This window comes from Chryseobacterium sp. JV274, assembly GCF_903969135.1.
Classification (GTDB): Bacteria; Bacteroidota; Bacteroidia; order Flavobacteriales; family Weeksellaceae; genus Chryseobacterium.
The window spans coordinates 4585832-4643502 of the sequence record NZ_LR824569.1 but is presented as its reverse complement, the minus strand read 5'-3'; the positions used below and the strand labels follow the sequence as shown (position 1 = coordinate 4643502).

Here is a 57671-nt window from a genome sequence, read left to right as displayed (position 1 = left end):
CCAAAAGAAAGTGATACCCGTCTGGTAAAGCCTGAAGAAAGCACTTTCACAGGATTCGTTTTCAAAATCCATGCGAATATGGATCCTAAACACAGAGACAGACTTGCTTTCGTAAAGATTGTTTCAGGAACATTCAAGAGAAACGAAAATTATTTGTTGGTAAGAGAAGGTAAAAAAATGAAGTTTTCTTCTCCCAACGCATTCTTTGCTGATAAAAAAGAAGTAGTGGAAGAAAGTTTCCCTGGGGATATTGTTGGTTTACATGATACCGGAAGTTTCAGAATCGGAGATACATTAACCGGTGGAGAAAAATTAAGTTTCAAAGGCATTCCTAGCTTCTCTCCTGAACATTTCCGTTATATCAACAACAATGACCCATTAAAAGCCAAACAACTGGCAAAAGGTATTGATCAGCTGATGGATGAAGGGGTTGCACAGCTATTTACACTTGAGATGAATAACAGAAAGATCATCGGAACAGTGGGAGCTCTTCAGTATGAGGTTATCCAATACCGTCTGGAGCATGAATATGGTGCAAAATGTACGTATGAACCTCTATCCATGCACAAAGCATGTTGGGTAGAAGCTGATGAAAAGTCTGAAGAGTTCAAAGAATTTGCAAGATTAAAGCAGAGATTCCTGGCAAGAGATAAATACAATCAATTAGTATTCTTGGCAGATTCTTCTTTCACAATTCATATGACGCAGGAAAAATTCCCAAATGTGAAATTACATTTCATTAGTGAATTTCAGGAACATTAATTAAAAGACAAATCGCTTACAATATAGATCCGTAGAAATTTTCTACGGATTTTTTATTTCTTACTATATAATCATTTTTATGAAGGAGGTGAGATTATTATATCTGGATTCCTACGGAATGACAAACAGAACGCTAAATTTATCCATGCATTTTGTCATTCCGTAGGAATCTAATTCATAAGTAATAAAGTTGTATTATTAAATACTTCTTTAGAGAGTTCTTATACCCTTAAAACTCAGAAACGTTTTGTAAATCTTTTGTAAAACAAATACAAACCCCTGAAAATATAACAGTTATAATTTTACCAGCACAATACATTCTATTTACAATCTTTACAAGAACTTCCCTCCTAATTTTACTTCATCAAAAAAATTAATGTTATGAAAAAGTTCATATTACTCGTTGCTGTATCAGGCACTTTCATTATGTGTAAAAAAGGAGAAACTACTCAAGACAGCCTTCACGAATCAATTCATTCAGCAGACAGCGCAGCTACAGTAACTGCAGAAACCATTGACAATGCCAGTAAAGCAGCCGACCAGGTAATGGATTCTGCCAGTATTAAAATAAAAGATTTTGAGGATACCAAGAACGATATTCATCAAAAAATAGAAAAGACCTCCAAAATGGTAGATTCTTTATCTGATAAAATTACCAATACAAAACTGGAATCCAAAATAGAGAAAAAGGATTCAACGGAGAAAAAGTCTGAAAAAATTGCTGTAAAAGCTCCGGCTCCAAAGGTTATTAAAGAAACCAAAATCATTTATAAAGACAAGCCTAAAAATGACAGTTATGAACTAAATATGCCAAAAGATAAAATGGTAAAATCAGGATATCTTGTCATAAAAGCAGAGAATGCAGAAACGGTGAAGGAAATCATCAGAGAAGAAGCCCATAAAAATAACGGCTACATCAAAAGCGAAAATCTTTCTTACGTGGAATCTGCCAGTCCTTATGGAGAAAATCAAAAAATATACAGTCTTGATATCAAAGTTCCGATCCAGCATTTTGATGGTTTAATGGATGCTATCAACAGCAATGTTGGAGACATAGACACTAAGGATATTCAGGTTTCAGGGCGTAATTATGCAGACAATACGATCTGTACGATCAATATAAATATCAGTGATAAGGCTCAAACAGAAAAAGAACCTAAAACTTTCGGTGGAAAATCATTGGCAGCTATTGAATCAGGCTGGGAGGTGATTACTTCTATTTTCCTGTTTATTCTTCCGTTGTGGCCTTTATTCCTTATTGCCGGTATTGGATATTACTTTTATAAAAAGAAAAATAAAAACATTCCTCATAACGACTCTCATTAGATTTGAAATCCATCCTCGCGGTGGATTTTTTAATGTTTTTTTAATAAGGTTTAGAAGGTAGGATTAATTCTTATTCCTAATTTTATAACATTAATAAAAACAGCTTGTTTATTAGGAAAATTCCTCTTAACTTTAAGTGTAAATAAAAATAATGAATCTCCGTTATAGTACAGGATTCGTTACAAAACAGGAAATTTTTATTTCATATATTAATATTTTGTGATTTGGTGTAAAATAAGGCCCTCAGATTGAGAGCCTTATTTGTTTTATTTCATATTCACTACTTTGTCTACGACAAACTTTGTATTTCCTCTCCATGGGAGGGCACCGTTGTATTCTTTGTAATGCAGATCAAAGGTTTTTCCACTGTTGGTTTCCAACTGTTTGAAAATCTCAGGGTCATCTACAGAAAACTCAAACTCATAGCTTGTAATGGTTCCTGTTTTTCCTCTCCCGAAGCCTTCCTGAATCAGTTTGCCTTCATAGGTTTTGAAGACATAGCCTTTTTTCATGGCATAGTTCAGGTATCCGGATTTCACTCCTTCTCCGAAAACAAAAAAGTATTTATACCAGACAAATACGCCCAGTAAAAGCAGTACGACACCAAGGGTGATCCACAAAGATTTTTTCATAGGTAGTGTGTTTTATAAAATGTTATTTTGCGATACTTCTTGAGATCACGATTTTCTGAATTTCAGAAGTTCCTTCGTAGATCTGAGTGATTTTAGCATCTCTCATTAATCTTTCTACGTGGTATTCTTTCACGTATCCGTATCCACCATGGATCTGTACCGCTTCAATAGTAGTATCCATTGCTACCTGAGAAGAGTATAATTTTGCCATAGCTCCGCTTTCAGAGATATCTTTTCCTGCATCTTTCTCACAAGCAGCTTTGAAACATAACATTCTTGCAGCAGTGATCTGCGTAGCCATATCAGCCAATTTGAATGCAATAGCCTGGTGGTTGATGATCTCAGTTTTGAAAGCTTTTCTTGTTTTAGCATATTTCAATGCCAGTTCGTAAGCACCTGAAGCAATACCTAACGCCTGAGAAGCAATACCAATTCTTCCTCCGTTCAATACTGCCATAGCAAAGTTGAACCCGAACCCGTCAGCACCAATTCTGTTTTCTTTTGGAACTTTTACGTTATTAAAGATCAAAGAGTGAGTATCACTTCCTCTGATTCCTAATTTGTCTTCTTTTAATCCGATTTCAAATCCTTCCCATCCTCTTTCTACGATGAAAGCATTGATTCCTTTGTGCTTTTTCTCAGGATCTGTCTGCGCAATTACGATATAATATGTAGCCGTTCCACCATTGGTGATCCAGTTTTTGATACCATTTAAAAGATAGTAATCTCCTTTGTCTTCAGCAGTTGTTTTCTGAGAAGTTGCATCAGAACCAGCTTCAGGCTCAGATAATGCAAAAGCTCCAATTACCTGTCCGCTAGCCAGTGGAGTAAGATATTTTACTTTCTGTTCTTCAGAAGCAAATTTTTCAAGACCGGCACAAACTAATGAGTTGTTTACAGACATTACAACAGCTGCAGAAGCATCCACTTTTGCAATCTCCTCCATTGCCAGCACATAAGAAACGCTGTCCATACCTGCACCGCCGTATTGTGGATCTACCATCATTCCTAAAAGTCCCATTTCTCCCATTTTCTTCACCTGTTCTGCAGGAAATTTCTGGTCACGGTCTCTTTCAATCACTCCAGGTAATAGTTCATTTTGTGCAAAATCTCTTGCTGCCTGCTGAATCATCAGCTGTTCTTCCGATAAATTAAAGTCCATAAAAAAAATAATTAGATAGCCGTAAATTTACACTTTTTAAGCAAATCTGAAAAAATTAAATTGAAAGCAGGAAAAAGGCACAGAAAATGGAAGTTAGAGCGAGTTTAAGGCCAGTGAATGCGTGTTTTGGGATTCAAAATGATTAAAGATAAAAACAATACCGGATACGTTCAGAACCGTAAACATTCACAAATGATCAGTTCAAAATATAAAATCCCCTTTTCAGGGCTTCCGGCCTCCTTTTTGATTCAATATATTATGGTAAGCATTTAACTAGTTTCTAATTATTACATTCAAATGTTTTCAATTAAAAAAAATGCTTATATTTAAATTTCTTTATAAATTACGTAAAAAATCATGACGATCAAGAGATTATTCGATATTCCACACTACGCTTTAGAAAAATATCCTAAAACGGATATGTTTGTAACGAAATATCAGGGTGAGTGGAAAAAAACTTCTACTCAGGAGTTTATTAATGAGGGAAATAAGATATCCAGAGGATTATTGAAGCTTGGTATAAAACCGGGTGATAAAATCGCTTTGATTACAACCAATTCCCGTACAGAATGGGCTATTATGGACTTTGGGCTTTCTCAGATCGGAGTTGTTTCTGTACCTGTTTATCCAAGTATTTCACCTGAAGATTACGAATTTATCTTCAACAATGCCGAAATTCAATACTGTTTTGTTTCTGATAAAGAACTGTTGACTAAGGTAATGAAAGTAAAACATAATATCCCAAGTCTACAGGGAATATTTACTTTTGACAACATCAGTGGCGCTGCCAACTGGAGAGAAATCCTTGATCTGGGTAAAGATGAATCTACACAAATTGAAGTGGATGACCTTTCCAATGCCATCAATACAGAGGATCTTGCCACTATTATTTATACTTCCGGAACTACCGGGAGACCTAAAGGAGTAATGCTTACCCACAACAATATTGTTTCAAACGTATTGGGATCTATTCCAAGAATTCCAAAGAAAAAGAGCTTAGATTATAAGGAAACAAGGGCATTAAGCTTCCTGCCCATCTGCCATATCTTTGAAAGAATGCTGTTCTATCTCTATCAATACAACGGTTTTTCTCTTTATTTTGCTGAAAGCATCGAGAAAATGGGTGAAAACGTAAAAGAAGTGAAGCCTCATTATATGACTGTCGTTCCAAGACTGGTAGAAAAGGTATATGATAAAATTTACAATACAGGGTCTTCTGCCGGAGGATTGAAATCAAAAATTTTCTTCTGGGCTTTGAACCTGATCAGCAAGAAGAAAGTAATCTCAAAACCATCCGGACTTCAGGAAATCATCGCAGACAAACTGGTATTTTCTAAATGGAGAGAAGGTTTAGGTGGTGAAATTGTGACGTTGGTTTCAGGATCTGCGGCATTGTCTACAAGACTTAACTTAATGTTTCAAAATGCGGGAATTCCAATTTTGGAAGGTTATGGTTTAACGGAAACTTCGCCTGTAATTTCTGTAAACAGCTTTGAGAAAATGAGAGTGGGAACAGTAGGTATTCCATTGGATAATTTAAAAGTAAAAATCCAGGAAGATGGTGAAATTACAGTAAAAGGGCCTTCTGTTTTCAAAGGATATTTCCAAAACGAAGAAATGACCAAAGAAGCTTTTACAGAAGACGGGTTTTTCAAGACCGGAGATATCGGACATATTGATAGTGACGGATTTTTACAGATCACTGACCGTAAGAAAGAAATGTTCAAGACATCCGGCGGAAAATATATTGCCCCTCAGACGATTGAAAATTTAGCAAAGGCTTCTAAATTTATAGAGCAGATCATGGTGGTAGGTGATGGTGAAAAAATGCCATGTGCTTTGGTACAGCCTGATTTTGAATTTGCAAAAAGCTGGGCTATGAGAAACAATCTGAATATTGGTTCTACCCCGGAAGAGATTGCAAAAAGTGCTGAGCTGAAGCAAAGAATTGAAAAGGAAATCGAAGGAATCAACGAACATCTTGGAAACTGGGAGAAAATCAAAAAGATTGAACTTACTCCTGAAGTATGGAGCATTGAAAGCGGATTGCTTACTCCGACATTGAAGCTGAAAAGAAAAGCAGTAAAAGAGAAGTTTATAGCCTTATATAATAAGATGTATGATCATCAGGAATAAATAATATCAACCGCTTCATTTTGAAGCGGTTTTTTTTATGTTTTGGCTAAAGCCAATAGGAAGATCTATTTTTTTAATTAAACGGGCTAAAGCCCATTCCTATTGACTGTCTCATTAGAATTCTTTTTATTAGAGTTAGAGTTGTCATTCAGAGTGAAGCGTGGAATCTAAGCTTTATTGAGACTCATTGCATGTCTAGATTCCTACGGAATGACAAAGACACCGTAAAAATTACACCATCTTAAAAACGCATTAGCTGTTGAATGTATAAAAAAAGCTGTTTCATTTCTGAAACAGCTTTTGTATGATTTAAAATCAATAATTAGAATTTAATTACAGATTTCATTCTTTCGTTTTCTTCCATTACCAATTCGTCATCAACAAGGATTTTCCCTGAATGTTCATCAATAATAATTTTCTTTCTCTGAGCAATTTCCATTTGCTTTTGAGGAGGGATTGTAAAGAAAGATCCTTTTGGAGCTCCTCTTTCTAATCCTACTACAGCAAGACCGTTGATAGAATTTGTTCTGATTCTGTTGTAAGAAGCCAATAGTCTCTCATCGATTTTACCTGCAAATTCTTTAGATTGCTCTAAAAGATATTCTTCTTCTTTCTGAGTTTCAGAGATAAGACCTTCTAATTCTTCTTTCTTGAATTTCAAGTGGTTTTTCAAATCGTCGATCTTAGTATTCAGTTCACTTAAAGTTTCGTTTTTGTGAGCAATTTTAACTCCAAATTCTTTAATTCTTTTTTCAGCAAGCTGAATTTCCAGATCCTGGAATTCCATTTCCTTTCCTAATGCTTCAAACTCTTTGTTGTTTCTTACATTATCCTGCTGAGATTTGTACTTCTCAATTAAAGTTTTAGCATGGTTAATAACTTCATGCTTTGTTTTGATCTGATCGTCCTGATCTTTGATGTCAGCATGAAATTTTTCAGCTCTTTTTTCAAGACCTTCAATCTCGATTTCAAGATCTTCAACTTCAATTGGCAATTCTCCTCTAGTATTTCGGATTTCATCCAATCTTGAATCAATGATCTGTAAATCGTATAAAGCTCTTAATTTTTCTTCAACTGAAATATCGTTGGTTTTTGCCATATTTAAATGAAATAATTTACTGGGTTTGTTTTTTCAATAGATTTTGAAATTGCAAATGTACTAAATTTTTGTGATAAAATTTCAAATAATTGTTGAGCAACAAATTGTTCTGACTCATAATGCCCAATATCGCAAATCAGCATTTTAGACTCTGCTAAAAAATAGTCGTGATATTTAAGATCTCCGGTAAGATAAGCATCACATTTTCTGGAAGCAGCAGATCTTATTCCACTTGCTCCGGAACCACCCAGAACCCCTACCCTTTTGATTTTTTTATTGTTGAAAGAGGAATGTTTTATCACTTCAAGACCAAACTTTTCTTTTACAAACCCCAGGAAATCTTTTTCATCCATTTCTTCTTCCAGGTCACCATACATTCCCAGTCCGGCATGTTGGTTTTTATTATCCAGACTGTAGATCTGATGAGCCACTTCTTCGTAAGGATGTGCGGCTTTCATAGCGCTCACAATCTGACCTTGTTTAAAGCCTTCAAAAATTACAGAGATCATATCTTCATCTGCATTTTCACGAACACCCTTCTGTCCTGAAAAAGGGTTTGCTCCTTCTACCGGCCTGAATGTTCCGTTACCATTCACCGTAAAGCTGCATTCATCATAGAAACCGATATTTCCTGCTCCCGCTGAGAACATAGCTTCTCTTACTTTTTCGGAATACTCTTTCGGAACAAAAACCGTCAGTTGTTTTAAATTATTTTCTTTCGGCTGAAGGATTTTCATATTCTTTAATCCCAACTGTCTGCAAATTCCATAATTGACCCCAAAGAAATCATTATCAAATGCCGTATGAATGGCATAGATAGCCACTTTATTTTCAATAGCCTTTAAAACGGCTCTTTCTACATAGTTTTTCCCTGTTAAAGATTTGAGTCCGGAAAATATAATGGGGTGAAAGCATACTATCAGATTGCAGTTTCTCTCAACTGCCTCGTCTACAACATTTTCCAGAGCATCATGACAAACCAGAATCCCAGATACATCACGATCATAAACACCACACAACAAGCCTACATTATCAAAATCTTCTGCCTGTCTGATACTTATTTCCTCTTCAATCTTTGCAATTACAGTTTTTAGCTTCATTAATTTATATTTTACGGTTACAGCGAAGATATTAATTTTACTAAAAATCCAAAGAATATTTCTGCTGCAATAAAAAACCGGCTTTCATGGGCCGGTTGAATTTGATATAAAAAAATTAAATAAGACTGTTAATCTTTGAAGAGAGATACTCTTGTAAAGGATTCTATGACCACGCTACAACTTAAATCGGCCTCCATAAAAAGCTGATAGCCTCTTCCCGGATCAAGACTCGCAGGATCGGCAATGGTATAGAAATAAAATGTAAGAATGTTACCTGTTCCACTGGAACCACTTGGAACCAACTGGATAGAGTTAATTTCAAAACCGGAGTCAGGATTTTTAAAAGTAGCCTTTACAGATCCTGAAGAATTGGACCCGGGAGTAATAGTCGCGATAGCTCTCCAGATATGGACCTGTCCGTTAATTTCGTTTTCCCTCCATTTACCAGTAGCTGAAATATAGATATTCGAGGTAACTCCCGGAAATGGAACTGTGGTTTCCGGCCAGCTTGTAGTAGGACTTGCCGCAAAGACTAGCGGTGTGGCATAAAGCACCTGTTGTCTTGGCCCATACCCGCTCCCTGCTGCACTTAAACTGAATGAGGGTTTTACATTTGCGTTTCCAGAATTTATTTTAACGACACCATCGTTACCAGCCTGAGAAGATGTAGGAACAAAAAGCTGTCTCCAGAGGGTACCATCCCAATACTGGAAGTTATTTGTTGTCGTATTAAAAATAAGGGTTCCTGCAGTAAGGTTAGCATTTACAACACCTGCAGGGGGCACTGTAGAAGCATTATTATCAGCCAGGTATGTATCCCGGTCAGTATCTGTAAGACGAGGAATGAGAATCCCTTTCTGGTTGGAGACTATATCCAGTACTGAAGCACCATTTGGTGTTGAAGTATTAATCCCAACCTGAGCATGTATAAAACTGCTTATGAAAAACAGAATAAATAAGGTTAAATTTTTTCTCATGATATAAAGCTTTTGTTGAATAAAATTACAAACTTGGATTAATATTATGTTAAAAAATAAATTTTTATATGTCATATTTTATTCGTATTTTGTTTAATATAATGTATTGAAAATCATTAAATTAAGTGCATATAATTCACTTTTTAATGATGAAAATATTTTTAACATTTGCAAGATTCTTTTAACAATCATATCTTTACCCTATACTCTATAGAAATTACTAACTTCGCTGTGAAATAACCTATATAAATGGAAAGAGAACATAATCTTGTTCCTGAAGACAATCTTTGGAAAAGATTCCTTTACCGGATAATTTATCGTTCCGATACCAGACTCGGAAAACTGTTCGATATCATCTTATTATCTTTAATTCTTGCAAGTACAGCCATCATTATGATGGAAAGTGTACCTAAGCTTGATAAAAAGTTTCATTATACCTTCCTGATTCTGGAGTGGGTGATTTCTATTTTTTTCACTCTTGAGTATTCTATGCGTATTGCAGTGGTAAAGAATAAGCGAAGTTATATTTTCAGTTTTTTCGGAGTTATAGATTTTCTCGCGCTGGTTCCTTTTTTCCTCAGCTTTTTCTTTCCCATCACTAAATATTTTCTGATTTTCAGAATGCTTAGAATGTTGAGAATTTTCAGGATTTTCAATTTGCTGGATTTTATGAATGACGGCTACCTTATTGTACGGGCTCTGAAAAACAGCTCGAGAAAGATTTACATTTTCCTTTTATTCCTGATTATATTCTCAGTTATTGTAGGATCACTGATGTTTATGGTGGAAGGCGGAAGGCAGGGATTTGAAACCATACCGCAGTCTATCTATTGGGCAGTAGTTACTGTAACTACTGTAGGATATGGTGATGTATCCCCAATCACGCCTTTAGGAAAGTTTTTTGCGGTTGTTCTGATGCTGGCCGGTTATTCTATTATTGCTGTTCCTACCGGTATTGTAACGGCAGAAATGAGAAACAAGAGACAAAACCTGGAACTGATCTGTGAACGATGCGGTAACGAAGATATTGATGATGATGCGAGGTATTGTAAGAAATGTGGCAAGAAATTAGCTTGATATTGGATATCAACATAATTTATTCACCAAATACCACAAAATCATGGAACCAAAAAAGAAAAACAAACCGAATAGTTTAGTGATCATTCTTTTTGCACTGGTGGTGCTGATGATCATCGTCTACTTTATATTAGCAATGTTCTTCCCTACTATTTTTGACCTTATGAATAAGGGAGAGATTCAGCCGGTACCTAATAAATAATGAGTAATAAGTAATGGGTAATTCATAATGATTTATATAACATCGAGTCATATGACAAAATAAAAAGATGAGTGAAATATTTCGCTCATCTTTCTTTTGATCTATTAATTTTCAAAGTAAATACAATAAAAAGGACGGATCATCAATGACCCGTCCCTTTCTTTTTATTTAAATGATAAATTATTTTTTAATAGCCTTGATAGTCTGTTTAGATCCATCTTTCATTTCCATTGTAATTAAATAAACACCTTGCATTAAATCTCTTAAATGAATCACAGATTCAGGGTTTGCAATAGTTTTCACTAATCTTCCTGTTGCATCCGTTACAGATACATTTTTCACGTTTTTCACATCAGAAATGTTCAATACATCTGTAAATGGATTAGGATAAACCTGAATAGTATTTTTTGCCAGAGCAACTTCAGCTGTTGCCAGGTTCGCATTGTTAATACTAATATCATCTATATACAGATTATACTGATCCGGATCTGAATAAGCATTAAATCCAAAGTAATACACACCTGTTGCAGGAACTGTAAACGTTATAGATTCTGTATGGGCCATTTCATCATTAATTGAAGGATAATCTGCTATAGAGCCTGTCATAGCCGATGCGTCAGGTGAAGTTCCATAAGCAACTTTCAATTTTTCAACATAGGTAGATGAGTTATTACCGTACTTATAGCCAATTGTATATTGTGTTCCCGCTGTCAGGTTCAAACCTTGGGTAAAGAACCACGTATTGCCAGGATTGGAAGAGTTATAATGATAACTTAATACATTGGTAGTAAATCCCTGGCTATCAGAAGGCGGATCTACTGTTTCCCAATTATTACCAACTCCTGCGTTAACATTCATTGTACAGCCTGGAAGTTCAGGAACAGTAACACTTTCAAAGTCTATAGCATAAGGAAGGTTCGCACTTGAGCACAATGTTGTAAATGTAGCAGAATCACTCCATATACTTTTGCTTGCAGCACTACATGCAGATCTTACCCATACATAATAAACAGTGGAAGGAGCCAAACTTGGAATATTATAAGTAGTTGTTGTAACTCCTGTAAAATTAGGTGTACTTGTAGCTGTAGGCGCTGTATTGGTTGTGCTGTAATAAATGTCATATCCGCTTGCAGGTACAGGAGTAGCTGCCGTCCAGGAAACCGTAGCTCCTCCGGCAGTAATATTAGACATAACTAATGCATTAGGCTCACTACAAGCTGGCGCTACATCTATATTAATATCATCCACATACAACTGGTTCATATTAGCGTCAGAATATGCCTGGAACCCAAAATAATAAACTCCTGTGGCTGTTGGTGTGAAATTCACAAATGCACTGGTTGCTGTACTGGTAACAATATTTGAGTGATCTGCTAATGTATTGGTCATTCCCGCACCGGTAGCTGAAGTTCCGTAAGCTATTTTCAATTTTTCAGCATATACAGTTCCTTCTGCATTTGCATATTTATATTTAATTCTGTAGGTAACTCCTGCAGTAAGGTTAATACCGTTGGTGAAAAACCAGGTATCAGCATTATTGGCATAGTCATAAGAATACTGAAGAACATTTCCTGTAAATCCTTGAGCATCCAGATCACCGGTCTCCCACATATTTCCTGAACCGTCATTGACTACTGAGGTACAATTTGGAAGATCAGGTGGGGTTATGCTTTCGAAGTCCAACGCATATGGTACTCCTACAGAAACACAGGATGTCATAAATGTTGCCATTTGAGACCATGCACTCTTATTTGAAGTACTGCATACAGAACGTACCCATACATGATAAGTTGTAGCCGGTGCCAGTGAAGAAAGACCAGTACTTAATCCACTGCTTGTTCCGGAAACCACTGTAGCAGCAGTAGGATATGTACTGGAAGTTGAATAATAATATTCATAACCGCTGCCTGGAGCAGAAGCCGGAGCGGTCCATCCCACCTGAGCTGAATTTGCTGTAACGGCAGATACCGTTAAAGCAGAAGGAGCAAAACAAGTTGGAACTGCACCAATTACTACCGTATAATCATGAGCTTCTCCATAGCCGTCTGTATTACAAGGAATAGGGTCACTGGAGAACCTGTCACCCACTCTCATTCTGTAAGTACCAGGAGTAACGGTAGAAGGAATTGCGATAAGCCCTGAGGTAATATTGTCCGCTCCTACTTGAGTACTACTCGCAGAAGCTACAAGTTCCGGAGCTGCATCATCAAAAGTACCATCGTTATTAAAGTCTATCCAAACACGTACATTCTGATCACTGTACCCATGTTTAACACTAAAGTCATAACTCAAACCTGCACTAAGGTTGATCGTCATAGAAGTGTAATCTCCATACGCATCAGTAGAACAACCTGTATTAGGATGATCAAATCCAGCGCCTGGAATTGCAAAGGAATCTATCACATCTCCTCCGCTACACCCGCTTGCAAACGCAGGCGTACAGTAAGTCTGTGCGGAGGATAAAAAGCCGGCCATTAAGAAACCAACAAGTAAAAAATTTCTCATATAAAAACAGTATTAGTTACTCAAATCTAGTGAAAATCAACAATAAAAAAAATATTTTTTTAATTATATCACAATGAATTAAAGTTTTCCTTTTATAAAAGATAATTTCACTTATAAAAAGAGAGGCTACTCAAATTGAGCAGCCTCTTTTTCTTATTTCTTTAAGAAATTATTTACCTTTTAATTGCTTTAACGGTTTGTTTAGATCCGTCTTTCATATTCAAGACTACTAAATACAATCCTTCTTTCAGATCTCTCAATTGAAGTTCAGAAGATGGTTTCTCAATTGTTTTAATCAATCTTCCGGAAACATCAACGATTGAAACAGATTGTACCTTGGATACATCAGAAATTGTTAAGGTCTCAGTAAACGGATTAGGATATACATTAATCTTATGGTCTTTTGCGACAGTTTCAGAAGTTGCCAAATTAGGATTTTGTTTTACTTCAACATTATCTAAAAGAAGATCATCATAGAAATATCCGTTACCATTTACGTTTTTATCTACAGTAAATCTCACCTGAATAGTTGCTCCAATATAGGAAGCCGCTAAAGGAACAGCAACTGTTCTCCATTGATTTAAGTTGGTATTATCACTAAAAATCACTACCCAGCCATTTCCATCGTTTACCTCTACAGTAAGTTTATTATTATCATAACTAGAAGGTGAAACTGTAGTACCGGTTGACATAGAATGGTTTTTAAACCAATCAAAAGAAACAAGAGGAGCCGTTAATCCTGTTAAATTTACAGAAGGAGTAACCAATTGTACAGTATTTGTACCCGCTCCCGCATATGGTGAGCTTGCATCTACCCATGCATATGTTCCTGCAGCTTTTCCGTTATTAGCCGGACTTGCACCATAATCTCCATTTCCTGAGAACTTCCAGAAAAGGTTTGCATCTGTACCTGTTGCTGTAGGGTTTACATTATTCCAACAGTTTGGCGCTGCTCCACTATCAAAGTTTTGAGTAAAAGGTGCCATAACAATTCCACAAAGAGTATTAAATGTAGCAACAATACTCCATACACTCTTATCAGAAGAACTACAAACAGATCTCACCCATACATAATAAGTAGTAGAAGGAGACAATCCGGATAAAGGAGCTGAAGTTGTAGTACTGTTTCCTAAAGCTGTAGTAGAGGCTGTAGGAGCTGTACTGTTTGTTGAATAATAATATTCATAACCACTTCCAGGAGCTGTAGCTGGTGCAGTCCATGAAATACTTGCTCCGTTTGTTGTAATTGCTGAAACAGCAACTGCTGATGGCTCTGAACAAGTAGGTGTAACATCTATATTGATATCATCCACATAGATTTGATTCATATCAGCAAGAGAATAAGCCTGGAATCCAAAATAATAAACCCCTGTTGCATTTGGCGTAAAATCTACAAAAGTATTTGTAGCAGTTCCACCGGTAATATTTGCATGATCAGCTAAAGTATTTGTCATCGCTGCACTTGTAGCCGAAGATCCGTAAGCAACTTTTACTTTTTCAGGATATTGTGTTGTTCCGGTTGCATTTGCATATTTATATTTGATTCTATAGCTAACTCCGGCTGTAAGATTTAACCCTTGTGTAAAGAACCACGTATTGGCAGCATTACTGCTGTTATATGAATAGTTAAGCACTTTCCCGGTAAACCCAGTTGGAGCTGTAGCTGTTTTCCATAAATTTCCTGAACCACTATTAATAACAGTTGTACACATTGGTAAAGCAGGTGTTGTAACACTTTCAAAATCTAAAGTATATGGCAGGTTTACTGAATTACATACTGTTTGGAAAGATCTTACTGTACATGCTGTAGCCGGCCCTGTAATATTCGCTGTATACGCAGTAACAGAGTAATAGTAAGTGGTAGCAAAATTTAAAGGTGCAGCTAATGTATAAGAACTATTAGTACCGCCAGCGATATCCATGTCTAAAATATCGTTTCCTCCTGAAGTTGTTCCAACTTTTAGTTTGTAACCAGTTGCTCCATTTATTGCATTCCATGTTATTGTAGGCGTTACACTTACTCCTGTAGCACTAGATGCCGGAGCTGTAACTGTCGGACAAAGACCTAAAGTTGTGAAGTTGGCTGAACTTGACCACACCCCTTTATCAGTTCCATTACAGTTTCCTCTCACCCAATAATAATACTGAGTTGAAGGAGTTAAACCTGATAAATCTGCTGTTAAAACCCCGGCACCAACAGAACCTGATGGAGTAACTGTTGAAATTGGCGTAGTTGAAGATGTAGAATAATAATATTCATATCCATTACCTGGAGGCGTTGTTGAAGCTGTCCAGCTTATGGTTGCAGATTCAGGAGTTAAGGAAGAAGAAGAAAGGCCGGTTACTGTACTTACACAGTTAGGTGTAGTTGTAAAAGATCCTGTAGATGCATACCCACTTCCTGTTCCGGCTGCATTTGGAATATGGGAGTATACAGATTGTACTGCACCATTTAAAGCCTGTACCTGCACCTGATAGGTTGTATTCTGAGTAAGCCCCGTAATGGTAGCAGTAGCAGCAGAAACAGGATTACCAACAAGATTAGTCCAATCACAGCTTCCAACTGCTCTGTACTGAACATTGTAGGCTGTTGCACCCGTTGGAGCAGTCCAATTTACCGTTGCAGCATTATTGGTAATTGCAGTTGCAGCAGCAAAAGTTCTTACCGGTGCCTGCGTACCAGGTACCCATGTATACTGCAGACCAGCCGGGATTTTAACACTTGCATTTGTTGTACTGGAAAAAAGCATAGTACTGTTATTAGCACTACCCGTAACAGCTTTAGACCAATCACAAGTAGTTCCAGACGGCACATTGCCAATCATCAGAGAATTTACATTGGATGCATAGGTAGTACTATTTCCTCTTATTCCTACATGAGGAGTGCTATTTGAGGTACTGGTTCCTGGATCCGTACAGTTTCCATATATAATTTTGATTTCACCGGTAGCATACACCAAACGAATCTGAAAATTTAATCTTTCAGTAGATCTATTGCTGTAATTAGCATGATCCTGCCATTGTACAACAAATTCAGTTCCGAGATCTTCATATCGAACTTCATGATTTCCAATCGGCTGTGTTGCATCTGATGATGAAAAACCTCCATCCTGCCCAAAAGCAGAAATCGCCCCTGTCGTTGATCCCAGACTCGACATCGGTGTATAGTTTGTCCCCGAAGGTGCAGCTCCAAAAGCTATAAACCCATTTGCACTCACGTAACATGTTGTCATTGCAACACCACCGAAAGTAAAGGGAGAAGATAAAGGAATTGCTGCCGACACCTCATTATCATAAGTTGTATTAGTTCCGGTAGGAAATAATTTTGTTCCCCCCGTGATTGAGGTGTACGTCATCCCGCTACTTTTTGAAAAAGTATAGTTGGCGACATTAGTTTGTGCATAGACTCCCATACTCAGGAAGGCTAAACACGAAAGTAGTAATCTCTTCATAAATAGTAATAATAAAAGTTAGGACGGTAAATGTATAAATATTAATTTATATTTTAAATTAAAAATCAAAAATTATCACAAAACATTAAACAAAAACACATAAAAAACAGCATTAAAATATAATAAAATCAAACGTTTATTTAATTTAATAATTATTTCGCAATATGTTGAAAAATACCAAAACACTAACAATCAATTATTTAAATTACTATATCATTAAAATAGACTTCAGAAAATTTTTCTATTTAACACAAAAAACTATTTATAAATTTTCATCAATACTCTCAATATGTAAACAAAAAAAGAGTGGCTTTTGACCACTCTCTATATTATTATATATTTTTTTCTAATTTAAATAAAATTCATATTTATTAAGAAGCTGGATTTCTTTAATCAAGTCTCCATTCAGATCTACCGAATGCTTCATAGACTGTACTTCGATATGGGAATCATCCTCAAGATTTTTGATAAAGAACTTCAGCTTTTGATTTCCTTTATTTCTATCAAGTACTGTTCTGAAAAAGTCCAGATCTTCAGCTCTTACATCCATAACATCCATGACCAGAGATATACTCTTAGCAAACCTTTCAAATGCTTCCTGCAGTTCTATAACATCATTTACATTAACAAAGACTCTTCCATCCTTCACCTGAGCAAATTTTATTTTGAAAATAACAAACCTCTGTACCTCCAGCTTTTCCTTCAGCCTCATATAATCCCTGTCTCCCAATCTGAATGAATACGATCCCGAATAATCTTCCAGGGTAACAAAAGCTACTTTTTCGCCACTCCTGAAACCATCTTTCACCACATATTCCGTAATCAGACCGGCAACAGTATATTCTTTTCCACCACCGCCGTTTTCTCTTTCTTTTTGTAAGGTTTTCCAGTCTTTTTTCTTTTCTTCAAAAAGTTCTTCCTGTTTATTTGCAAAAGCCTGCTCTTTATAGGCATCCACTTCATCAAGATTCAAAAAATGAAAAACTCCTTTCGGTTCAGCTTTTTTTGTAACTTCTTCTATAACTTCTTCCTCTTCACCGGCAACGATGTCATCAGAAACAATTTCCACAAGATCCGCAACCTCATCAATAGAGTCTTTTTCAAGAATAGGAGCTTCATCTATAACTGCTTTTTCCTCATCCTTCTCCAACACTGACTTTTTGGAAAGCTGCCCCTGCATAAACTGATATTGGTATTTAAATTCATCCAGCGGATGTGCAGAAAGATAAAATCCGATCGTTTCTTTTTCTTTATTAAGTTTATGCATGTTTGGCCATTCCGGGCAGGGTGCCAGTTTCGGCTGCTCAATCTGAACTTCCTCTGCAAAATCCGCAAAAAGAGAATGTTCCATCTCATTTTTACTCTCCTGGAAACTTTGTCCGTATCTGATCAATCTTTCAAGATTCGTTCTTCCGGCCATATCAATATCAAAATATTGACCTCTGTGGAAAGAATCCAATTCATCAAAAGCTCCTGCAAGCACCAAACTTTCCGCTACTCTTTTATTCATTTGCGAAGGCAGAATTCTTTCAAAAAAATCATAAATATTTTTGAATCTTCCGTTCGTTCTTTCCCGTGTAATTCCTTCACTCGGCCCTTCTCCAATCCCTTTGATTGCTCCCAACCCAAAACGGATCTGTCCTTTTTCGTTTACAGAGAATTTATATTGAGATTCATTCACATCCGGTCCTAATACATCTACTCCCATACTTTTGCAATCCTCCATAAACATGGTAATTGAATCCGTATTGTTAATGTTATTACTCATCACACTCGCCATATATTCTGCAGGATAATTGGCTTTCAGATAGGCTGTCTGGTAAGCAATAAATGCGTAACAAGTGGAGTGAGATTTATTGAAGGCATATTCCGCAAAGGCTTTCCAGTCATTCCAGATTTTCTCCAACCTTTCTTCATTCAGGTTATTTTTTCTACCTCCTTCAATGAATTTCGGGTACATTTTATTAAGGACATCGATCTGCTTTTTACCCATCGCTTTTCTCAAAGTATCAGCTTCACCTTTTGTAAAATTAGCCAGCTTCTGGGACAAAAGCATTACCTGCTCCTGATAAACGGTAATCCCGTATGTTTCTCTTAAATATTCTTCTGTTTCCGGTAGGTCATAAACGATCTCTTCAATTCCGTGCTTTCTATTAATGAAATTTGGAATATATTTAATCGGCCCCGGACGATACAGGGCATTCATTGCAATAAGGTCAGCAAAAACCGTTGGTTTAAGCTCCCTCATGTATTTTTGCATTCCGGGACTTTCGTACTGGAAAATCCCTACTGTCCTCCCTTCTTTAAATAATTGATAGGTCTTCGTATCATCAAGCGGAATAAGATCCGGATCAATGTCTAAGCCATGTCTTGCTTTTACCAGTTTCAATGCATCTTTAATGATCGTCAACGTCCTCAACCCAAGGAAGTCCATTTTCAGAAGACCTGCACTTTCCGCCACGGAGTTATCAAACTGTGAAACCAGAATATCCGCATCTTTTGCAGCAATAGTTACGGGTACAAGATTACTTACATCTTCCGGAGTAATAATCACCCCACAGGCATGAATACCTGTATTCCTGATACAGCCTTCCATTTTTTTCGCACTCGAAAGTACGTCATGACGGGCATCATCCGGGCTATTCAGAACATATCTCATTTCATCAACAAGCATCTGTTCTTCCGGTTTTAATTTATCATATTTAGATAAAGCTTTTGCAATATTCATTCCCGGGCTTGGCGGAATTAATTTTGCAATATTATTTGTATCCGGAATCGGAACATCAAGCACTCTTCCCGCATCTTTAATCGCAGATTTTCCTCCTAAAACAGAGTACGTAATAATCTGTGCGACCTGATTTTTACCGTATTTTTCAACTACCCATTTGATAATTTTATCACGGCCTTCATCATCAAAGTCAATATCAATATCCGGCATGGAAACCCTTTCCGGATTCAAAAATCTTTCAAAAAGCAAATCATATTTAATAGGATCCACATTGGTAATTCCTGTACAATATGCTACGGCAGAACCTGCAGCAGAACCACGGCCGGGACCAACCCAAACCCCCATTTTTCTTGCTTCATTACAAAAATCCTGCACAATCAGGAAATAACCTGGATACCCTGTGTTAGCAACTACTTCCAGTTCAAAATCTAAACGTTCTTTAATTTCGGCTGTAATTCCGGTATCTGCATATCTTTTTTTCGCTCCTTCATATGTTAAATGCGTCAAATATGCCATTTCACCACGTTTCCCTCCATCAATATCATCTTCAGCATGAATAAATTCTTCCGGAATATCGAATTTTGGAAGTAAAACATCTCTTTTTAATGTATAAGGCTTAAATTTCGCAGTGAATTCTTCATAAGCATCAAAAGCATCAGGATACGCTAAAAAAGTTTCTTTTATTTCATCAGAATTTTTGATGTAATATTCTCCTGTAGCTAATCCTCTTCTCTTTCCAAAGCCTTTTCCGACAGGAGTTGTCAATTTTTCTCCGTCTTTAATACAGCTTACAATATCCTGAATATTAGAATCGTCTTTATTGGTATAAAAAGTTTCGTTCTGGGCTAAAATCTTAACATTATATTTATCTGCAAAATGCAGTAAAACATCATTTAAATGCTCTTCTTCAGGTAGTTTATGATTTTGAATCTGAACATAAAAGTCATCTTCAAAAGTATCTTTCCACCATTTGAAAAGCTCCTCCCCTTTTTGCTCACCGGTATTTAAAATAGCATCCGGAATATCTCCCAGAATTCCGGAAGTCAGAGCAATTAAACCCTTTTTATATTCAGCAATCAATTCACGGCTGATCCTTGGAACTCCAAAATAAAATCCTTTTAAGAATCCGATACTTGAAAGTTTTGCCAGGTTTTTATATCCTTCAAAATCTTTCGCTAATAAAACCACCTGCGTTCTTCTGTCAGGATCATCTTTGGTAAACTGCTTCTGTTCGTAACGGTCTGAAATATAAAATTCACAGCCTACAACAGGAACTAAAGGCTCTGAAACAGGCTCAGCCTCATTAAATTCTTCTCCGTTTTCTTCTGCTTCCTGTTTTTTTGCTAAATATTCTTTATGTTTTTTTGCGCGGTCACTATTTGCACCTTCAATTGCTGAAACAAATTTAAAGGCACCCATCATATTTCCCAAATCCACCATTCCAACGGCAGGGAAATTGTCATCCGTAGCTTTTTTAATTAAATCATTAATGCTGGAAGTCGCCATTAATGTTGAGAAAACACTGTGATTGTCAAAATTGAAATATTTACCCAGATCAATTTCATCAACACTTCCGAAATCCTGCTGCTTTTTCTTATTATGAAAATCTGCAACCTGCCTTCTGATAACAATATTGAAAGGTTTTATCGGATCGGGATAAAGGCTCTTGAAATACGCCAGCTGATCCTCAGAAATCTTTAATGTTTCCGCGGGAACAACTCCAATTCTTATCATTTCAAAAAAAGCTCTTGCCGTAGCATTTACGTCGGCAGCAGCATTATGTGCCTCATCAAATTTGCTTCCATAAAGCTTTTCATAAAGTTCTTCAAGTTTCGGAGATTTATATCTCCCTCCCCTTCCTCCGCCTAGCTGACAGAAGTCGGTTCCCAAAATCATGGTATCCGCTTTGGGTTTTTCCTGTAGATTATCTTTAAGATTTTTTCTGTAAAATTCTGCTCCAACGATATTGTAATCGAATTCCACATTGTGTCCGGAAACGACTCTTACTCTATCTAAGACTTCAGCAAATTCATTTAAAACTTCTTCAAGGTCACGGCCTTCTTCATTGGCAATTTTCGTTGTAATTCCGTGAATACGGGCTGCATTGAAGGGAATATCATATCCTTCAGGTTTTATTATATAATCCTGGTTTTCAACTAAATTTCCGTCATCATCGTGTACCTGCCATGCTATCTGAACCATTCTTGGCCAGTTTTCCGAATCTGAAAGCGGAGCGTTGAAATTTTTTGGTAAACCTGTTGTTTCTGTGTCAAAAATTAAATACATATAATGTTCTAACTTTTTTATAAAAGAGAATGTAAAGTTACTCCATTTTTTCCAATTAGTTTATACTAAACATAAAGAATAAACCCTATTCACAATAACAAAATCATTACATTTTATTAAAAAAATAAACAACTCAAACAAGAATGAAATAAAATATTAAAATATTATTAAAAAAATTAGAATTATCTACCAAAACTAACTAGTTATCAGTTTTTTGCTATAAATTTGATTAACTATAATTTTTACAATTTATTACTCAAAAATGAAGAAACAATTACTTTTAATCAGCACATTGATTATTACATTAGCAAGTGCGCAAAACAATGAAGAATTAAACAGTCAATTAGAACGCCAAAGAATAGACAACAATGAAAGGTTTGATTCTTATGTATCTAAACGATATGGCTCTAACAAAACTCCTGAAGTTTTAAAAGAGATTGAGCAGCAAAGAACCAATCTGGCAGGGTTTTTACCTGATAACAGACCCTATTTTTTTCAAGCTCATGACATGGATCAGATTAAAAACTCCAATTCTGATTTTTTACAGGGAGGAACTATTACAGGTTTAACGGGATCTTTTAACGGCGAAGGTATTAAGTTCACTATTTTCGACGGAAGTACCTCATCCGGTGTAGCAAGAGTATTTGCTGGTCACGTTTTTTTTAACAATTTACCGAATAGAATAACGAATAAAGAAAGCAGCACTGTCAATTATGGCGACCACGCAACAGCTGTTTCCAGTTTTATAGGAGCAAAAGATTACCCATATACCGTAACATTTACGAATGGTACAACAAGACAGGTTAATTTCAAAGGAATTGCACCTAATTCTACTATAGATGCCTATGCTTTTGGAACTTCTGTTCTGGACGGCGAAACTACCCCAAAAACAGTATTTCAAAAAATTACAACGGCTCAACCTAACATTTCCAATCATTCTTACGGAACCAATCAGGGATGGGCTGACCCCCAGCTGATTAATAATGAACCTTCATGGGTATGGAATGGGGCGTTTTCAAGCCCAAATAATACCTTTGATGCTCAGGGAACTTATCATACGAATGATCGTGACTATGACCAGATTGTATACAACAACCCCTCATATATCATCGTAAAATCTGCAGGAAACTCATTTGGTGAAGGGCCTAGCGCTGATACAAGCACTTATAAAAAGTATTATAAAGATAATTCGGGAAATTTAGTTGAATTCACAGCAACTGATACATTACCTCAAAACAATTGTGCACAGGGATATGACTGTATAGGGATTGGGTCTCTCGGAAAAAACATTATCGTTGTAGCAGCAGCAGATAGAATTACAACTAATGACGGAAGATACACAAGTTCTTCAGATGTTATTCATTCCTCTTACAGCAGTGCCGGACCAAGAGACGACGGAGGTATCAAACCGGATATTACCGCTGTAGGAACAAGTGTTGCCAGTGCATGGACAGACAATAATGCTACAGGAGGCAGCAAAATCGATATAGGAGACGGAACTTCTTATTCTGCACCTGTTGTGACAGGTATTATTGGACTTTGGATACAGATTAACAAACAACTATTTTCCGGAAGTTTATTAAATGCTGCATCGGCAAAAACCTTAATGGTACACTCAGCAAAAGAAGCAGGAAATATAGGCCCTGACCCACAATTTGGCTGGGGATTTATTGATGCAAAAAAAGGAGCAGAACTTCTTGTAGGGAAATCCAACAACAGTATTATCTTTAATGATGAAACATTAAACAGCGGAGTTGCCAATGTAAAAACAGTAAAAGCATCAGGTTCAGAGCCGTTAAAAGTTACCATATCATGGGTAGATCCTGAGTTCACCAACTTTACCAATCAATGGAATAATATTTACAATAACAGAGGTTCCAAACTGATTAATGACCTGGATCTAAAAATCACAGACACTACTACCAATACTGTTTATTACCCATGGAAACTGGATGCCAACAACCCAATGACTCCGGCTACTAAAGGAGATAATACCGTAGATAATGTTGAACAGGTTGTGATTGATACTCCGGTTGCCGGAAGAACTTATAAAATAGAGATCACAAATAAAGGGATACTTAAAAACAATGCAGGCGGAAATGCTCCTCAAAACTACTCTATTATCACAACAGGGTTTACCGAGTTATTAGGAACCAGAGAAGCTGCAAATCCTCTTAATAATCTGGCAATAGCACCTACAGTTACAAAGGACTTTACAAATATCCTGAAAGCACCTAAAAAATCTACTTTCAATGTATATGATCTTACAGGTAAAAAACTACAAAACGGAATCATCAACAATGATAAAGAACAGATAGATTTATCCACATATACAAAAGGAATTTACATCATTGAAGTAAAAACAGACAAAGATGTTATTTCTAAAAAAGTGATCAAGGAATAACCTATATCTACAAAGATTTTATACAAAATACTAACAGTTGTTAGTATTTTGTTTTTTTGTGTATATTTGCTTCCTATGGAAAATGCACTTCACGAAAAAGTTTCTCAGGATATATTGCTCAAAGCGTATAATCATATGATGCTGGCCAAAGCAATGGCCGATATTTACGAAGAAAACAGAAATATCTGTAAATATGTTCATAGTACTTCAAGAGGCCATGAAGCCATCCAGCTTGCAACAGCTTATCAGCTAAAGAAAGAAGACTGGGTTTCTCCTTATTACAGAGACGAAAGTATTCTTTTGGGAATTGGTTTTGAGCCTTATCAATTGATGCTTCAATTACTGGCTAAAGCTGATGATCCTTTTTCAGGAGGAAGATCTTATTATTCCCATCCTTCAAGCAGGGATGAAAACAAACCCAAAATTGTTCACCAGAGTTCCGCAACCGGAATGCAAACCATTCCTACTACAGGAGTAGCTCAGGGAATCAAATACATACAGGATTTCAATCTTCAGGAGTTCGAAAATAACCCTGTTGTTGTCTGCAGCCTTGGAGACAATTCTGTTACAGAAGGTGAAGTGAGTGAGGCTTTACAGTTTGCCGCTTTACATCAGCTTCCTATTATTTTCCTTGTACAGGATAATGAATGGGGAATTTCTGTAACGAAGGATGAAGCGAGAACCTGCGATGCCTATGATTTTGTTGCCGGATTCACCGGATTAAGCAGAATGAGAGTAGACGGAACAGATTTCGTGGAAAGTTTCGAAGCGATGAAAAAAGCTGTAGATTTTGTAAGAACGGAAAGAAAACCTTTAGTCGTTTGTGCAAAAACTGTTTTAATCGGGCATCATACTTCCGGAGTAAGAAGAGAATTCTATAGAGACGAAGAAGATTTAACTAAACACAGAGCTAAAGATCCGGGAGAAATCCTTAGAAAACATTTACTGGAAACAGGTACTGATGAAGATCTTTTAAAGCAGATCACAAAAAAGGCCCGCCTGGAAGCTGAAGAAGCTTTTGAAAGAGCTAAAAACGCTGAAGACCCGAAGCCAGAATCTGTAATGCAGCATGTTTTTGCCCCTACTCCGATTACAGAGGAAACAGGAACACGTGAACCTGCCAACGGAGAAAAAATTGTGATGGTAGATGCTGCCATCCACGCGATACAGGAATTGATGTGGAAACACCCTGAAGCTCTTCTTTACGGACAGGATGTTGGAGAAAGAATTGGTGGGGTTTTCCGTGAAACAGTAACTTTAGGAAAGAAATTCGGAAGCAAAAGGGTATTCAATACAGCAATTCAGGAAGCTTATATCATTGGATCTACAGCCGGAATGAGTGCTGTAGGATTAAAACCAATCGTTGAGGTTCAGTTTGCAGATTATATTTATCCGGGAATCAACCAGCTAATTACAGAGATTTCAAAATCCAACTATTTAAGTGGTGGAAAATTCCCTGTAAGCAATATCATCCGTGTTCCTATCGGAGCATACGGAGGTGGTGGTCCCTACCACAGTGGAAGTGTTGAAAGTATTTTAGCCAATATCAAAGGAATCAAAATAGCATATCCAAGTAATGCAGCAGACTTTAAAGGTCTGTTAAAAGCAGCTTATTACGATCCGAATCCGGTAGTAATGCTGGAGCACAAAGGATTATACTGGAGTAAAGTTCCGGGAACTGAAGATGCGAAAACAATAGAACCTGCTGAAGACTATGTACTTCCGTTTGGAAAAGGAAAAGTAATCATCGAAGCAGATAAAGATGAAACTGAAAAAGGCAGAACTTTATTAGTGGTTACTTACGGAATGGGTGTTTACTGGGCTAAAGAAGCCGCTAAGAATTTCAATGGAAGAATTGAGGTGATTGATTTAAGAACATTAATTCCTCTTGATGAAGAACTTGTTTTTGAAAGAGTAAAAGCGCATGGAAAATGTATCGTTCTCACTGAAGAACAGCTTAATAACTCTTTTGCAGAAGCTTTTGCCCACCGTATTTCCAAAAACTGCTTCAAATATCTTGATGCACCGGTAGAAACCATGGGATCACTGGATGTACCTGCTGTACCAATCAATCTGATCCTGGAAAAAGAAATGCTTCCCAATGCTGAAAAGCTCAGCAATAAGATTGAAGAAATGCTGAAATATTAATTTTATATCAACTTAAAACCTCTAAAAATTTTTAGAGGTTTTTTTATGCAATTTTTTCACTACATTTATTTAAGATTATCATTCTCAACCCTAGACTATTATAAACCAAGAAAACCTGATTATCCATTACCTGACAGGCATTACAAAACAAAACACATCATAGTTTGGTATTTATTTTGTCTCTACACGCAAAACACATCTATCTTTATGATCACAACCAAATACGTCAATTATAAACAGGTTCTCAATCTGGCCGGTATACATCTTATCTTAATCTCTATCTGGTGTACATTGATTGCTGTTTTCTTTTACTTCTTCAACTGGCACTGGATGACAATTCCCTGGGTTCCTGTAGCACTGATTGGTACAGCAGAGGCATTTCTTGTGGGTTTTAAAAATAACCAGGCTTATGACAGACTTTGGGAAGCCAGAAAAATCTGGGGTGGTATTGTGAATTCAAGCCGTTCATTTGCTTCTATGGTGTATGCTTTTGATACCAAAAATGAAGGAATTGGCGTTTTTGATCTTGAAGACCGTAAAAAAAGAATTGTCTTTCGTCATATTGCATGGTTGTATACTTTCCGTGAACAACTTTTGGTTCCTACAGAATGGGAACATATCAGTACAGACAAGAAATTCGGGAATATCAATCTGAGAAGAAACAGATTGATCAAAGCTGGATTCCCTGATTACGGAAGAGCCCCTATTTTCCTCCACAAATACCTTTCGGAGGAAGAATATGATCTTAAGAATGATTATAAAAACTTTGCTACCTACCTGACTGCTCAACAGGCAAAAGACATCAATGAACTTAAAAATATGGGTGCTATTACAGAATTCAACCAAACTCAGCTGCAGAACGCTCTGAATGAATTCTATAATTTTCAGGGACAGGCAGAAAGAATCAAAAAATTTCCTTCTCCAAGACAATTTGCCAGCACAGCCTTTGTTTTTAATATTCTTTTTATCATGCTTCTTCCGCTAGGATTAGTAAATGAGTTTGCGAAACTTGGCGATTGGGGAATCTGGACTTCTATTCCGTTCTGTATCATTATCGGATGGATCTACATCATTATGGAACTGGTGGGAGACTATTCTGAAAACCCATTTGCAGGATTGATGTTTGATGTACCTATGCTTTCTATCTGCAGAACGATTGAAATAGACCTTCTTCAGATGAGCGGAGAAACAGATCTCCCTGATCCTATTTCTTCTAAAAACGGAGTGTTGGTTTAATTTCTTTCTTAAAAGAGCCATCTGTCAGACCCTGAAAATCATTCAAAAAAAAATTAAAAATATTCTTTAAAACATATTTAAAAGATCATTGTTTTTCATAATTTAGAGGAATTGAAAACATCAGCTGAAATCTGTCCAAAATTGAATCACGGTTCTGTTTCGGACAGATTTTAACTTATACTTTCACCAGCTAATAATTTATCCCTTCTTTTTAATCAATGAGATCCAAGCAAGTACTGCAGGTTTTGGCAATTTTATGTCTTACCTTATTCTGTTCTAAAGTAAAATCACAGGCAGCTTTCAACAAAGAATTACCTAAAGAATTTACAGACAAATTCACCAAGGAAATCAATGACAGTATTCCGTCTTTGGGATCTTTTATCGTTTCTCAGGACAGCAGGATCATGTATGAACAGTATTTTCACGGAGCCAATAAAGAAACTGTCTTCAGCGTAAAATCTGTTACCAAAAGCATCGTATCTGTTCTGTCAGGTATCGCAAAAGATAAAAACTTACTGCCCAATCTCAATACTCCGGTTTTAAAAATCCTTCCGGAATACAATGTTTCAAGAAGCAGTTTTAAAAACATTTCCAATATTGAAGGGAAAGTTCTTCATGATTCTATCAGAAATACGTTAACATTAAAGAATATCCTGACCATGCAGGGTGGTTTCGACTGGATTGAAAATTCAAAAATTTCAACGGCCATGTCATTTTCCGGTGATCCTGTAAAGTTTGTTCTGGATCTGCCTTTCGAAGAATATCCGGGTACTGTATTCAACTACAATAGTGGTGAATCTCATCTTTTTGGAGCTGCATTGGCAAAAATTGTAAAGACCAACCTGAAACAATTCGCGACTGAAAATCTTTTTAAACCTTTAAAAATGAATGTTACCCGATGGGACACAGATTCAATGAACAGAAATTTGGCAGGCTCAGAACTTTTTATGAAACCAGATGATATGCTGAAGTTTGGATCCATGATCCTTAACAACGGGAAGCTTGGCGGCAAACAAATTGTCTCTCAAAAATGGATTCAGGAATCTACTTCTGAACAGGTAAAGCTGGATTCATGGGATGTAATGCCCAATGCCAACGGATATGGTTATTACTGGTGGCGGAGAAAAACCAACGGCCACCAGGCATTCGTAGCAACAGGTTATGGCGGCCAGCTTATCTGTGTTATTCCTGATTTAAAAATGGTGATCGTAACCACTTGTTTTTTGAATGATAAAAACAAAGGCAGATCTGATATTAAAAGACTTCATTATTTCATTGATAAAATAACACAAAAGGAAACCGAAACCAATAAGAACTTATAAAAACCAATAGCTATTAATATGAAACTCCATTTAACCCTTACTTTGGCCTTCATTGCAAGCCTGTCATTCGCACAATCCAGTGAAAACATTCAAAAGGTAAGAGATAAACAGCTGAAAGTTCAGAATCAGAATCAAGATTTGGATTTTAAAAGAATGGAAGAAGAACTGAAAGTAACCGGTAAAGCTTCAGGACCTTTTACATATGGTGTTTTTCCCTATCCCATCTATGACAGCATTCAGAAAGGCGGTTTTAAAGGAGTGGGAACACTGGGGAATTTTTTCGGCTTAAAACTGCAGAACAAAAGAATTGTATATACAAGCTTTGTAGAAAACAACTGGAATGCTTTAAACTCACATAAGGTTAAAAATAAAGACAGAGTCTTTTTCACCATACTGGTTCTTACAGATTTTATTGATGATAAAGAATATACCTCAAGTAAAATGAATATTGTTTCCAGGAATTTTCCGGATGTGATCGGACAGGGATTTGTAAAGACTTCCAATAACAGAATCGATTTCTCTGCCTTCACCACTCTTGAAAAGGAAGATTTTGCGATTGTGAATATGAAACTTTATCATCTGAAATACGGCAATATCATTTTGATTGCCCCTCAGAAAGACGGAAGCTTACGAAGCATGCAGATCAACAATACAACCGATCTGACTTCTGAAACACTGAAAACTTACGTTGATCAACTTATACAGCAGCCGGAAACAGTTAATTTTTTTATTAATGAAAAAACAATCTGAGCCGGCTTAGGGATCTACAATACGATCGCCGTTGTGTTTTTTACTTCGGAAATCATAAATGAACTGTGCGTGCTTGCGATGTGCTGAAGCGTTGTCAGTTTCGTCAGCATAAAGCTGCGGTAATCTTCAATATCTTTCACCCCTATTTTAAGGATATAATCATAATCTCCACTTACATGAAAACATTCTGTAACCTCCTGCAGATCCATCACCTCCTTTTCAAACTGCAATACAAATTCTTTTTTATGCTGGCTTAATTTGACATGACACAGGACGATAAAATTTTTCTTAACTTTGCTTTTGTCCAGCAAGGCTACATATTTTGAAATGACGCCTGCATTTTCAAGCTTTTTCACACGTTCATAAACAGCTGTAACAGATAATCCAAGCTTCCCGGACAGTTCTTTGGTGGTTTGTTTGCAGTCTTCCTGTAAAAAAGATAAAAGTTTTTTGTCAGTTTCGTCAAGTTCCATAGATATTTTTTTAGTAAAAGTTTAATAATATCGAAGATACTAAATATTTTTTCTAAATAAACAATATTTTACAGTTTTATATTCTATAAATTTAAATTTATGTTGTAATAATTAGCAAATTAATGCAAATTGGAACAATAAAATAAAAACAATATTTATGGAAGACTTTAACGCAGCCAACGAGATCCAGGATCTTCAGTATTTTGGTGAATTCGGAGGAGTAAATCCTTCTATCTCAGATAGCTCTACGTATACATTCCTTTCTGCAAAGACCATGTTTGATACTTTTGAAGGAAATGCGGAGGGATGCTATTTATATTCCAGACATTCATCCCCTATGAACCTTTATCTGGCTCAGGCTCTTGCCAAGATGGAAAACACGGAATCTGCCAACGTTACAGCATCCGGAATGGGAGCGATCACTTCCGTTCTGATGCAGGTATGCAAAAGTGGAGACCATATTATTTCAAGCAGAACCATCTACGGAGGAACTTATGCTTTTCTTAAAAACTTCATGCCTCAGTTTAATGTAGCAACCAGTTTTGTTGATATCAATAATTTTGAGTCTATAGAAAAAGCAATTACTCCCAATACTAAAGTTATTTACTGCGAAAGTGTGAGCAACCCGCTTCTTGAAGTGGCAGACCTTAGAAAACTTTCTGAAATCTGTAAAAAACACAACCTGAAACTGATCGTAGACAATACCTTCTCTCCTCTTTCGATCTCTCCGACGTTATTTGGGGCAGATGTTGTGATTCATAGTCTGACGAAGTTTATCAACGGAAGCAGTGATACCGTAGGAGGTGTATATTGTGCAACACAGGCATTTATTGATGATACCAAAAATGTCAATTCCGGGGCTTGTATGCTTCTGGGACCAACGATGGACAGCTTAAGATCATCAAGTATTTTAAAAAACCTGAGAACATTGCACATCAGAATCAAACAGCATAGCCACAATGCCATGTATCTTGCTGAAAGATTTGAAAAAGACGGCTTAAAGGTATCTTACCCTGGATTACCATCCCATAAAAATCATGAATTAATGAAGAGCATGCTTCATGAAGAATACGGATACGGCGGATTACTGACGCTGGATGCCGGAACCACAGAAAAAGCCAACGAACTGATGGAGCTGATGCAGACAGAAAATCTGGGTTATCTTGCGGTAAGCTTAGGGTTCTATAAAACCTTATTCTCATGCTCAGGAAAATCTACCTCATCTGAAATTCCGGAAGAAGAAAGAGCTTCCATAGGTATTTCAGACGGACTGATCAGATTCTCTATCGGTCTTGACCACGATATTAAAAGAACGTACCATAAAATGAAGGAGTGTATGCTGAAAGTAGGGGTTCTTAACCACCATGAAAACATTTCTATATCCTAAATTTATTATTGTAAAAAGGCTGTTTCGTTTGAAACAGCCTTTTTTATTTTAAAGAATCAACATGTCTGAAACGTGGTTCATTTTCTATGGGCACGACCAAGATGGCTCACCTAAGCATGCAGATCTAATAAGGTAAAGTACCCTTACAAATAATGGGAGCTTGCCGATACTCTTCAGATAGTTTATCAATTAAATACTTTTCACTTATTGAATACATGACTATGACAATTACCAGGTTACGCTTACAGATTATGCCTACACAGTCTATAAAGCAGGAACCACATCACCTGGGTTTGAGGTAAAACAGAATGAACTGAAACAGTTTTTTGCCAAGAGTCTTAAAAACGGATGAAACACTTCCGAAAGAGAGTAAATAAAATAACGAAAGATCCGGAACATCACTACGGATCTTTTTATTTCTGCTGAAGAAGTATATAACCTGTCTTTTACGGTTGGGAAATTCAAACTCATGATCTCTCCGAAATAGCAAACATTGTGTATAATCTTTTAGGTTTTGGCTAAAGCCATTGGAACATCTTATGGATTTGATAAATAGGCGAAAGCCTATTCTTATTGTTCTTTCTTTTACAGATAATATCCCTGCTATTTCTTATAATAATGATGTGGAAAAGCATCCTCCGGTTTCATTCTGAAAACATTGAGCAGAATCCAGGATTTCAGGAATCCATAGCCGTAAGAAAACATTTGAATATAGGTGGAAATAACGGCCATACCGGCAATGCTGATATTTTTAGTCAGTAATAAAGCGTGAAACAACACCAAAAAGGTGTACAATCCATAAAAAGAAAGGATTATCCCTCTATGCATAATAAAATACTCCAGAAAGCCCATTGCATATCCTAACATAAATAAAGTAGGAAATGCAAACGAGATCTTTACATAATTGGGATGTCTCTGATTAAGGATTGGTCTTGCACAGCCAAACTGATAGACCTGCTTGGAGAATTTTCCAAAATCGACTCTACGCTTGTGATAAACAGCAATATTGTCAAAAAAAGCAGTAGTAAATCCATTTTCCCAAAGCGTCATAGACAGATCCGGATCCTCTCCTATTCTCATTTCTGAAAATCCACCTACCTTTTCAAAAACAGACTTTTTCACTCCCATGTTAAAACTTCTGGGCTGAAATTTAGAAACAGCTTTTTTACTTCCCCTGATTCCTCCGGTAGTAAAAACAGAGGTCATGGAATAGGAAATAGCCTTCTGCATAAGATTGAATCCTTTATGAGCCTTATCTGCACCTCCAAATGCATCACAGGGAATTGTAAGAATATCATTTTTAATATGTTCAATATAATCTTTTTCAACGATGACATCACTGTCTACAAATACCAGCCATTCATTGGCTGCTCTTGCTGCTCCATAATTTCTTGTCAATCCAGGTCCTGAATTATCTTTTCTGAAATATTTAATATCCAGCCCCTGCTCAAAGTTTTCGATAGTAGGTTTCAGGTCGATCAGAGAACCGTCATCTACAATAATGATCTCAAACTCCTTATCCGTCTGTTGGGTAAGAGAAGTCAGCAGCTCAAAAAGTTCATCTTTTCGGTTGTAAATGGCAACGACAATGGAAATAGTAGGCTTCAAATTGAAAATTTTTCAAAATTACTTATTCGCAGAACAACCTACAAACAGTTTAACAGCTTATTCAGAGAAATTAACGAAGTTCCATTTATCCTTTTTACTGTATAGATTTTACAAATGAAATTCTGAGCCAACAAATTTGACATTTTAAACAAAATAAACACGGGGAATCTACTCTAATTTTGCTATAGAAATTTAAAACAATAAAAAATGGAATCAACTATCAATGCATTGCAACAGCCCGTTCAATCAGGGTTTAATGCGTATTCAACAGCTCAGGAAGTTATTAAAGGAATCGATCTTACCGGAAAAACGGTGATCATCACCGGCGGTTATGCAGGAATTGGTCTTGAAACCACAAAAGTATTGATCTCAGCCGGAGCACAGGTAATTATTCCGGCAAGAGATATTGAAAAGGCACGAAAAAATCTATCGGGAATTGAAAATTTTGAACTTGAAGAAATGGACCTGATGAATCCATCTTCTATTGATACTTTTGCAAAACGATTTACAGCATCAGGAAAAAGCCTGGATCTGCTTATTAATAATGCAGGAATCATGTGGGTTCCTCTTCGCAGAGACAGCAGAGGTTTTGAGTCTCAACTGGCGACCAATTACCTTGGGCAGTTTCACCTTACCGCAAAATTATGGCCGGCTCTGAAAAAAGCAGATGGAGCAAGGGTGATCAGTGTTTCTTCTTATGGCCATCAGATGTCTCCTTTTGATTTTGAAGATCCTAATTTTGAGAAAAGAGACTATGATACCTTATCCGGATACGGACAATCCAAAACAGCCTGCAATCTATTTGCCGTAGAACTTGATGAAAGAGGAAAAGAATTTAACATCAGAGCCTATTCCCTTCATCCCGGTTCTGTATATGGTACTGATCTAGGCAGAGAAGAACCTGTTGAACTTTTTAAACAACTTGGAACGCATGATGAAAACGGAAATATCAAACCGGAGGTTGAAGCACGTTTAAAAACGATTTCACAAGGGGCTGCTACGACAATCTGGTGTGCTGTAAGTCCTCAGCTTAACGAAATAGGTGGAGTGTATTGTGAAAACTGTGATATTGCGGAGATCGACAGAGGACAGATTGAGCACAGGTTTGATGAACCGGCTACCATCCGCGGAGTACAGCCCTATTCTATTGACAAAAAAAATGCGGAAGAGTTGTGGAAACTGAGTGAAGAGATGTTGGGATTCCGCTTTGATGCCAAATAATTGTTTTTTAAATACATTTGTAATGAAAAACTTCTGACAATGGATTTCCAGATACAATACCTCACACCGGATATCAAGCTTTCCAGTTATGATGATAAGCTGTTCAAAACGGAAACGGTTTTTGAATATCATATGCTGGTCTGGTTTATATCCGGAGAAACGAAAATTATTCAGGCAGATAAAACCTATGTTTTCAAAGCGGGAGATCTATTTCTGATCCCAAGAAATCATCTGGCAACAATCATTAATTATCCCAAAGACGGGCTTCCTCATAAAGCAGTAGCCATGCATCTTACCACAGAACGTCTGAAAGATTTTTACAGTTCTGTTGATTTTCAGAGGAAGACCGGATATCGTGAATCCAGCATTCACAGCTTTGACAGTCATCCGCTTTTGAACAGCTGTCTTGCTTCTCTAATACCCTATTTTGAGATGGAAGGGCCATTTCCTGAAAACATTGCTCATTTAAAGATTACCGAGGCGATCAGTATTGTAAGGGAAATTGATCCGGATATAGATTCTATACTCGCCGATTTCGATGAGCCCGGAAAAGTGGATCTTATTCATTTTATGGAAAAGAATTATATGTTCAATATGCCTTTGGAACGGTTCGGATATCTTACAGGCAGGAGCTTATCTACTTTCAACCGTGATTTCAGAAAGATTTTTCAAACGACACCGCAGCGATGGCTTACTCAAAAGCGTCTTGAACTCGCCTATTATCATTTGTCTGAAAAGAATAAAAAACCTTCTGACATTTTCCTGGAAGTAGGCTTTGAAGATCTGTCGCATTTTTCGCACGCCTTTAAAAAACAGTATGGGTTTGCACCTTCACTGGCACGATAAAATAAAACAGGTTGTACCATATAAGTACAACCTGTTTTTATTATTTAATTAAATTAATAATCTACTGATATTATTTTTCCTGTGAAATATCTGGATCTTTTAACTCTTTCTTTTGAGCTATTACATTATGATTTAAAGCCTTTCTTTTAGGTTTTGAACGTGATGATTTTGATCCAGAGCTAAACAGACCGAATACATCTAAAACTACATCAAATATTTCAAAAAAATTCCAGGACATTTTAATCTCAAAGTTTATTAATTTTTAGTTTATAACCAATTGTGTTATATAAACCAACCAGATCTGAAATAGATACACATGACCACAGAAATAAAGAAAACAATTACCGAACAGCTGAACAGAAGCAGTTTAGAAATATTTTTAAAATAATAAAACTCTATCACATGCAGGATAAAAAATAGTACAAACGAAATTCCAACTCCTATTAAGGAAGTTACCACCAAAGTTTGTGTATAATTTTGCGCAGGTAAAGGATCTTTAAAAACAATAAAAAAAGAAAATGCAGCCAATATGATAAATACTGCACTTACTTTCTCTGTGAAATATTTGTATCTCTTTGAACTCTTTTTTTGTGGCTTCTCATCATAGTTCAGGCTTTTTCTATCAGAAGTTGAACGTGAACCAGAACCAGAACCAAATAGTTCCAATACATCTACAATTATATCAAGTCCATCAAGAAAATTCCAAGCCATCAGTTTATTATTTTAAACGATACAAACTGTTACTTATTATCTTCCAGCTTATGTATCTTCTTCGTTCCCTCATACATTTCGTACTGTAAAAATCTCGTTTCCAGTTTTCCGTTGAAAAGTTTAATCTTTCTTGAAGGACGAAGACCAATTTTCTTTACCGCTTCAAGGTCTGAAGAGATCAGCCACGCTAAGGTATTCGGATAATGGGTCTTGAAAGTATCTCCTATTTTCTTGTAGAAATCATCATCATTGATAGAAATTCTCTCGTCGTAAGGTGGATTGAATACCATTAATAAAGGGAACAATTCTTTCTTAGAATCAAAGAAATCCTGTTTTTTGATCTCAATTACATCTTCCATTTCTGCTGCTTCTACATTCATTTCTGCAGCATTCAGCATTTTTCCATCAATGTCATACCCTACAATTTTTCCATCAAACTGTCTTACTCTGTTAATTCTGAATTCTTTAATTTTCGAAAACAATTCTGCGTCATAGTTATTCCAGTTCTGGAAGCCGAATCTCTTTCTGAAGATCTGAGCCGGAAGATCCATCGCAATCATTGCTGCTTCAATCAATAATGTTCCTGAACCGCACATAGGATCAAGGAAATTTCCTTTTCCGTCCCAGCCTGCCAGCTGAAGCATTCCGCTTGCAAGAACCTCATTGATAGGCGCTTCTCCCTGCTCTCTTCTGTACCCTCTTTTAAATAAAGGATCACCGGAAGAGTCCATTGAAATCATCACCAATTCTCTGTCAATATGAAGATGGAATTTGATATCCGGATTTCTCGTTTCCACATTCGGACGTCTTTTGAATTTTTCCTGGAAATAATCCACGATCGCATCCTTCATTTTTAAAGTCACAAACTGAGAATGCTTGAATGTTTCAGAGTTTACTGTAGCATCAATAGAGAAAGACTGATCAACATTCATGAAGTTTTCCCATTCAAATTTGAACAATCTATCGTAGAACTGATGCTGATTAAAAGCTTTGAACTCATGAATCGGAACCAGTATTTTCAATGCTGTTCTCGCAGAGTAATTGATCTTGTAAAGAAAACCAAGATCTCCTTCACAATTTACTGCCCTGTTTTTAATTTCAACATTCCTACCACCCAATTTTTTGATTTCTTCTGCCAGAATCTGCTCCAATCCGAAGAATGTCTTTATCTGTATTTTAATATTTTCTGTATCCATAAGTATGAATTAAAAGATTTAAAGCTTTAATAATTAAAAGATTAGCCATCCAATTCCTTGTCCAATTGAAATTTTCAATCTCTTAATGTTGTAAAATACTTTGCTTTTAACCGCACAAATTTAGTTATTTTTGCATTATGGAATGGTTTGAATCTTGGTTTGATACCCCTTATTATCATTTGCTTTATAGCAACAGAGACTATACTGAAGCTGAAAACTTCATTAAAAAGCTCACAGCGGACCTTCAGTTGCCGCCTCAGTCGAAAATCATAGATCTTGCCTGCGGAAAGGGAAGACACTCTGTTTTTCTTAATAAATTAGGGTATGATGTTTTGGGTCTTGACCTTTCTAGACAAAGCATTGAGTCTGATAAACAGTATGAAAATCAAACCTTGATTTTTGAAGTTCATGATATGAGAAACCCAATTGATGCTGATCCTATGGATGCTGTATTCAATTTATTTACAAGTTTTGGGTATTTTGACAATGAAAATGATGATAAAAAGGTATTTCAGTCTGTTTACAATGCATTGAAGCCCGGAGGATATTTTGTACTGGATTATCTGAATGAAGAATATGTAAGAAATACTTTAGTACCGGAAACAGCAATCACCCGCGATAATATAGACTTTAAAATCCTGAAAAAAATCGAAGGCAGACATGTCATCAAAGATATCCGTTTTGAAGCTGACGGTAAGCCGTTTCATTTTTTTGAAAAGGTAAAGCTTCATACATTGGAAGCTATTCACAACTATGCTTCGGAATGTGGCTTTGAAAGAATAAAAATCTGGGGAGATTATCAGCTGAATGAATTTAATAAAGAAAATTCCCCACGTTGTATCAATTTATTTAAGAAAAAATAATGACAACAGTACTTTTACTGATTTTAAGTGTCGTAACAGGCGTATTTCTGGGAAAACACTTTGGTAAAAAAGAAAAACTGGCTAAAAATCTTTTGATATTGAGTGCCGGTTTTTTGATTACAATCTGCCTCAATGAAGTTTTCCCGCAGGTTTACACTTCTGCAGGGAGCAGCAATCTTGGGATATTTGTAATCGCAGGAGTTCTTCTGCAGATGATTCTGGAGGCTCTTACCAAAGGTTTTGAACATGGGCATTTCCATCATCATAGTGAACACAATATTCTTCCTGCTGCTTTAATGGTAGGATTGTTTATTCATGCTTTCATTGAAGGAATTCCTCTTGCCAATGAAAAACACGAGATGTCTCCTTATCTTTGGGGAATTGTGTTTCACAATCTCCCTATTTCATTTATTCTGGGAGCATTTTTATTTAACAGAAAAGGAGAATCAAAAAGTTCTTCATCGTACCCCTCTATTCTCATTGTAGCCTTATTTGCCCTGGCTTCTCCAATGGGAATGTTGCTAGGAAACTATTTCAATCCTGATCTTCAGCCCTATTTTCTGGCTATCGTAGGGGGAATTTTCCTTCATATTTCATCAGTGATCATTTTTGAAAGCAATAAAAATCACAATATTGACTGGGTAAAGATCGGACTGGTTGTTTTAGGAGTTTCACTTGCATTAATGATGCATCTCTTCCACCAACATCCTGTTGCCCATTCTCATTAAAAAATAAAAAAGCTCCGGAATCCGGAGCTTTTTTATTGTATATAGCTTATGTAAAGCTTAGAACTTCCATCCTACTGTAAGGAAGAAATTATTTCTGTTATTTTTAACCTCACTTGCTGCATATGCATCACTTTCAAAAATGTTGTTAGCAGAATAATAAGATGAATCAGAATTTCCGTCCATATATCCTCTCATAAAAGGGTTAGTATACTTAGATGAGATATTCTGATAAGATGCATCTACATAGAAAGATTTGAAATCATACCCGATACCGAAAGAAAGCGTATTTCTATCGCTTAGCATCATGTTGCTGTATGATTGATCTCCTACGCTTCCTGCATCATTAAATCTACTGATCGTAAGTGCATCAAAAGGACTTGACTGGTAAGCATAACCTCCTCTCAGTCTGAACTGCTGTACTCTGTACTCAGCTCCTACTCTTACTTCAGAAAGGTTTTTGTAATTCTCTTTAAAGAAATCATTTAATGATCTTTCTGCACCGCCGTATACTTTATAATCAGGCTTTGTAAGTCCAAGGGTATAATCTACGTTCAAAGAGAAGTTTTTACTTGCTACAAATGCAGCACTCACTGTTGCTTTAAGCGGTGAAGTAAACTTTCTGTTTTCAGCACCCATATCGTCCCCGTAAACAGGATCGTTATAGAAATAATAATTTCTGTCTATTGTCCAGAATGTAGGAGTCTCAAGGGATGCTCCCACTCTGAAATTAGGACTTAGTTTTCCGATCACCCCTAATGAAGCAGAAAAACCTGAAGATCTTTCTGTATAAGGAGTATCCTGCTTACTGAATCCTTCCGTAGAATTATTGGCAAGATTTCGGTAAAATAAAGTATCATATTGATCAACTGAAGCATTGAAAAAATTGAAACCCGCCCCTAAATATAAATTATGATTATAATTGGCTCCTACCCCAAAGCTCATCTTTGACAGATTACCATATCTTTCATATATATGTCCTGCCAATGCAGCATCCTTGGTTATATCATCTTTATCAAAGGCGTAGACAACATTGTTATTACCCGGTGACTGAATGACATTATCAAGAGACTGATTGGAGAAATTAATACCGATATTAATAAACTTCCATCCGGTTTCTGTCATCAGTGGGAAAGCAATGATCCCGCCTGCATTTCCAAGGTCTCCCTTAGTTTTGCTATAGTCTATGGTAGATCCAGCTAAAGAGCTGCTGTTTTTATTGCCTAAAATAGATAAAGTTCCTGAAACCTCTCCTGAAATAGCTACCCCTAAACCTGCCGGGTTGGTAAGCAAAGAGTTTGCATCACCACCTAGCGCACCATTAGATCCAGCCATTGCATTGAACTTAGCCGATCCCACCATAGGAGTACTTGAGTAAACATCCACGGTATTTCTTATCACAGAAACATCCTGAGCCTGTGCATAAAATGCAGCAGAAATACTCATTAATACTAAAGATTTTTTTAACATTATTTTTTAATAGTTTATTCGTTTGAAAATTATCTGAATCCACCTCTTCCTCCGCCGCCGGATCTCATTCCGCCACCGCCGCCAGAAGAACCGCCTCTGAAGCCGCCGCCACCGGAGTTGAAGCCGCCACTAGATCTGAAACCTCCTGAATCATTAGATCTGAAGCCTCCACTATTGTTGTTTCTAGGCTGTGGTTGCTGATAATTATAGTTAGGTCTTGTCTGTGGTGCTGTATTACGGAATCCACCATTGGACTGTGTATTTCTGAAACCGCCATTTGAGTTGGAATTTCTGAAGCCACCATTATCTGTGTTTCTAAATCCTCCATTACTATTTCTGAAACCGCCATTTGAATTAGAATCTCTGAAACCTCCATTATTTCCGTTTCTGAAACCGCCATTAGTATTTCTGAAGCCTGAATTAGCCGTATTGGTTCTGTATACTGCGTTTGCTACACCTGTATTCTGGAATCCTCCTCCACTAGCACCGCTTCTTCTATACACTGGTCTGTTGTAGTAGCCACCACCCCAGTAACCGCCTCCGTATCCCCAATAAGGGTTTCCGTAGCCGCCCCAGAATGGATCGTAATATCCACCATATCCCCAGTATGGGCTTCCCCATCCGTAAGAGCCTCCCCAGCCCCAGCCGAATGATCCGCCCCACCCCCAGGACATACTAGCACCCCAGCCCCAGCCACGGTTCATACCCCAACCCCAATACGGGCTATAACCACCATACCATCCCCAAGGAGATCCCCATGAGTTGTCATAATAGTTGGTTTGAGAACCTGCATAAAGTCCCCAGTCTGAATCTGTAGCGTTGGAGTTCCAATTCGGATTGGTATTGCTCCAGTCATTATATCTGTTTTGCTGTTCTCGGGAATTCGTCTGTGCATTTTGAATAACATTGGAATCCTGATAATAGTCATAGTATTCTCCTACTCTGTTTCCGCTATCATTGATGATAACTCCTTCAGGTAGCGTATCCTTATTGGGGTCGTAATACACCCCATCCGTCTCGCTATACCCTCCCATCTGAGCACCACAAGACACAAGTAATAATCCGCCTGATATAGCCAACACCCCTTTGGATCTTAGCAGACCAAGCAAATTTTTATGTATATTTCTTTTCATGATAACGTAAAAATTTTTAATTTAAATTATATTTGCAATCTGTACCAAAAATGTACCAAAATACTGGTAAAAAAATCTATCAAAAATAGATTTTTATTTTTAGATAACAATAATGTACAAAAGTTAAAAAAATTAAAAAAAATAATGGCAAAATTAACCTCAAGAAGCGAAGATTACAGCAAATGGTATAATGAGCTGGTTGTAAAAGCTGATTTAGCTGAAAACTCAGGCGTGCGTGGATGTATGGTGATCAAACCGTATGGCTATGCGATCTGGGAAAAAATGCGTGATGAAATGGATAGAAAATTCAAAGAAACAGGTCACGTTAACGCATACTTCCCGCTTTTTGTGCCCAAGAGCTTGTTTGAGGCTGAGGAAAAAAATGCAGAAGGTTTTGCAAAAGAATGTGCTGTTGTTACTCACTACAGATTAAAAACAGATCCGGACAATCCATCTAAACTGATCGTGGATCCGGATGCAAAATTGGAAGAAGAACTTATCGTTCGTCCTACTTCGGAAGCAATTATCTGGAATACCTACAAAAACTGGATTCAGTCTTACAGAGACTTACCGATATTGATCAACCAATGGGCGAATGTTGTTCGCTGGGAAATGAGAACACGTCTTTTCTTAAGAACGGCAGAATTCTTATGGCAGGAAGGCCACACCGCTCACGCTACGAAAGATGAAGCTGTTGAAGAAGCAGAAAAGATGAATAAAGTATATGCAGATTTTGCAGAAAACTTTATGGCAATGCCGGTAATTCAAGGGTTGAAAACTCCATCTGAAAGATTTGCAGGAGCTGATGAAACCTATTGTATTGAAGCTTTAATGCAGGATGGAAAAGCTTTACAGGCAGGAACATCTCACTTCTTAGGGCAGAATTTTGCAAAAGCATTTGACGTAAAATTCACTAATAAAGAAGGAAAAATAGAACATGCATGGGCTACATCATGGGGAACATCAACTCGTTTGATGGGAGCTTTGATTATGACGCACTCTGATGATTTCGGATTGGTATTGCCACCTACTCTGGCACCGATTCAGGTAGTGATTGTTCCGATCTTTAAAGGAGAAGAGCAGCTAGAGCAAATCAGTGAAGTAGCTTTGGATATTCAGGCTAAACTGAGAGCTAAAGGTATTTCTGTGAAATTTGATAATGATACTCAGAACAAACCAGGATGGAAATTTGCAGAATATGAATTGAAAGGAGTTCCTGTTAGAATCGCAATGGGACCAAGAGATCTGGAAAATAAATCTGTGGAAATCGCGAGAAGAGATAATCTGACGAAAGAAGTTCGTTCTATTGAAGGTCTGGATTCTTATATTGAAGAGTTATTAAAAACTATTCAGCAGGACCTTTATAATAAAGCATTTGAATTCAGAAAAAATAATATGACGAAAGTTGATACTTATGAAGAGTTCAAAACAGTTCTGGAAGAGAAAGGAGGTTTCATCTATGCTCACTGGGATGGTACGGCTGAAGAAGAGGAACAGATCAAGGATGAAACAAAGGCAACAATCAGATGTATTCCTTTAGATGATGATATAGAAGAAGGAATGTCTTTGATTTCAGGAAAACCTTCTAAGAGACGTGTATTATTCGCAAAAGCTTATTAAAAATTTTAATGATTTAGAAAAAAATCGTTAATTTTTAAAGAAATATTCAAAAAAAAGTGACATTTGGACGGATTTTTGTTTAAATTTATCTCAACATTAATCAAAAAAATTTATTATTATGTCTTTAAATGTCATTGATTTAATTAAAGGACAATTAGGTCCCGCTTTAGTTTCACAGGCTGCTTCGCAGTTTGGAGAAAGTGAATCCGGTATTTCTAAAGCAATTGGTGGATTATTACCTGCTGTAGTAGGTGGATTAGCCAATAGTGCAGATAAGCCTGGCGTTGTGGAAGCTATTACACAAGCCTCTTCAAGTGGAATTTTAGGAAATTTATTAGGTGGTTCATCTAGCAACCCTATTATTTCTAACTTGTTGTCTTCAATTTTTGGAGATAAAATAAGCGGATTGGTAAATTCCATTGCCAGTTTTTCAGGAGTAAGCAATACCTCTGCAGGTTCTTTGTTAAACCTGGTGACTGGAGCTACGGTAGGCACGGTTGGAAAATATGCGGCAGACAATAATTTAGGTGCTTCAGGTATTTCCAGCTTGCTGAACGATCAGAAAGGCATTATTTCTTCCTTATTGCCAGCAGGTCTTTCTTTGGCTTCCTTTGGATTAGGAGCTGAAAATTGGTTTGGCCAGGCGAAGGAAACAGTTTCTTCGGTAACTTCTACTGCTAAAGATAACATCGCAGAAGGTGTTGCTACAGCAAGAGAAAATGTTTCTGAAGGAGCAAGAGAAATAAGAGAACAATTTAACGATAATAATAACAATAATCAAGGCGGAGGCTCCATCTGGAAATGGCTGCTTCCGCTTTTACTGTTATTGGCAGCCGGATATTTCTTATGGAAACAGTGCGAGAAAAAACAGACGACTACCACAACTACCAGTACGTCTGACTCAGCAACAACAAGTTCTACTGCAGATACAGCTACAACAGGAACTGCAACACCTGTTCCGGCTACTGCTAAAACCGATGAAAACATTGATCTTAATGGTGTGATGTTAAAAGGTTATAAAGGCGGTATGGAGGATCAGATGATTACTTTCCTGAAATCCGGAGCTTACAAAAATGCAGCTGATGATTCAGCATTGAAAGATAAATGGTACGATTTCGACCATGTTAATTTCAAAATGGGAAGTTCTACTGAACTTGAAGCAGGTTCACAAGGACAGTTGGATAACTTAGTGGCTATTCTTAAAGCTTTCCCTGATGCAAAAATCAAAATCGGTGGTTACACTGATAAAACAGGAAACGAAGCTTCAAACGTAAAATTATCAAAAGCCAGAGCTGAATTTATTAAAGCAGCTTTAGCAAAAGCTGGAGTTGGAGCTCAGGTTTTAGAAGCAGAAGGTTATGGAAGCAAATTTGCTAAAGTAGACGCAAAAGCTTCTGACGCAGAAAGAGCTGCTGATAGAAAAATGTCTGTAAGATTTGCAAAATAATCTTTAGATTCAATAAAAATTAGATCCCGGAAAGCAATTTCCGGGATTTTTTTATGCCGTGATTTCTCTGTTTACATTTATTTAATTAAATTTGTTAGTCATTTCTAACATTTATGAATTTCAATATAAAAAACGCCTGGCGAAAAGATAAAACATCTCATTCCTTATCAGAGGTTTATTCATCGATCAAAGTTCCTAAAAATGCAAATTTTTGGAGGAAATATCTTGCATTTGCAGGACCGGGACTGATGATTGCCGTAGGATATATGGATCCGGGAAACTGGGCTACGGATATCGCCGGAGGAGCTCAGTTTGGGTATACCCTGCTATCCGTAATTCTTATTTCCAACATTTTTGCGATGGTTCTACAGCATCTATCCGTGAAACTCGGAGTTGTTGCTGAAAGAGATCTTGCACAGGCCTGCAGGGATCACTTCAGCCCTACCACCAATTTTATTCTCTGGGTATTTTGTGAAATAGCCATTGCGGCCTGTGATCTCGCCGAGGTCATTGGTTCCGCCATAGCATTAAACCTGTTATTTCATATTCCGCTGACCTGGGGAATTGTCATTACCACAGTGGATGTTTTAATTATTCTCTTACTTCAGGCCAAAGGTTTCCGATGGATTGAAAGTATTGTAGGAGGTCTTATATTCATTATCCTGGCCTGTTTTGTCTATGAAATCGTTATTTCTAAGCCTGCTTTCAATGAAATTCTGGGAGGATTGGTTCCTCAAAAAGAAATCATTCAGAATCCCGCAATGCTTTATATTGCCATCGGGATCTTAGGAGCTACAGTAATGCCCCACAACCTGTATCTGCACAGCAGCATTGTACAGACCAGAGATTATACCCGGGATACAGAAGGAAAAAAAGAGGCCATAAAGTTTGCAACCCTGGACAGCACGGTTTCATTGATGCTGGCATTCTTCATTAATGCCGCAATACTTATTCTGGCAGCAGCCACATTCCATACAACAGGAAACGAACATGTTGCAGATATCCATGATGCCTATAAAATGCTGACCCCTATTCTGGGAGCTTCCATGGCAAGTATTGCGTTTGCTATTGCTTTATTGGCATCCGGACAAAACTCTACATTAACAGGAACTCTTGCGGGACAGATCGTAATGGAAGGTTTTTTAAATATCAGATTAAAACCGTGGCTAAGAAGGCTAATCACAAGACTTATTGCCGTCATTCCGGCTCTTATTGTTGCTATTCTTTATGGTGAACAGGGAACAACGGAGTTATTGGTTTTAAGCCAGGTAATTCTATCTATGCAGCTGAGTTTTGCTGTTGTCCCTTTGGTTATGTTTACCAATGATAAAGCGAAAATGGGAGAATTTGTCAACAAACCGTTTCTTAAAATCTGCGTGTGGGCCATTTCCATTATTATCATTGTTTTAAACCTGTACCTTTTGTATCAAACGTTTATGGGAGAATAAAAAATACAACGATAGTTTTTAAATTGACTATTGGGCATTATTAAGTGAATGGTCAATGGTCAATTTTTAATTTCACACTACAACAAATTCACAAGCGAAGCGGATTGATTTATTCACTATTCATCATCATGCATTTTTCTGCCTTAATGTCCAGATTTTGGATTTGGCAGGCTCTTTGTCAAACAATCAGTAAATAAATATTGAATTATGGAAAACCAGGATATTAACGAAGAAAGCATCAATAATCAGGAAGAAAACAATGTTCAGAATGACGCAACATCTCAGGACAATGTGACAGCAGCACCTTCGCCGGAGGAACTTTTGGCAGAAGAAAAAGACCGTTACATCAGATTGTATGCTGAATTCGAAAACTATAAAAAAAGAACAAGCAAAGAGAAGATGGAATTCTTCCAGTATGCTAATCAGGAGATGATGGTTTCAATGTTAGGGGTTTTAGATGATTTTGAAAGAGCATTAAAGGAAATCGCTAAAAACGGAAATCCGGCTGACCTTCAAGGGGTGGAACTGATCTATCAGAAATTCAAAAATAAACTTACCGAAAAAGGCTTACAAACAATGGAAGTAAGAGCTGGTGACAGCTTTAATGTTGATTTCCATGAAGCGATTACTCAGATCCCTGCTCCATCAGAAGATTTGAAAGGAAAAATCGTAGACGTTATTGAAACGGGATATACTTTAGGTGATAAAGTAATCCGTTTTGCAAAAGTAGTAACAGGAAATTAAAATTAATAAATGATAAATGGTGAGTGATAATTGATGAATGTTTCACTTATTAGCTTTACAATATCTTTTATCATTTATCAACAATCAATTATAAAATTGTCATGTCAAAAAGAGATTATTACGAGGTTCTTGAGATCAGCAAATCTGCATCGGCCGATGAAATAAAAAAAGCATACCGTAAAATGGCTATCAAATTTCACCCGGATAAAAATCCTGGTGATAAGGAGGCTGAAGAAAAGTTTAAAGAAGCCGCTGAAGCTTACGAGGTTCTAAGCGACGATCAGAAACGTGCAAGATACGACCAGTTCGGTCATGCCGGAGTAGGAGGAAACGGCGGATTTGGAGGCGGAGGCTTCGGAGGCGGAATGAACATGGAGGATATTTTCAGTCAGTTTGGAGATATTTTCGGTGGTGGTTTCGGAGGATTCGGTGGAGGCGGTGGAGGCCGTCAGCAGGTGAAAGGTTCTAATTTAAGAATCAGAATCAAGCTGAACCTTGAGGAAATGGTAAACGGAACTCAGAAAACCATTAAAGTAAAAAAAATGAAGATGGCAGAAGGTGCCACTTCAAAAACATGTCCTACCTGTAACGGTTCCGGTGTTCAGCTTAAAGTAATGAATACCATGTTCGGTCAAATGCAGACTCAAACAACGTGTAGTACTTGCCAGGGAATTGGAAAAGTTGCTGACAAGATTCCTGCAGGAGCCAATGCACAAGGTCTTATCAAAGATGAAGAGGAAATCACGATCAATATCCCTGCAGGAGCGAGAGACGGTATCCAGCTTAATGTAAGAGGAAAAGGAAATGACGCACCATTTGGTGGAATTCCGGGAGACTTATTGGTAATCATTGAAGAGGAAGTAGATCAAATCATCAAAAGAGAAGGCGATAATCTTCACCAGGAGCTGTATGTTTCTTTTGCTGAGGCTGCTTTAGGAACTAAAAAAGAAATTCCTACTGTTGGAGGAAAGGTAAAAATTACCATTGATCCGGGAACTCAATCCGGAAAGATCTTAAGATTGGCTGGAAAAGGACTTCCAAGTATCGACAGCTACGGAAAAGGAGACATGTTTATCCACATCAATGTATGGACGCCACAAAAGCTTACTAAAGAACAGAAAGATTTCTTTGAAAAGCAGATGTCCAGCGGAGAAATGGTTGCAGAACCATCCGGAAAGGAAAAAACTTTTTTTGATAAAGTAAAAGATTTATTCAATTAATATATAAAAGAGACTTTTTTAAGTCTCTTTTTTTATGCTCTTTTATTTTTTTATTTTTGCTCCTCAATTGGATTTATTCAAAATACTATCAGAAACAAATGGATACAAGAACAATATTTTTAAATGCCTGCAATGAAATTGCCACTCAGCTGGATGGTTTCAAAACACTTGAAAAAGGACAAAGGCTTAAAAAAGTTTCCCTTGATAAAGATATCTATTTTGAGATTTATTTTCAGTCCAGTTTTAGGAATGATTCTTCATCCGTTCAGACCCTTCCCCATATTGCTATCTATTCTAAAATTTTAAAGAAATGGCAGACAGAGCAAACTAAAAATGAATATGCTCAGGGATTAATTTTTGGAAATCAGATAGGTTATTTAACTCCGTATAATAATTGGAAACAATGGAATTTAGCAGGGTTATCTTTTGAAAAATCAATTATTGAAATTACAGAAAATATAGAAAAATACATCCTCCCAATTTTCAAAATTTTTAATTCTAAGGAAATTGCTGTCGAATTTCTAAAAAACAATGGAACAAAGTTTAATCAATGGTCAGAGAATTCTATTTCTCCTTTAGACTTCCTTTTATGTTTTTCTGAAAAAGATACTGCTGAAGTTTTTCTAAATAATTTTGTAAACAATTGCCCATATAAAGGAAATATTCTTAAACTTTACGAGAAACTAAAAACAGAAAATGAAATTGATCTCAATTATTCTGAATTTCACGGAGCTGATACAATTAAATTAGCCTATATAAATGGGTTGAAAATAAAATAAGGTTGCTGCAAAAACTATAACTTAATAAAGGATAAGAATCTCAGCAAATGCCTATACAAAAAATGCGAGTATAATTTTTAATATATCAAACGATAAATTCTCCACATCTATTAATAAAAAATCCTGCACTCTCTCAAGCACAGGATTTTTTGGTTATTTAATTCTAATTCTGTTTTATTTTTTTATTGCCAGAGAGTAAATCCCTTTTCCTAAAGTAAATATGGCAACCGCTGCTAACCCACCAACAAGTCCAAGCGTAAGTTCTTTCAAAACATCTGGCCAGGTTGGAAGTACGCCATGAAAAAATTCAATCCTATGTAGAAAAATTCCACCAGCAACCATTATTAAAGCAATTGTTCCGACAACTCCTAATATTTTAATAACAATAGGTAAAGCCTTCACTAATACATGCCCAAGCCTCCCAAAAAAGCCTTTATCATTACTTTTCTTTATTAATTTAAATCCTGCATCATCCATTCTTACGATCAAAGCTACAATTCCATAAACTCCAACCGTCGCAATAAATGCAACCAAACTCGTTACTAAAATCTGCGTAATGAAAGGATGACTTTCTTCCAATACGGTTCCTAATGCAATAATAACAATCTCGATTGATAAAATAAAATCCGTTGTAATGGCCGACTTTACTTTCTCTTTTTCTATTTCTTCAGAACTTTTTTCATCTTCTACAATTTCCTCTATAACTTCATGACCCTTTTTGTCACGGTGAAAAAGAAATTCTATTACTTTTTCAACGCCTTCAAAAGCCAGATATAATCCTCCAAGGATCAATACATAATTAATAGCCGGAGCATACAACCAATTGAGTAAAAAAACAATAGGCAGAATGATCAGTTTGTTAATAAAAGAACCTTTTGTAATTGCCCATAAAACTGGAAGTTCTCTTGAAGAAAGAAAGCCAGTGGCTTTTTCTGCATTTACAGCAAGGTCATCTCCTAAAATCCCTGCTGTCTTTTGGGTAGCAATCTTACTGGTAACTGCTACATCATCCATCAATGCTGCAATATCATCTAAAATTGCAAAAAAGCCTGATGCCATATTTTAATAATTTTTTAATCTTTGTTAAGTTCAGCAAAAATAAATATTTAATTCCGTTTTTGGATTCATAATCTGACAATAATTTTGAAAATTATAAGAATGATTAAGTAATGCTCTACTTTCAATATTTTATATCTTTGTTTAAAATCTATCCAATGGATGAAAACTGGGAAACCCAATTAAAAAGTATATGGCTAAAACTTGGAACAATAAGCAGTGAAGAGTTTATTCTCCAAATTAAAAATCATGTAGAATTACTAACAGATTTCCAGGCTATTGCTGATTTTGAAAGAGCCTGCGCTTTTGACTCCACCGGACATGAAAAAGAAGCGGAACCTTTATACAGATCTGCATTAGATAAAGGGCTCGACGGTTTACGAAGAAGAAGAGCAAGAATCCAGCTGGCAAGTACTTTAAGAAATAATGGAAAACTAGAAGAAAGTATTCATATTTTAAGGGAAGAAAAAGCTAATTATTCTGATGAACTGAATGATGCTGTAGACTCTTTTTTAGCGCTGTCCCTTTCTTCAGCAGGAGAGCCCAAAGAAGCACTGTCTATAGTATTGAAAGCAATTTCAAAACATTTGCCCAGATACAATAATTCTCTGAGCCGCTATGCTGAAAACTTATAACCCTAGACAATAGCCGAAATAATCTCTGACATTTCTGCGAGATCTGATTTCAAATCCTTAACAGACACAAAATTGTACACTATCAATATTAAGCTTATTTTAACCGTTTTTAAAACCTGATATCTATGCAACGTCAATTTCATATTTTAGCCTTAGGATGTTTGTTTTATCTGTTCAGTACATTCTGTTCCACTTCAGAAGCCCAGACACAAGCTCATCTAAGCGGTTTTAATCAGGAAAAGAAAAAAGAAGAAATAGACAGCATTATAAAAGCCTATGCTGCAATTAATAAATTTAATGGAACTGCGTTGATCCATTATCAGAATAAAAACATTTTCGAAAGATCTTACGGTTGGCAGGATGCAGAAAAAAAGATACTCAATCAGGACCAAAGTGTTTATCAGATTGCTTCTTTAACCAAATCTTTCACTGCCTTAATCATTGTAAAACTAAGTGAAGAGGGCAAACTTTCTGTTAAAGATCCTGTTTCAAAGTTCATTCCCGATTATCCGAGAGGAAATGAAATCACGATTGAACATCTCCTTACCCACACCTCGGGAATTTATGAAGTATTGCGAAATAAAGAGTATTTCAGTCTGCTCCACACCGGAAAATCTATACCCAAAGACAAAGAGCTTTCTTTTTTTAAAAATGAGCCCTTGGATTTTGAACCCGGAACTCAATTCTCGTATACCAATTCAGGATATATTCTCCTTGGAATTATTATTGAGAAAATAACAGGACTTTCTTATGAAGATGCAGTAAGAAAAATCATCTTGAATCCTCTAAAGATGAGTCACACAGGCTTTAATTATTTAGCTTTGAAAAGTCCATATAAAACGGTTCCCTATTCTTATATTTCAAAAACAAGACAGGAAAAAACTGAAGTATGGAATTCCACATTAACCGGTCCTGCAGGGCAGATCTACAGTACCGTTGAAGACCTGTACAATTACTATATGGGATTGAGAGATTATAAAATTGTTTCTAAAGAAGCATTTAAAAAAGCGACAACACCTTTTTTGAGCGGCTATGGCTACGGTTGGTTTATTGATAATCTTTATGGGAAAAAACTCATTAACCATGGTGGAAATATAGAGGGTTCTACAAGTTATTTTGCTATGCTTCCTGAAGATGATCTATGCATTATTCTTTTGAACAATATCACAAGTAAAAAACTGGAGAAAGCAGGCAACATTATTTTAGCAGCTCTTTTAGAACAACCTTACACTCTTCCACAACCAAAGAAGGAAGCTGTGTTAAGTGCTGATATACTTAAAAAATACGTTGGTGATTATCAGCTTGCCGATAACAGCGTGATTCATATTTTGTACGAAAACGGTCAGCTTTTTATACAAAACAATAAAGATCCTAAAGTAAAAATGCTGGCTGAAAAAGAGGATCTATTTTTCCTGCAGGATGATGATACCGAAATTTCTTTTATTTTAAAAAAGGGAGAAAAAGATGTTATTACAATTAAAAAAGGACTTTCGTCAAAAACAGCAGAAAAGTTATAATCACGCATTGATTGTGTCATAATCCATAGATTTTTTTTGTAAATTTAAGTATGAAAAAGCTCATTCTCAGGTATCATTTTTTTGTAATGGGATGCTTCGGTTTTCTGCTGCAGTCCTGCAATACAAGGTTCAGAGTCTGGGTAGGCCCGGGAGGCCAGCAGAAAATTTACAATTTGAAATATGGTGAACATAAAAGGCAGAAAATGGATATCTTTCTTCCCAAAGATTATGCTGAAGATTCTCCTGTAGTTCTTATCATTCATGGCGGGGCCTGGACTTTAGGCAAAAAAGAGCATATGATACAGATTCAGAAAATGCTTTTTGAAAACAGAATTCCGAGTATCAGCATGAATTACAGATTGGTTTCTGAAAAGAAAAAAATCACTTACAAACAGCAGGTTGAGGATATTGGTCTGGTGATTGAAAAATTCAATTCTTTAACAGAAAAAGCAGAACTTCTGCCCAACAATTATATTCTTCTGGGAGAAAGTGCCGGTGGACATTTGGCGCTGCTTTACGGATATCAGCATTCTGATCAGATCAAAAAAATTATTTCTCTAAGCGGACCTACAGATTTCTACAGTTCTGGATATCTTAAATCTTTCTATTCCAAATATGCTTCTCCAACTATTCAAAAGGTGGTAGGCAGTAAATTTGACCGGAAAAATGTGTCTGAAGCCTTTAAGGAAGCCAGCCCTATAGCCAATATTACCAATGTTCCTACTCTGTTATTTCAGGGTAACAATGATTTTCTGGTCAATCAGCATCAGGGAATTGCGATGGACTCAGCTCTTACCCAAATGAATATTCCACACAAGTTTATCTTCATGAAAGGAGCAGGCCATGTACCAAGATTATTCAGTAAAAGAAAAAGAGACAGCATTATCTATCCCAACATTCTGGAATGGATCAAAAAATAATCTCTTTAATGCAAAGAATCTTTAAATACCCAGTACAAAAAATTAATCTTTGAATAGTAGATGTATTTAACAAAGACGCTATGAATGCAAAGGAATCTTGAAGCTCATTATTTTATTGTTCGCAAAGACGCTTCGTTCAGCGAGGCAGATTACTTAGCTAAGTGAAACGCCCTTACGAGCGAAAAGTAGCAGAGCATGATAATAACATTGTGAGCTTTGCGTGTTAAAAAAACATTACTAGATACATAAAAGCCACCTCATTTCTGAGATGGCTTGATATTTTTTGATTGAATTATTTATTATTTAAAGTCCTGGTCCTCGTATTTTTTAGAAAGATCTTCTTTTTTTCCGAAAACAAACTTGAAGATTACCGGAAGTGTTGTTACCAATACAATTACGATGATGATATATTCAAGTTTTTCTTTTAAGTTGATTCCAAACTGTTCCATAAAAAGTTTATCCAGATAATGTCCGGCAAAGATCAAAATAAATGACCATAACACGGCACCAATAACATTATCTCTTAAAAATTCCTTTTTGTCCATCTTTACAATCCCTGCTACAATTGGGGTAAAAGTTCTTACGACAGGTAAGAATCTAGCCATAATAATTGCTAGTGCCCCATGTTTTTCAAAGAAATCATGAGCCTGGTAAAGGTATTTTTTCTTGAAAAGCATTGAATCCGGTCTTTTATATAAAGCTGGTCCTGCCTTCCTTCCAAAATAATATCCTACCTCATTTCCAATAATAGCAGCAAGAGCTACTCCTGAAGCCAATAATGTAGTATCTAAGAAATCACTGCCCGTAGAGCCAAAAGTCTCTTTGATGATTTCAACGGCATAAATCCCTGAAACGAACAAAAGTGAATCTCCTGGCAGGAAAAACCCTACAAAAAGTCCTGTTTCAGCAAATACAATAAACAAAATAAGCCAAAACCCTCCCATTTTAATATAAAACTCCGGGTTTAATAAATCCTTCCAGCTATTGAAATCTTCCATAAATATCGATGAACAACAAAAATAGGTCTAAAATGTCTGAAACAAAAATTAATTATAAGATTTTAACTAAAATTCAGACATGATTTTTATAAGTCGAGGTCATCATCTGAAACGGCCGTCCCATCGGCCATTAGAAATGCTTTTAAGAATGGGGTAAGATTCCCATTCATTACGGCATCCACATCTGAAGTTTCATGACCTGAGCGTACATCTTTCACGAGTTTGTAAGGATGCATTACGTAATTTCGGATCTGGCTTCCCCACTCGATTTTCATTTTGTTGGCTTCTATCTCATTTCTTGCCTTCATACGCTCTTCCAATTCCATCTCATAGAGTCTTGAACGAAGGAGCTGCATGGCTTTTTCTTTATTCTGAAGCTGGGAACGGGATTCTGAGTTTTCAATGATAATTCCGGTTGGTGCGTGACGAAGACGTACAGCGGTTTCTACCTTGTTTACGTTCTGCCCTCCTGCTCCGGAAGACCTCATCGTTTCAAAAGATATATCGGCAGGGTTAATATTAATTTCGATCGTATCATCTACTAAAGGATAAACATATACGGAAACAAAGCTGGTATGACGTTTCGCATTACTGTCAAAGGGCGAAATTCTTACCAAACGGTGTACTCCATTTTCACCTCTTAAATATCCAAAAGCAAATTCTCCTTCAATTTCCAGGGTAACCGTCTTCACACCGGCTACATCACCCTCCTGAAAGTTCAGCTCACGGATTTTATATCCTTGTTTTTCTGCCCACATCGTATACATTCTCATCAGCATAGCTGCCCAGTCGCAGCTTTCTGTACCTCCAGCTCCAGCTGTGATCTGAAGAACAGCAGAAAGCTCATCCCCTTCGTTGGAAAGCATATTTTTGAATTCAAGGTCCTCAATTTTTTCAACCAATTGCGGAAATGTCTCATCCAGTTCCTTTTCAGAATCCGGATCTTCCTTAGCAAAATCCACTAAGACCTGTATATCTTCAAACTGTGTCTGAATTTCATCATAACCTTCCACCCATTTTTTCTTGGAACGAAGCTGCTTTAAGAATGCTTCAGCAGTTTTCGGGTTGTCCCAAAATTCAGGTGCTGCTGTTTTCTCATCATCATTGGCAATTTCTATCTTCTTTTTTTCAATCTGAAGGTATCTGTGTAAGTCTTCAATCCTGGATTGAACTTCTTTTATCTGGTCGTTGTTAATCACGAATTTTTCTTTTTGCAAAAATAAGGAATTCTTTTAGAGTGGAGCGTTTTGAGTTTAAAGTTCCGGGTTTCAAGTTTTGAGTTCGGATTGGAGATTGATACACCTCTTTATTTTAAATAATATCAGCCATTATCTCACCAATCTTAGGAGCCAGGGCAACTCCCATTCCTGAAAGTCTTACTGCACAAAACTGTCTTTCTGAAAGCTGTTTTACAATAGGAGTCTTTTCCGAACCCATGGCCATGATTCCTGACCAGCGAAGTGCTATTTTAAAATCTGTATAAGGAAGTATGACTTCTTTTAAAAAGTTTTCCAAATGATTTTGCAGAAATTCTGTCGTTTCAAAAGCCGTTGTTTCTTCTGTCTTAAAATCCTGATTTCTTCCACCACCCAACAGAACCCGGTTTCCTACATTCCTGAAATAATAATACCCTTCATCATAGTGAAAAGTTCCTTTCAACTTCAATCTTTCTATGGGCTCTGTCAGAAGAATTTGTCCACGGGCTGGAATGATATTTTCTTTTCCCAGGAATCTGGAGGTGAATGCATTGGTGCAATAGATCATTTTATCTGCTTTTACAGAAATATCACCGGAAAGACGAATCTCAACCTCAAGGGGTCTTTCTTCAATATTTTCAACCTCTTTTCCGAATAAGAATTCTACCTTCAGCTCATGACATTTTTCCAAAAGCTTCTGCAACAGCTTTCCCGAATGCAGACTTCCTTCACAAGGATTTTCAATCAGAAATGCAGATTTCCCCAACCCGAATTGCTGTATTTTATCCTGTTTCAGACTATATGTTTGATCCAGACCAGTTATTACTTTCAGCTTTTCATTGATGGAATCCATATGGGATAAAGGTTCTTCGCTATTTAAAACTTCATAGCCTCCATTACGTTCAAAATCAATTTCATCATTTTTGAAATAATGTTGAATTTTCTGAAGACCCTCAAATCTCATTTTAACAAGCTCCAGAGTTTTTTCCCAACCCATTTTCTGTGAATCTGCAATGACTTCGGTAAAGCTTCCGAAACAGGCAAACCCGGCATTCCTCGTTGAAGCACCCAGTGGAATAGCATTCCGTTCAATGATAAGAACAGATTTTTCAGGATACTTCTCCTTAATGGATATAGCTGTCCAGAGCCCGGAAAACCCGGAACCAATGATAATGATATCTCTTTTCCTGTAGAAAGTGTCCAGTTCCCAGATGCTGTTCATGAGTGATGAGTAATTTTTTGTAAAATGTAAAATATATTTATGAATGCAAAACTTTAAACTCTAAACCTTGAACCTTAAACTTTGAATTCCCTTACCCTTTGTCTTTTTCCTCGTCATTATGCTGAAATCCGATAGCTCTTTGTGGCTCTTCAACAACTCTGTAGGTTTCCAGTTCGCTCTTCAATGCCTGAATCCTAAATTTAAAATCATCAAAATTATTGATAATGGCATCGGCTAAGAACCGGGCCACCTGATCAAGATATTCTTCAGTAAGCTTGGAACCTGCATCCCTTAACGCTCCACTCAAAAGATTCTGATCAATTTTCAGCTTCTCATTTCTGGTTCTTTGATAAAGATTTTTAATTCTTTTCTTTAAACTTTGGGTAAAATCTATCAGCATCGTATTGCTGAAGGCTTTCATCTTTGAAGATATTTCATGCCAGAAAGGGATTTTATCTGCTTTGTTGTTTTTAAGTATTTTATAAAGCAAAGAATCTTCTTCCAATCCTCTGGTCATGGCATATAAAATGATTTCTGATCGTTCTGAAGCATTGGGAGGAAAAATCGGGATCATAACATCAAATCTTCCCGGAGCAAGAATTTCTTCGTCAATTTCTGAAACTGAATTGGCAGAACCCACCATCAGAACACCTTCTTTTTCAAATTTTCCGATATAATGAAGGATAAGCTCCTGAGCTTCAAGATTACAGGAAGCAACATCTGTTTCTGCTCTTCTCTGCATCATAATTTCATCAAAATCATCCATAAAGAGCAGCATTTTGTTTTCCTTCATCATATTTAATAGAAAATCACTGAAGTTGATTTCATTTCCGTCAATCAGCGAAGTTCCCAAATAGTGTTTTTTGACTTCTTTAAACTGATAGCCAATAATTTCAGCAATCTTATTCGCCCAAAATATCTTACCGCTTCCCGGAGGGCCATACAAAATAATTCCTGCAGGCTTGTTGATCCCCCAATCTTTGATCTGCTGTGGGTTCAGGAAGGGTTCCAGAACAGTAGATGTATAAAAAAACAGATCTCTGTATCCTATGAAATCTCTTTGCTGAAGGCTGGTTTTACTTCCGAAATAATCATAGACAAACTTATAGTTTCCGCCTAATTTGTTATCAATTCCATAACTTGATATGGAAGATTTGAAAAAACCATTATCAAAAATATTGAGGTTGTTATCTTTAATCACCTTTTCTACCTTGTCTTTAGGCTGATTGATAACTTTGGCAATCTGCTCCAGCGTTTTATTTTTGTCCAGATCTTTTTCGTATAATCTTAAAAAGTCTACGTTTTCGCGGGCAAATTTTTCAAAATCTTCTTTTACTTCAAAATTCGTACTGACACAGTCTACCAATTCAAGATCGAAATCCTGTATAAACTGTTTTATGGCTTCTGCAGAAACATTCAGTTCTTCTGCCAGTTCAATTAGCTTCATAAGTATTGATTAATTCTATCAAATTTAATGTATTTACAAATAAATTGACATTGATTTATGATAATTCTGTAACATTATCTAATTTATATAGACTACTACTATGTAAAACAAATTACATGGAAAAGATTTTATCAGTAAAAAATTTGACAAAGAAATTCAAAAGAGTTGTCGTCAACAATATTTCTTTTGATGTTGAAAAAGGAAACGTGTATGGGCTTTTGGGTCCCAATGGAAGTGGAAAATCCACCACTTTCGGAATGCTGCTTTCCACCATCAATCCTACCAGCGGAGACTGGTTCTGGTTCGGTAAAAAAGGAACAAATCCAGAAACTTTAAAAAAGATAGGAGCGATTATCGAACAGCCCAACTTTTATCCTTATCTAAGTGCAGAAACCAATCTTAAAATTGTAGCAGAAATTAAAAATGCTCCCTATTCAAGGATTGATGAAGTTTTGAAAACCGTGAATCTGTATGAAAGAAGAAAA

Annotated in this window: 45 protein-coding genes (2 of these 45 running past the window's edge); 25 read left to right on the top strand and 20 right to left on the bottom strand. The window is 36.6% G+C overall.

The genetic code is table 11. The features are described from left to right. Together CHRYMOREF3P_RS21440 and CHRYMOREF3P_RS21435 are read left to right on the top strand one after the other, a co-directional pair. Nucleotides 1–762 carry the 3' end of a peptide chain release factor 3 gene (locus CHRYMOREF3P_RS21440; protein ID WP_077415310.1) on the top strand. Its footprint begins 834 nt before the window's first position, so 762 of the gene's 1596 nt are visible here — the last part of the coding sequence; the start codon falls outside the window, past its left edge; the stop codon is at nucleotides 760–762. 381 nt (nucleotides 763–1143) lie between these two features. Further along, nucleotides 1144–2088 (top strand): hypothetical protein, encoded by a 945-nt coding sequence (locus tag CHRYMOREF3P_RS21435; protein ID WP_180565477.1) that lies wholly within the window; start codon nucleotides 1144–1146, stop codon nucleotides 2086–2088. 266 nt (nucleotides 2089–2354) lie between these two features. Here CHRYMOREF3P_RS21435 and CHRYMOREF3P_RS21430 read toward each other — a convergent pair whose 3' ends face one another. Both CHRYMOREF3P_RS21430 and CHRYMOREF3P_RS21425 read right to left on the bottom strand, forming a co-directional pair. Further along, complete coding sequence (locus tag CHRYMOREF3P_RS21430; protein ID WP_149388112.1) at nucleotides 2355–2720, bottom strand: hypothetical protein; 366 nt, start codon at nucleotides 2718–2720, stop codon at nucleotides 2355–2357. A gap of 22 nt (nucleotides 2721–2742) precedes the next feature. Beyond that, complete coding sequence (locus CHRYMOREF3P_RS21425; protein WP_047377008.1) at nucleotides 2743–3882, bottom strand: acyl-CoA dehydrogenase family protein; 1140 nt, start codon at nucleotides 3880–3882, stop codon at nucleotides 2743–2745. A 357-nt stretch (nucleotides 3883–4239) separates the two neighbouring features. Between CHRYMOREF3P_RS21425 and CHRYMOREF3P_RS21420 the strand changes: the two genes are divergently transcribed. Further along, nucleotides 4240–6018 carry an AMP-dependent synthetase/ligase gene (locus tag CHRYMOREF3P_RS21420; RefSeq protein ID WP_077415318.1) on the top strand — a complete coding sequence of 593 codons (1779 nt, stop codon included), beginning with the start codon at nucleotides 4240–4242 and terminating at the stop codon, nucleotides 6016–6018. A gap of 322 nt (nucleotides 6019–6340) precedes the next feature. On the opposite strand, the gene CHRYMOREF3P_RS21415 is transcribed toward CHRYMOREF3P_RS21420, so the two are convergent. The 3 genes from CHRYMOREF3P_RS21415 to CHRYMOREF3P_RS21405 form a co-directional block, all read right to left on the bottom strand. Next, on the bottom strand, nucleotides 6341–7117 hold the full coding sequence (locus tag CHRYMOREF3P_RS21415; RefSeq protein WP_077415320.1) for a zinc ribbon domain-containing protein: 777 nt from the start codon (nucleotides 7115–7117) through the stop codon (nucleotides 6341–6343). 2 nt (nucleotides 7118–7119) lie between these two features. After that, nucleotides 7120–8217 (bottom strand): Nif3-like dinuclear metal center hexameric protein, encoded by a 1098-nt coding sequence (locus CHRYMOREF3P_RS21410; protein WP_077415322.1) that lies wholly within the window; start codon nucleotides 8215–8217, stop codon nucleotides 7120–7122. Between the two features lie 128 nt (nucleotides 8218–8345). Next, nucleotides 8346–9194, bottom strand: coding sequence for a hypothetical protein (locus CHRYMOREF3P_RS21405; RefSeq protein WP_232539080.1), 849 nt, complete (start codon nucleotides 9192–9194; stop codon nucleotides 8346–8348). 249 nt (nucleotides 9195–9443) lie between these two features. Between CHRYMOREF3P_RS21405 and CHRYMOREF3P_RS21400 the strand changes: the two genes are divergently transcribed. Together CHRYMOREF3P_RS21400 and CHRYMOREF3P_RS21395 are read left to right on the top strand one after the other, a co-directional pair. Continuing rightward, entirely contained in the window at nucleotides 9444–10271 is an 828-nt protein-coding gene (locus CHRYMOREF3P_RS21400; protein WP_077415326.1) for an ion transporter, read from the top strand. A gap of 43 nt (nucleotides 10272–10314) precedes the next feature. Next, nucleotides 10315–10473 carry a hypothetical protein gene (locus tag CHRYMOREF3P_RS21395; RefSeq protein ID WP_175627214.1) on the top strand — a complete coding sequence of 53 codons (159 nt, stop codon included), beginning with the start codon at nucleotides 10315–10317 and terminating at the stop codon, nucleotides 10471–10473. A 180-nt stretch (nucleotides 10474–10653) separates the two neighbouring features. On the opposite strand, the gene CHRYMOREF3P_RS21390 is transcribed toward CHRYMOREF3P_RS21395, so the two are convergent. The 3 genes from CHRYMOREF3P_RS21390 to dnaE form a co-directional block, all read right to left on the bottom strand. Next, nucleotides 10654–12978: a GEVED domain-containing protein gene (locus CHRYMOREF3P_RS21390; protein ID WP_180565475.1), complete on the bottom strand. Its 2325-nt coding sequence runs from the start codon at nucleotides 12976–12978 to the stop codon at nucleotides 10654–10656. Nucleotides 12979–13151: 173 nt separating this feature from the next. Next, nucleotides 13152–16430 carry a fibronectin type III domain-containing protein gene (locus CHRYMOREF3P_RS21385; RefSeq protein WP_180565474.1) on the bottom strand — a complete coding sequence of 1093 codons (3279 nt, stop codon included), beginning with the start codon at nucleotides 16428–16430 and terminating at the stop codon, nucleotides 13152–13154. A 346-nt stretch (nucleotides 16431–16776) separates the two neighbouring features. Next, complete coding sequence (dnaE, locus tag CHRYMOREF3P_RS21380) at nucleotides 16777–21444, bottom strand: DNA polymerase III subunit alpha (RefSeq protein ID WP_077415334.1); 4668 nt, start codon at nucleotides 21442–21444, stop codon at nucleotides 16777–16779. 262 nt (nucleotides 21445–21706) lie between these two features. Here dnaE and CHRYMOREF3P_RS21375 point away from each other — a divergent pair, with 262 nt between their 5' ends. The 5 genes from CHRYMOREF3P_RS21375 to CHRYMOREF3P_RS21355 all read left to right on the top strand — a co-directional run bounded on the left by CHRYMOREF3P_RS21375 (nucleotide 21707) and on the right by CHRYMOREF3P_RS21355 (nucleotide 29304). Then, nucleotides 21707–23848, top strand: a complete 2142-nt coding sequence (locus CHRYMOREF3P_RS21375) for a S8 family peptidase (protein ID WP_077415336.1) — start codon at nucleotides 21707–21709, stop codon at nucleotides 23846–23848. Nucleotides 23849–23923: 75 nt separating this feature from the next. Next, nucleotides 23924–25996 (top strand): thiamine pyrophosphate-dependent enzyme, encoded by a 2073-nt coding sequence (locus CHRYMOREF3P_RS21370; RefSeq protein WP_077415338.1) that lies wholly within the window; start codon nucleotides 23924–23926, stop codon nucleotides 25994–25996. 207 nt (nucleotides 25997–26203) lie between these two features. Further along, nucleotides 26204–27232: a bestrophin family protein gene (locus CHRYMOREF3P_RS21365; protein ID WP_180565473.1), complete on the top strand. Its 1029-nt coding sequence runs from the start codon at nucleotides 26204–26206 to the stop codon at nucleotides 27230–27232. A gap of 218 nt (nucleotides 27233–27450) precedes the next feature. Continuing rightward, complete coding sequence (locus CHRYMOREF3P_RS21360) at nucleotides 27451–28554, top strand: serine hydrolase domain-containing protein (protein WP_180565472.1); 1104 nt, start codon at nucleotides 27451–27453, stop codon at nucleotides 28552–28554. 18 nt (nucleotides 28555–28572) lie between these two features. Further along, the gene (locus CHRYMOREF3P_RS21355) at nucleotides 28573–29304 is read left to right on the top strand and encodes a hypothetical protein (protein WP_180565471.1); all 732 of its coding nucleotides are present in this window, start codon (nucleotides 28573–28575) and stop codon (nucleotides 29302–29304) included. Between the two features lie 14 nt (nucleotides 29305–29318). On the opposite strand, the gene CHRYMOREF3P_RS21350 is transcribed toward CHRYMOREF3P_RS21355, so the two are convergent. Beyond that, nucleotides 29319–29777 carry an Lrp/AsnC family transcriptional regulator gene (locus CHRYMOREF3P_RS21350; protein WP_077415346.1) on the bottom strand — a complete coding sequence of 153 codons (459 nt, stop codon included), beginning with the start codon at nucleotides 29775–29777 and terminating at the stop codon, nucleotides 29319–29321. Between the two features lie 157 nt (nucleotides 29778–29934). Here CHRYMOREF3P_RS21350 and CHRYMOREF3P_RS21345 point away from each other — a divergent pair, with 157 nt between their 5' ends. After that, entirely contained in the window at nucleotides 29935–31164 is a 1230-nt protein-coding gene (locus CHRYMOREF3P_RS21345) for an aminotransferase class I/II-fold pyridoxal phosphate-dependent enzyme (protein ID WP_077415348.1), read from the top strand. 603 nt (nucleotides 31165–31767) lie between these two features. Here the strand turns inward: CHRYMOREF3P_RS21345 and CHRYMOREF3P_RS21340 are convergent. Then, nucleotides 31768–32772 carry a glycosyltransferase gene (locus tag CHRYMOREF3P_RS21340; RefSeq protein ID WP_180565470.1) on the bottom strand — a complete coding sequence of 335 codons (1005 nt, stop codon included), beginning with the start codon at nucleotides 32770–32772 and terminating at the stop codon, nucleotides 31768–31770. Between the two features lie 207 nt (nucleotides 32773–32979). On the opposite strand from CHRYMOREF3P_RS21340, the gene CHRYMOREF3P_RS21335 reads away from it, so the two are divergent. Both CHRYMOREF3P_RS21335 and CHRYMOREF3P_RS21330 read left to right on the top strand, forming a co-directional pair. Then, complete coding sequence (locus tag CHRYMOREF3P_RS21335; protein ID WP_180565469.1) at nucleotides 32980–33993, top strand: SDR family NAD(P)-dependent oxidoreductase; 1014 nt, start codon at nucleotides 32980–32982, stop codon at nucleotides 33991–33993. Nucleotides 33994–34032: 39 nt separating this feature from the next. After that, a complete protein-coding gene (locus CHRYMOREF3P_RS21330; protein WP_180565468.1) occupies nucleotides 34033–34839 on the top strand; it encodes a helix-turn-helix domain-containing protein in 807 nt (268 codons plus the stop codon). Nucleotides 34840–34909: 70 nt separating this feature from the next. On the opposite strand, the gene CHRYMOREF3P_RS21325 is transcribed toward CHRYMOREF3P_RS21330, so the two are convergent. From CHRYMOREF3P_RS21325 to CHRYMOREF3P_RS21315, 3 genes are read right to left on the bottom strand one after another with little or no spacing between them, the layout of a single operon-like run. Then, a complete protein-coding gene (locus CHRYMOREF3P_RS21325) occupies nucleotides 34910–35077 on the bottom strand; it encodes a hypothetical protein (RefSeq protein ID WP_180565467.1) in 168 nt (55 codons plus the stop codon). 44 nt (nucleotides 35078–35121) lie between these two features. Next, entirely contained in the window at nucleotides 35122–35550 is a 429-nt protein-coding gene (locus tag CHRYMOREF3P_RS21320; protein WP_180565466.1) for a branched-chain amino acid ABC transporter substrate-binding protein, read from the bottom strand. A 29-nt stretch (nucleotides 35551–35579) separates the two neighbouring features. Beyond that, nucleotides 35580–36746 carry a class I SAM-dependent RNA methyltransferase gene (locus tag CHRYMOREF3P_RS21315; RefSeq protein ID WP_180565465.1) on the bottom strand — a complete coding sequence of 389 codons (1167 nt, stop codon included), beginning with the start codon at nucleotides 36744–36746 and terminating at the stop codon, nucleotides 35580–35582. A 137-nt stretch (nucleotides 36747–36883) separates the two neighbouring features. On the opposite strand from CHRYMOREF3P_RS21315, the gene CHRYMOREF3P_RS21310 reads away from it, so the two are divergent. After that, the gene (locus CHRYMOREF3P_RS21310; protein ID WP_077415359.1) at nucleotides 36884–37609 is read left to right on the top strand and encodes a class I SAM-dependent DNA methyltransferase; all 726 of its coding nucleotides are present in this window, start codon (nucleotides 36884–36886) and stop codon (nucleotides 37607–37609) included. Beyond that, nucleotides 37609–38337: a ZIP family metal transporter gene (locus tag CHRYMOREF3P_RS21305; RefSeq protein ID WP_077415361.1), complete on the top strand. Its 729-nt coding sequence runs from the start codon at nucleotides 37609–37611 to the stop codon at nucleotides 38335–38337. The genes CHRYMOREF3P_RS21310 and CHRYMOREF3P_RS21305 overlap by 1 nt, the downstream gene beginning before the upstream one ends. 57 nt (nucleotides 38338–38394) lie before the next feature. Here CHRYMOREF3P_RS21305 and CHRYMOREF3P_RS21300 read toward each other — a convergent pair whose 3' ends face one another. Together CHRYMOREF3P_RS21300 and CHRYMOREF3P_RS21295 are read right to left on the bottom strand one after the other, a co-directional pair. Then, nucleotides 38395–39804, bottom strand: coding sequence for an OmpP1/FadL family transporter (locus CHRYMOREF3P_RS21300; protein ID WP_180565464.1), 1410 nt, complete (start codon nucleotides 39802–39804; stop codon nucleotides 38395–38397). Between the two features lie 29 nt (nucleotides 39805–39833). Continuing rightward, a complete protein-coding gene (locus tag CHRYMOREF3P_RS21295) occupies nucleotides 39834–40937 on the bottom strand; it encodes a prolyl-tRNA synthetase (RefSeq protein WP_077415365.1) in 1104 nt (367 codons plus the stop codon). Between the two features lie 144 nt (nucleotides 40938–41081). Here CHRYMOREF3P_RS21295 and proS point away from each other — a divergent pair, with 144 nt between their 5' ends. The 6 genes from proS (at nucleotide 41082) to CHRYMOREF3P_RS21265 (ending at nucleotide 48195) form a co-directional block, all read left to right on the top strand. Further along, complete coding sequence (gene proS, locus CHRYMOREF3P_RS21290) at nucleotides 41082–42557, top strand: proline--tRNA ligase (RefSeq protein ID WP_077415886.1); 1476 nt, start codon at nucleotides 41082–41084, stop codon at nucleotides 42555–42557. 118 nt (nucleotides 42558–42675) lie between these two features. Further along, nucleotides 42676–44004, top strand: a complete 1329-nt coding sequence (locus CHRYMOREF3P_RS21285; RefSeq protein ID WP_077415367.1) for an OmpA family protein — start codon at nucleotides 42676–42678, stop codon at nucleotides 44002–44004. A gap of 113 nt (nucleotides 44005–44117) precedes the next feature. Beyond that, a complete protein-coding gene (locus CHRYMOREF3P_RS21280; RefSeq protein ID WP_180565463.1) occupies nucleotides 44118–45452 on the top strand; it encodes an Nramp family divalent metal transporter in 1335 nt (444 codons plus the stop codon). Between the two features lie 204 nt (nucleotides 45453–45656). Beyond that, complete coding sequence (locus CHRYMOREF3P_RS21275; protein WP_374200551.1) at nucleotides 45657–46196, top strand: nucleotide exchange factor GrpE; 540 nt, start codon at nucleotides 45657–45659, stop codon at nucleotides 46194–46196. Between the two features lie 101 nt (nucleotides 46197–46297). Beyond that, nucleotides 46298–47416 carry a molecular chaperone DnaJ gene (gene dnaJ, locus CHRYMOREF3P_RS21270; RefSeq protein ID WP_180565462.1) on the top strand — a complete coding sequence of 373 codons (1119 nt, stop codon included), beginning with the start codon at nucleotides 46298–46300 and terminating at the stop codon, nucleotides 47414–47416. Nucleotides 47417–47514: 98 nt separating this feature from the next. Next, nucleotides 47515–48195 (top strand): DUF4304 domain-containing protein, encoded by a 681-nt coding sequence (locus CHRYMOREF3P_RS21265; RefSeq protein ID WP_180565461.1) that lies wholly within the window; start codon nucleotides 47515–47517, stop codon nucleotides 48193–48195. Between the two features lie 174 nt (nucleotides 48196–48369). On the opposite strand, the gene CHRYMOREF3P_RS21260 is transcribed toward CHRYMOREF3P_RS21265, so the two are convergent. Then, nucleotides 48370–49254: a DUF808 family protein gene (locus CHRYMOREF3P_RS21260; RefSeq protein WP_180565460.1), complete on the bottom strand. Its 885-nt coding sequence runs from the start codon at nucleotides 49252–49254 to the stop codon at nucleotides 48370–48372. Between the two features lie 155 nt (nucleotides 49255–49409). Between CHRYMOREF3P_RS21260 and CHRYMOREF3P_RS21255 the strand changes: the two genes are divergently transcribed. From CHRYMOREF3P_RS21255 to CHRYMOREF3P_RS21245, 3 genes are all read left to right on the top strand, one after another. Further along, nucleotides 49410–49886 carry a tetratricopeptide repeat protein gene (locus tag CHRYMOREF3P_RS21255; protein WP_232539079.1) on the top strand — a complete coding sequence of 159 codons (477 nt, stop codon included), beginning with the start codon at nucleotides 49410–49412 and terminating at the stop codon, nucleotides 49884–49886. A 125-nt stretch (nucleotides 49887–50011) separates the two neighbouring features. Continuing rightward, a complete protein-coding gene (locus CHRYMOREF3P_RS21250; protein ID WP_180565458.1) occupies nucleotides 50012–51403 on the top strand; it encodes a serine hydrolase in 1392 nt (463 codons plus the stop codon). Nucleotides 51404–51453: 50 nt separating this feature from the next. Further along, nucleotides 51454–52323 carry an alpha/beta hydrolase gene (locus tag CHRYMOREF3P_RS21245; RefSeq protein ID WP_077415377.1) on the top strand — a complete coding sequence of 290 codons (870 nt, stop codon included), beginning with the start codon at nucleotides 51454–51456 and terminating at the stop codon, nucleotides 52321–52323. A 299-nt stretch (nucleotides 52324–52622) separates the two neighbouring features. On the opposite strand, the gene CHRYMOREF3P_RS21240 is transcribed toward CHRYMOREF3P_RS21245, so the two are convergent. From CHRYMOREF3P_RS21240 to CHRYMOREF3P_RS21225, 4 genes are all read right to left on the bottom strand, one after another. Next, nucleotides 52623–53321, bottom strand: coding sequence for a DedA family protein (locus CHRYMOREF3P_RS21240; RefSeq protein ID WP_077415379.1), 699 nt, complete (start codon nucleotides 53319–53321; stop codon nucleotides 52623–52625). Between the two features lie 86 nt (nucleotides 53322–53407). After that, nucleotides 53408–54520, bottom strand: a complete 1113-nt coding sequence (gene prfB / locus CHRYMOREF3P_RS21235) for a peptide chain release factor 2 (protein WP_047381300.1) — start codon at nucleotides 54518–54520, stop codon at nucleotides 53408–53410. A gap of 112 nt (nucleotides 54521–54632) precedes the next feature. Beyond that, a complete protein-coding gene (locus CHRYMOREF3P_RS21230; protein ID WP_180565457.1) occupies nucleotides 54633–55739 on the bottom strand; it encodes an NAD(P)/FAD-dependent oxidoreductase in 1107 nt (368 codons plus the stop codon). A gap of 91 nt (nucleotides 55740–55830) precedes the next feature. After that, nucleotides 55831–57186 carry an ATP-binding protein gene (locus CHRYMOREF3P_RS21225; RefSeq protein ID WP_077415383.1) on the bottom strand — a complete coding sequence of 452 codons (1356 nt, stop codon included), beginning with the start codon at nucleotides 57184–57186 and terminating at the stop codon, nucleotides 55831–55833. A 116-nt stretch (nucleotides 57187–57302) separates the two neighbouring features. Here CHRYMOREF3P_RS21225 and CHRYMOREF3P_RS21220 point away from each other — a divergent pair, with 116 nt between their 5' ends. Continuing rightward, nucleotides 57303–57671 carry the 5' portion of an ABC transporter ATP-binding protein gene (locus CHRYMOREF3P_RS21220; protein ID WP_077415385.1) on the top strand. The gene runs 534 nt beyond the window's last position, so only the first 369 of its 903 coding nucleotides appear in the window; its start codon is at nucleotides 57303–57305; its stop codon lies beyond the right edge, outside the window.

Excerpts from the sequence above, each read along its gene's own strand:
- CHRYMOREF3P_RS21435 (WP_180565477.1), top strand. The coding sequence starts at position 1,144 with ATGAAAAAGTTCATATTACTCGTTGCTGTATCAGGCACTTTCATTATG.
- CHRYMOREF3P_RS21430 (WP_149388112.1), bottom strand. The coding sequence starts at position 2,720 with ATGAAAAAATCTTTGTGGATCACCCTTGGTGTCGTACTGCTTTTACTG.
- CHRYMOREF3P_RS21425 (WP_047377008.1), bottom strand. The coding sequence starts at position 3,882 with ATGGACTTTAATTTATCGGAAGAACAGCTGATGATTCAGCAGGCAGCA.
- CHRYMOREF3P_RS21420 (WP_077415318.1), top strand. The coding sequence starts at position 4,240 with ATGACGATCAAGAGATTATTCGATATTCCACACTACGCTTTAGAAAAA.
- CHRYMOREF3P_RS21415 (WP_077415320.1), bottom strand. The coding sequence starts at position 7,117 with ATGGCAAAAACCAACGATATTTCAGTTGAAGAAAAATTAAGAGCTTTA.
- CHRYMOREF3P_RS21410 (WP_077415322.1), bottom strand. The coding sequence starts at position 8,217 with ATGAAGCTAAAAACTGTAATTGCAAAGATTGAAGAGGAAATAAGTATC.
- CHRYMOREF3P_RS21405 (WP_232539080.1), bottom strand. The coding sequence starts at position 9,194 with ATGAGAAAAAATTTAACCTTATTTATTCTGTTTTTCATAAGCAGTTTT.
- CHRYMOREF3P_RS21400 (WP_077415326.1), top strand. The coding sequence starts at position 9,444 with ATGGAAAGAGAACATAATCTTGTTCCTGAAGACAATCTTTGGAAAAGA.
- CHRYMOREF3P_RS21395 (WP_175627214.1), top strand. The coding sequence starts at position 10,315 with ATGGAACCAAAAAAGAAAAACAAACCGAATAGTTTAGTGATCATTCTT.
- CHRYMOREF3P_RS21390 (WP_180565475.1), bottom strand. The coding sequence starts at position 12,978 with ATGAGAAATTTTTTACTTGTTGGTTTCTTAATGGCCGGCTTTTTATCC.
- CHRYMOREF3P_RS21385 (WP_180565474.1), bottom strand. The coding sequence starts at position 16,430 with ATGAAGAGATTACTACTTTCGTGTTTAGCCTTCCTGAGTATGGGAGTC.
- dnaE (WP_077415334.1), bottom strand. The coding sequence starts at position 21,444 with ATGTATTTAATTTTTGACACAGAAACAACAGGTTTACCAAAAAATTTC.
- CHRYMOREF3P_RS21375 (WP_077415336.1), top strand. The coding sequence starts at position 21,707 with ATGAAGAAACAATTACTTTTAATCAGCACATTGATTATTACATTAGCA.
- CHRYMOREF3P_RS21370 (WP_077415338.1), top strand. The coding sequence starts at position 23,924 with ATGGAAAATGCACTTCACGAAAAAGTTTCTCAGGATATATTGCTCAAA.
- CHRYMOREF3P_RS21365 (WP_180565473.1), top strand. The coding sequence starts at position 26,204 with ATGATCACAACCAAATACGTCAATTATAAACAGGTTCTCAATCTGGCC.
- CHRYMOREF3P_RS21360 (WP_180565472.1), top strand. The coding sequence starts at position 27,451 with ATGAGATCCAAGCAAGTACTGCAGGTTTTGGCAATTTTATGTCTTACC.
- CHRYMOREF3P_RS21355 (WP_180565471.1), top strand. The coding sequence starts at position 28,573 with ATGAAACTCCATTTAACCCTTACTTTGGCCTTCATTGCAAGCCTGTCA.
- CHRYMOREF3P_RS21350 (WP_077415346.1), bottom strand. The coding sequence starts at position 29,777 with ATGGAACTTGACGAAACTGACAAAAAACTTTTATCTTTTTTACAGGAA.
- CHRYMOREF3P_RS21345 (WP_077415348.1), top strand. The coding sequence starts at position 29,935 with ATGGAAGACTTTAACGCAGCCAACGAGATCCAGGATCTTCAGTATTTT.
- CHRYMOREF3P_RS21335 (WP_180565469.1), top strand. The coding sequence starts at position 32,980 with ATGGAATCAACTATCAATGCATTGCAACAGCCCGTTCAATCAGGGTTT.
- CHRYMOREF3P_RS21330 (WP_180565468.1), top strand. The coding sequence starts at position 34,033 with ATGGATTTCCAGATACAATACCTCACACCGGATATCAAGCTTTCCAGT.
- CHRYMOREF3P_RS21325 (WP_180565467.1), bottom strand. The coding sequence starts at position 35,077 with ATGTCCTGGAATTTTTTTGAAATATTTGATGTAGTTTTAGATGTATTC.
- CHRYMOREF3P_RS21320 (WP_180565466.1), bottom strand. The coding sequence starts at position 35,550 with ATGGCTTGGAATTTTCTTGATGGACTTGATATAATTGTAGATGTATTG.
- CHRYMOREF3P_RS21315 (WP_180565465.1), bottom strand. The coding sequence starts at position 36,746 with ATGGATACAGAAAATATTAAAATACAGATAAAGACATTCTTCGGATTG.
- CHRYMOREF3P_RS21310 (WP_077415359.1), top strand. The coding sequence starts at position 36,884 with ATGGAATGGTTTGAATCTTGGTTTGATACCCCTTATTATCATTTGCTT.
- CHRYMOREF3P_RS21305 (WP_077415361.1), top strand. The coding sequence starts at position 37,609 with ATGACAACAGTACTTTTACTGATTTTAAGTGTCGTAACAGGCGTATTT.
- CHRYMOREF3P_RS21300 (WP_180565464.1), bottom strand. The coding sequence starts at position 39,804 with ATGTTAAAAAAATCTTTAGTATTAATGAGTATTTCTGCTGCATTTTAT.
- CHRYMOREF3P_RS21295 (WP_077415365.1), bottom strand. The coding sequence starts at position 40,937 with ATGAAAAGAAATATACATAAAAATTTGCTTGGTCTGCTAAGATCCAAA.
- proS (WP_077415886.1), top strand. The coding sequence starts at position 41,082 with ATGGCAAAATTAACCTCAAGAAGCGAAGATTACAGCAAATGGTATAAT.
- CHRYMOREF3P_RS21285 (WP_077415367.1), top strand. The coding sequence starts at position 42,676 with ATGTCTTTAAATGTCATTGATTTAATTAAAGGACAATTAGGTCCCGCT.
- CHRYMOREF3P_RS21280 (WP_180565463.1), top strand. The coding sequence starts at position 44,118 with ATGAATTTCAATATAAAAAACGCCTGGCGAAAAGATAAAACATCTCAT.
- dnaJ (WP_180565462.1), top strand. The coding sequence starts at position 46,298 with ATGTCAAAAAGAGATTATTACGAGGTTCTTGAGATCAGCAAATCTGCA.
- CHRYMOREF3P_RS21265 (WP_180565461.1), top strand. The coding sequence starts at position 47,515 with ATGGATACAAGAACAATATTTTTAAATGCCTGCAATGAAATTGCCACT.
- CHRYMOREF3P_RS21260 (WP_180565460.1), bottom strand. The coding sequence starts at position 49,254 with ATGGCATCAGGCTTTTTTGCAATTTTAGATGATATTGCAGCATTGATG.
- CHRYMOREF3P_RS21255 (WP_232539079.1), top strand. The coding sequence starts at position 49,410 with ATGGATGAAAACTGGGAAACCCAATTAAAAAGTATATGGCTAAAACTT.
- CHRYMOREF3P_RS21250 (WP_180565458.1), top strand. The coding sequence starts at position 50,012 with ATGCAACGTCAATTTCATATTTTAGCCTTAGGATGTTTGTTTTATCTG.
- CHRYMOREF3P_RS21245 (WP_077415377.1), top strand. The coding sequence starts at position 51,454 with ATGAAAAAGCTCATTCTCAGGTATCATTTTTTTGTAATGGGATGCTTC.
- CHRYMOREF3P_RS21240 (WP_077415379.1), bottom strand. The coding sequence starts at position 53,321 with ATGGAAGATTTCAATAGCTGGAAGGATTTATTAAACCCGGAGTTTTAT.
- CHRYMOREF3P_RS21230 (WP_180565457.1), bottom strand. The coding sequence starts at position 55,739 with ATGAACAGCATCTGGGAACTGGACACTTTCTACAGGAAAAGAGATATC.
- CHRYMOREF3P_RS21225 (WP_077415383.1), bottom strand. The coding sequence starts at position 57,186 with ATGAAGCTAATTGAACTGGCAGAAGAACTGAATGTTTCTGCAGAAGCC.